This window comes from Bradyrhizobium sediminis (assembly GCF_018736105.1).
Classification (GTDB): Bacteria; Pseudomonadota; Alphaproteobacteria; order Rhizobiales; family Xanthobacteraceae; genus Bradyrhizobium.
In genome coordinates this window covers 1,442,503-1,497,477 of record NZ_CP076135.1, presented here as the reverse complement: position 1 = coordinate 1,497,477, position 54,975 = coordinate 1,442,503, and the positions used below count along the sequence as shown (strand labels likewise).

The window sequence follows — 54,975 nt, the reverse complement described above, 5'->3', positions numbered from 1 at the left end:
CCGAGCGCGGGCTTGCCTTGCTGGCGCGCGATGAAGGTCGGCGGATCGACGAAACCGTGGGTGACGGTGGCGACATCGCCCAAACGAAATACCCGACCGTTGCTTTCGACCGGCGTCTCGGCGACGGCCTTGGCACCGTCGAGCGCGCCGGTGACGCGCAGCGGAACGCGCTGCGAGGAGGTCTCCACCGTGCCGGCGGGTGTGACGTTGTTCTGCTTGGCGAGCGAATCGAACAGCGCCTGCGGCGTGATCCCGAGCGTCGCCAGCTTGGCGTGCGAGAACTCGACGAAGATGCGCTCGTCCTGGGCGCCGTAGAGATTGACTTTCGTCACCCCGGGGACTTTCAGCAGCCGCTGGCGCATGCCCTCGGCGGCCTTCTTCAACTGCGCGTAGTCAGCGCCCTCGCCGGTCATCATGTAGAGAATGGAATCGACGTCGCTGAACTCGTCGTTGACGGTGGGCCCGATAAGGCCGGCCGGCAGCTGGCCCTGCACGTCGACGAGCTTCTTGCGCAACAGGTAAAACAGATAAGGCACGTCCTTCGGCGGGGTCGAATCCTTGAAGGTGACCTGCATCGCGGTGAAGGACGGCTTCGAATAGGTCTGCACCTTCTCGAAATAGGGCAGTTCCTGCAGCTTCTTCTCGATGGGGTCGGCGACCTGGGTCTGCATTTCCTGGGCGGTCGCGCCGGGCCAGATCGCCGAGACGTTGACGACCTTGACGGTGAAGAACGGATCCTCGGCGCGGCCGAGCCGCTGATAGGAGAAGAAGCCGGCGGCGCCGAGCGCGATCACCAGGAACAGGATCAACGCGGGATGGCTGACCGCCCAGCCCGAGAGATTGAAGTGCTTCATCTCACTCTCCATTCATCGGCGCGCAGATTTCAGAACGACAGCGACGAGACGACGCGGACCTTCTGGGCCGGGTCGAGTTTTTGCACGCCGAGCACGACGACTTTCGAGCCTTCCTCGACGCCGCCTGAAATCACGACGTTGCCGCTCTCGTAGGACTTCACGGTGACCGGCTTCAGCGACACGTCGCCCTTGTCGTCGACGATGTAGAGCGAGGGATCGCCGCCCTGGCTGTACAGCGCCGACAGCGGCAGCTTGGCGACACGCTCGGTGGCGGGATCGGCCAGCGTCAGCGTCGCGGTCATGCCGAGCGAGACGCTTTCGCCGGCGCCCGGCAGCGAGAATTTCGCGAGGTAGGTACGCGTCGCGGGATCGGCCGTGGGCGCGATCTCGCGCAGCTTCGCGGCATATTTCCTGTCGGGTTCGGACCACAGGCTGACGCTGGCCGTGCCTTCCTTGGCGCGGCCGACCAGCGTTTCCGGGATCGCGACCACGGCTTCCTTTTCGGCAAAGCGTGCGACGCGAACCGCGGTCTGCCCTGCCGCGACGACCTGTCCGGCATCGATCAGGGTCGCGGTGACGACGCCGCGGCTGTCGGCCATCAGCGTCGCGTAGGAAAGGCTGTTTTTGGTGAGTTCGACCGAGCGCTCGGCGCGATTGAAGCGCGCGCGCGCCTCGTCGGCGGCGGCCCGCGACTGATCCATTTGCGCATCCGTGGTCCAGCCCTTGGCGCGCAGATCCTTGGCGCGCTGCTCCGAGGCCGTGGCCTGCGCCAGCACGCCGGTGGCGGCACGGAATTCGGCTTCGGCCTGCTCGGCCTGCAGCTTCAGATCGACTTCATCGAGGGTGGCCAGCGGCTGGCCGACATCGACGGTCTGGCCGACCTCGACCAGACGCTTGGCGACCTTGCCGGGGACCCGGAAGCCCATGTCGGTCTCGATCCGGGGCTTGATGGTGCCGACGAAGCTGCGCTCCGGCGATTCCGCCTCATAACGCACCGCCGCCACCAGCACCGGGCGGCCGGGAGCGGCTTTTTCGGCGACTTTCTCGTTGCAGCCGGTCAGAGCGATCGCCAGAACCGCCAGCGACATGCCGGCTAAAAGCCTGGAATAGCTCGACAAAATTGGACGAATGACCATCGGAATCTCCATCGGCTGGGCCTGATGAGAACTATCGATTGTTCACTGATGATTGTCAATATTCGTCACTGATCATGATTTTGTGAAGTGGCCGGCTGGTTAAGGGGTGGCGAATTTTCCCCGCTAGGGCCGGTTTGGCCGCCGTTACCGGCGATCCCGCACCCTCCCCGTGCGACTGCGCAAGATCTGCACAACAATCCGCAAATCCTGAACGTCCCGCACATCAGCCCTGCGAACCGGTCGCCCATGGTCGGGTCATGGGGAAAATCATCCTGGTCCGGTTTCGAAGGTCGCGGCTGCCACGGCGGCTGCTCAACGACGGCTGGTGGCTGGAAACGCCGCCCGCGCGCGCCGCCATCATCGCGCTTCCGAAGCGCAAGGCCTCCGAGCCCACCCGCAAGGTCCGCCACCTCACCCTCGTCGCCAATCCCGGGAAATGAATTCATGTCGATTGCGACCGCGTCCGATCTCGAAATTGCTCCCGCGCGCCCGCTGCGGGTGCCGTTCGTCGCCGCCGCCTCGTGCATCGCGCTGGCTGACTGGCTGTTCTACGGCTGGCCGATCGGCATCTCGCTTGCGTTGTTCCTCGTCGTGCTCGGCGGCGTCGCGGTGACCGGCAATGGGGTGCAGGCGGCGCGCGGAATTCAAATCGCGATGACCGCGGTGTTCGTCGCCGGCCTGCTGCCGCTGATCGAGGGGATCAACGCGCTGTCCGTGACCGTGGCCGCACTGGCGACCGCATTGTTCGTCATCCTGATCACGGCCCGCGAGCCATCGTCCTGGCAACGAAACCTGTTCGAGGCCGCGACGACCCCCTTCCGCGGCCCGTTTCAACTGGCCGTCGACCTGTTCAGATCATTGCAGTCGATGAACGGACAACTTCCGCAATGGCTGAGTGCGGCCTCGCTGGTTGGATGGATCATTCCGCTGGCCGCATGCTTCGTCTTCTTCAGCCTGTTCGCGTCGGCGAATCCGTTGATCGAATACCGGCTGCACCAGATCGACCTGCGCGCGATCTTCAGCCTCCTCGATCCCCGGCGGATCGGGTTCTGGTTTCTGACGGTATGTGCCATCTGGCCGCTGATCCTGCGGCGCTTCCGATGGAAGGTCCGGGATCCTGAACCGCGCGCCGCCGTCGCCACCGAAGCTTCCGATCTGAATCATCTGTTCGGCGTGCAGGCGGTGACGCGCTCGCTGCTCCTGTTCAACGCGCTGTTCGCGCTGCAGAGCGGGCTCGACCTCGCTTATCTCTGGGGCGGCGCCAGCCTGCCTGACGGCATGAGCCACGCGCAATATGCCCATCGCGGCGCCTATCCCCTGATCGTCACCGCGCTGCTCGCGGCCGGCTTTGTCCTGATCGCGATGCGCCCCGGCGGACCGGCAGATCATTCCCGGCTGATCCGCCCGCTGGTGCTGGCATGGATCGGACAAAACATCCTTCTGGTCATCTCGTCGATCTTCCGGCTCGATCTCTATGTCGCCGCCTACACACTGACCTATCTGCGGCTCGCCGCCTTCATCTGGATGATCCTGGTGGCGACGGGCCTGCTGCTGATCCTGATCCAGATCGTGCTGAAGAAGCCCAATTCCTGGCTTCTCACCGCCAACGCCGTCTCGCTGGCGCTGGTGCTGTACGGATGCTGCTTCATCAACGTGCCGCGGCTGGTGGCTTCCTACAATGTGGAGCACTGCCGCGAGAACGGCGGAACGGGCCCCAATCTCGATCTGCGCTATCTCGCCTCGCTCGGCCCGCAGGCGCTGCCGCCCGTTGAAGCCTCCGTGAACAAGATTCCGGTACTCTGGTCGATTGCCCGGGACACCCGGCACAATTATGAAATCCAACAACTCTCGGCAAACTGGCGAGGGTTTGGTTTTCGGACGTGGCGCCTGGACCGATATTTGGCTAACAATCCTTACATCGCGCAGAATCCCCTCGACGGCGGCAAAGGCTAGCGACCGTGGCTCATTCCATTCTGGTCGTCGACGACGACCCCCATATCCGCGACGTCGTGCGCTTCGCCTTCGAGAAGACGGGGATGGCGATTTCCATTGCGCAGGACGGCAAGGAGGCGCTGGCCCGGTTCGACCGCAATGTCCACGACCTCATCGTTCTCGACATCGGCATGCCTGAAATGGACGGGCTGGAAGTCTGCCGCCAGATCAGGAAGACCTCGGATACGCCGATCCTGTTCCTTTCCGCCCGCGACGAGGAGATCGACCGCATCCTCGGCCTCGAAATCGGCGGCGACGACTACGTGACCAAGCCGTTCAGCCCGCGCGAACTGGTGGCGCGGGTGAACGCGATCCTGCGGCGGACCCGGAGCACGCCGGCGCCAGAGTCCAAGTCGCTGAGCCATGGCGGGCTCGCGCTCGATCCGGACGCGCGCACCGCAAATTTCCGGGATACGCCGGTTGCGCTGACGGCGCTCGAATTCTCGATCCTGCGCACGCTCCTGACGCGGCCCGGATTCGTGTTCACGCGCGAACTGATCCTCGACGCCGCCTATGCCGGCAATATTCACGTCGCCGACCGCACCATCGACAGCCACATCCGCAACATCCGCGCCAAGTTCGCCAGCGCCGGCTGCGAGTCGGCGATCGAGACCGTCCATGGCGTCGGCTTCAAGCTGGGGCGCTGCGAGGCAGCGCGTTGACCGACGCCCTGGCCAACACCAGCCGCAAATGGCGGCCCAGCCTCAGCCTCGTCGTCTTCATCGTTCTCTCCAGCGTGCTCGCGCTGCCGCTGTTCAGCCTGTATTTCCTCAAGGTCTACCAGAACCAGCTGATCCAGCAGGCCGAGGCCGAACTGATCGCGCAAAGCGCCGTGCTGGCGGCGGTGTTCCGCCGCGAGGTGGAGACCGGAATTCCGCCAAGCATCGCATTGGGCAAGCCGGTCCCGCCTGCCGCGCAGAAGCAATCCGACGAACCGTATCAGCCGATCTGGCCCAGGCTCGAACTCGTCAACGAGAGCGTGCTGCCGCCGAGGCCGGAGGCGCGACCGCCGGCAGCGCCGGCCGATCCGGCCTTCGCAGCCCTCGGCGCGCGGATGATGCCGGACCTCGTCGCGACCCAGCACGTCACGCTTGCCGGATTCCGGCTGCTGGATCCTCATGGCACCGTGATCGCCGGCCGCGAGGAAATCGGGCTGTCGCTGGCGCATCTCGAGGAGGTCAACGAGGCGCTGCACGGACGCTTCAGCGGCGTGCTGCGCGTGCGCATCTCAAAGCACGACCAGCCCTCGCTCTATTCGATGAGCCGGGGCACCGGGATGCGGGTATTCACCGCGATGCCGGTGATCGCGCGCGACCAGGTCGCCGGCGTCATCTACGCCTCGCGCACGCCGAGCAACGTCTTCAAGTACATGTACGAGCAGCGCGGCAAGGTCATTCCGGCGGTGCTCTCGATGATCGTGCCGACGCTGCTGATCGGGATCCTGTTTCACCGCACCATCACCGGACCGATGCGCGAACTGGTGGAGCGCACCAACCTGATCGGCAAGGGCGACCGCGACGCGCTGCGTCCGCTCCGGCATCACGGCACCAGCGAAATCGCCCGGCTGTCGCAGAGTTTCCTGGACATGGCGCGGCGGCTGAACACGCGCTCCAGCTTCATCTCGACCTTCGCCACCCATGTGTCGCACGAGCTGAAATCGCCGCTCACGTCCATCAAGGGCGCGGCGGAACTGCTGCGCGAGGATGTCGACGCGCCTGACATGGACGATGAGGACCGGCGCAAGTTTCTCGACAACATCATTGCCGACGCCGACCGGCTGGGAACGATCGCCGGCCGGCTGCGCGATTTCGCCCGCGCCGAAAACCCGGTGGCGCTCGGCGCCGCGAAATTGTCGGTCGCGGTCGCCGGCCTGCGTGCGGCCTTTGCCTCGCTCGACATCGGCACCAACGGCGACCTCGAGACGCCGATGCGGATATCCGAGGACAACGCCCTGATCATTTTTTCCAACCTTGCCGACAACGCCGTGCGCCACGGCAGCTCGAAGCTGGAAGTGTCCGCCGTGCGCCAAGGCAACCGGCTATTGGTGACCGTCGCCGATGACGGCGAAGGCGTCTCCCCCAACAACCGGGCGCAGATCTTCGACAGCTTCTTCACCACAAGGCGCGACAGCGGCGGCACCGGGATGGGCCTCGCCATCGTTCGCGCCATGCTCGACGCCCATGGCGGCGCCATCCGGCTCATCGACTCCGAAAAAGGTACGGCGTTCGAACTCACCTTCCCGGTGGCTGACGCTGCGCCGTCGTCATGAACGACGCCGCGATCGATCCCGATCAGGCGGCGCGGCGATCCCTCATCATCACCCGCGCCGGCCTCTGCCTCTCGGTCATCGTCTGCGGCCTTGCCTTGCGCGGGTATGGTTTGCAGCTCGGCCTGCCCGCCTTTGTCGTGAAGTACGGCGGCTCCACGCTGTGGGGAACGATGGTGTTCTTCCTGATGGCGATGGTGGGTTCAAATCTCTCGCTGCCTCGCATCGCGCTGGTCGCGGCCGCGATCGCCGTCGGTGTCGAGCTGTTCCGGCTGGTGCATTTCCCGTGGCTGGACGCCTTCCGGCTGACGCTGCCGGGCGCGCTGTTGCTCGGCCGCATCTTCTCGGTCTGGAACATGCTGGCCTATGGGGTCGGGATTGGTTTGGGCGTGATGCTCGATCGTTCGTCCCAGCCTTTCGCAGAGCCTGTCATCGGGCGCGCATTTCGCGCGACCCGTTGGCTCATGCGGGCTCTACTGCCGCGACAGCAAAGCCGCGGAGTTCGGCGACCTGCGCAAACGGCGCGCGATCGGTGATCAGGCCGTTGATCGGATGGGCGGGATCGGCATAGCCCAGCGAAATTCCGCAATAGACCATCAACTCGTCGGGCAGACCGAGATGCGCGCGCACGGTCTTGTGCATCGCCGCCCATGCGGCTTGCGGACAGGTGGCGAGCCCGCGCTCCTGCGCCAGCAACAGCAACGACTGCAGAAAGATGCCGAGGTCGGCCCATTGCCCCGGCTCCATCGAGCGGTCGATTGACAGGATGATACCGACCGGCGCGCCGAAGAAGTCGAAGTTGCGCGCGAACTGCATCAAACGCCCGAACTTGTTCTCGCGCGGAATGCCGATGGTGCCGTACATGTCCTCGGCGCATTTGCGCCGGTGACCGTTGTACGGCTCCTTCAGATGCTCGGCGTAGATCTTGTATTCGGATCCCTCGCCCATCGGCTGCACGGTCAGGCTTTGCCGAACGGCCGCCTTCAGCCGGGCGAGATCGTCGCCGGCCATCGCGGCGAGGCGCCAGGGCTGCATGTTGCTGCTCGACGGCGCGTGGCGGGCGATGTCGATGATGTCGCGAACGAGATCGGCCTCGACCGGCCGGTCGAGAAAAGCACGGGTTGAATGGCGCCCCAGCAGGGCTTCGGTCACGGAGATCATGGGTTGCAGGCCTTCATCGGAGAGGATGGCTCGCAACCTAATTGATTGCATTAGGGAATTGATCTACCTTTAGATGGATATGATAAATGCGATTTCTGCATGAAAAAGGCCAATCTGTCCGAGGTTGAGGCTTTCCTGGCGGTGGTGGACCGCCGCGGCTTTGGCGCGGCGGCGCGCGAACTTGGCGTCACGCAATCCACGGTCAGCCGGCGCATCGCCGCCCTGGAACAGCGGATCGGACGCCGCCTGGTCGAACGCACGACGCGGCGCGTGGTGCTGACGGAAACCGGGCTTGCCTACGCCGACGAGCTTCGCGATGTCCTGATGCGGCTGGAAAACGCCGAGGCGCGCGTTCAGGCCCGGCCGGCGGAACCGGAAGGATTGCTGCGCATCACGATGCCGACGGCTTACGGGCGGGTCTGCGTGCTGCCGCGTCTCGCCGGACTGGCCGAGCGCTATCCGCGGCTGCGCTTCGAACTCGATTTGTCGGACCGCTACGTCGATCTGCTCGACAGCGGCTTCGACGTGGCGGTTCGCCTGGCGGCGCCGCCGCAATCCGGGATCGACACCGAGAAGATCGGCTCGTTCGGACTGCATCTGTGCGCATCGCCGGGCTATCTCGCCAGGCGCGGTCCGGTGAGCGATCCGTCAAATCTTGCCGCGCACGACTGCCTTGCGCTGCGAACCTACGCCCCCCGCGTCGACTGGCGCATGACCTGGCAGGACCGCATCGTGAACATCGAAATCACCCCGCGGATGACGGTGAGCGACATGACCGCGCTTCGCGAACTGACGCTTGCCGGCGCCGGCGTCGCCGTGCTGCCTTCCTATGTCGCATCAGCCGATTTCGCCGCCGGCCGCCTCGTCGACGTGTTGCCCGGACTGATACTGCCGAGTATCGACGTCTTCGTCGCCTACCCGCGCCATCGCAGCGACCTCAGCAAGGTCGCCGTGCTGCTGGATGAATTGCGCGGCTGAAGGCCCCTCACTCCGCCAGCTGAAACCGCTCGAAGCGGTGCAGCTCCTCCTCGATCCGGCGTTTCAGGTCCTTGCGCGGGCCCTTTCTCGCCGTGCCGACCCACGTCCATTTCTGCACCAATAGTTTCCGGCCCTTGCGATCGGTCTTGAGATCGAGGGCGGCGACGATGGCATCGCCGGCCAGCACCGGCAGCGCGAAATAGCCGAACACCCGCTTTTCCTTCGGCACGTAGGCCTCGAAACGATGGCCGTACTCGAAGATCAATTCGGTGCGCTTGCGCTGGATGATCAGGGGATCGAACGGGGAGAGGATATGCACCGGTTCGGAAGCGCCCTCGCCTGCCATCTCCAGCGTCTCCGGGGTCGCCCAATGCTCCTGCTTGCCCGCGCCTTCGAGCGCGACCGGCACCAGTTCGTGGCGGCGGACTCTCGCATCGATCAAACGGCGGACTGCCGGCTTGCTCGGCGCGTCGAGGTGGCAGATCGAATCCACGCTGACGATCCCTTGCGCGCGAAGGGCGCGATCGAGCAGGTAGCCGGTGGTCTCGCGCGCGGAAGCCGGCTTCGGCGGCTTGTCCCAGCCGAAATGCCGCGTCGCCAGCTCATAGGTCTTCAGCATGCCGGCGCGCTCCGAGATCGTCAGCACGCCGGTGTAGAACAATAGCTGCAGCGCCCGCTTCGACGGCTTGCGGCTCGCCCACAGATGCTCCTTGTCGACCAGCACGTCGTCGTCGATGTCGCGGATGGTCAGCGCGCCGTCGCGCCGGATCAGCCGCAGCACCTTGCGCAAATCCGCGGGCTTGACCGAGGTCAGCCATTTGTGCCCCTCGCGCTGATGGCGCTTCATCGCCGGGGCGAAGAAGCGGAAGTCCTGCGCCGGCACGTAGGACAAGGCATGGGTCCAGTATTCGAACACGCTCTTGTCGACGCTCTGGGCCTGGCGCAGATCGGCGCGCCGGTATTCGGGAATCCGGTTCCAGAGAATGTGGTGGTGGCAGCGCTCGATGACGTTGATGGTGTCGATCTGCACATAGCCGAGATGCGACACCGCGGCCGCCGTCGCCTGCGGCCCCTCGCCGAACGGCGCCGGGCTATCGAGCCGCTGGGCGCGCAGCCAGATCCGGCGCGCCGCGGTCTTGGTCAGGGGACGGGATGTAACGCTGCGGGGCATCGCGCGGCAATGTAACGGGATTCGCGCGCGGGAAAAGCCACGCCGCCCATGGGCGGCGCGGAAAGGCAATTACCTCGAGCGGCTTTACTTGGCGGCGCCCATCTTCTGGGCCTTCATGTAATGCATGCAGGCGCCGCGCATTTTGCCCTTGCTGATGTCCGTATTGGCCATGCCCATCTCCTTGGCCATGGCCATCTTGCCGGGGCCGTCGGGCATGCCCGACATCATGCCGTTGCTCTTGGCCATGTTCTCGCCGGTGCAGGCCATCATCTTCGCGGATGCCGGCGTCAGGGCCAGGGCCGAGAACATGGCGGCGGCGATCAATATCTTCATGGGAAACCTCGCCAACGAATGAAGCCAGCAAATTGCCGGCTTTCGTACTACGCAGACGCCGCCGAGGCGTTTCCAGGAGGAAGAACTTTTTGCGTGCTGCAACGCGGGAAGCGGGAGTCCCATCGCGCTCCCCGCCGGAGCCGATCCGTAGCGGATTCAGACGCTGCAGCGACCGTTCAACGCTTCGGCCGCTGGGCGATCGCCCCGGTAGCGATGTCGGGGTCGCAAGACGCCTTGCCGCGCTCCGCGGCCTGGCACCGGTAGACATTGCCGGTGAGGCGGTCGACCAGCCAGGCGCTTTCCTCGCTGGGGCTCTCGACGGCCGTATAGCGGGAGCCCAGCGCCGTGATCAGCGTCGACAGCAGGATCGCCGCCGCGATCATGGCCGCGCCGATCAATACCGGCATCGAACTCGTGGGACTCGTCTGATCCGGCCGGCCCGCCCGATATCCATACTCATACTGCCGCTTTACTGACTGATACACGCGTCCCCTGCATCGCTTTGTTTGTTTTGTTGTTTTTCTTCGCGAGCGGGTTTTCTAGATGGCCATCTGGCCAATTTCTTGTTCGCAGATCGGCGCTACGGCGACGGTATGACGGTATTAAGACCGGGTTTGAGGCAACCACCATGGCCAGCACGGGGACCTATCCCCATATGAAAAACTGGTCCGGTCCCCGCGCGCCGACGGTGACCTGGATCACTTCGGGCAGGGGAGCGATCGAACGGCTTCGCCGGCCGCAACGACCGCCAGGAAAGCCCGGGTCTTGGTCCGTCCAGCAATGTGAGCCAAGTCACATCCACGGCCCTTCGCCCGGTCTAACGTTCGACCATCAAAGCGCCATCAGGCGTAACAGCGAGGATACGACGATGACCAGCCTTCACAGACTTACTGCCACTGCAGCGATTGCGCTCGGTGCCGCGCTGTCGATGACGGCCGGCATTGCGCTTGCCGGCGACAACAAGGTCTCGGCAGACCAGATCCTGAATGCCCTGCAGCCGAAGAAGCCGCTGACCCGCGGCCTGTCGGCCGGGCCGCAGGCCGATCCGGCCGTCCAGGCCAAGGAAATCAGTTTCGTCGACAGCCTGCGCAATCGCAAGACGCGCTCGCTCTCGCTCGGCGAACGCCAGGAAATCGCCGAGATCGCAGCGACCAAGCCGAAGATCGACCTCGAGATTCAGTTCGACTACAATTCGGCGGAGATCAGCAAGACCTCGATGTCGTCGGTGCAGGAACTCGGCAAGGCGCTCTCGGACGCCAGCCTGAAGGGTTCGACCTTCGTCGTCGCCGGCCACACCGATGCGATCGGCAGCGAGCCCTACAACCAGGACCTGTCCGAGCGCCGCGCCGACACCATCAAGCGGTATCTCACCGAGAAATACGGCATCAACGGCTCCGATCTCGTCACCGTCGGCTACGGCGAGACCAAGCCGAAGGATCCGAGCGCGCCGATGGACCCGACCAACCGCCGCGTTCAGGTCGTCAACATGGATACCAAGACCGCTTCGAAGTAACGGTCGATCGCTGCAACATGATTTTTCAGCCCGCGCATTCGTTGCGCGGGCTGATCAGTCTTACGCTACTAAATCCAGCTCTGGAAAAGCATCAGCCGGACGAACGTCTCCATCGACGTCCCGACGAACGCCGCCGAGATCGGCAGCATCGCGGCGAAGCCCGCACAAGCGACCGCGACGAAGGCCCATAGCAGCCAGCGCGGGCTGTTGCCCCGCCGCAGCACATAGACCAGAGCCAGGCTCGCGAAGGTGGCGGCCGGCAGATAATAATACAGGAAGCCGAGCGTTCGCGGCAGCAGCGCCCAGGCCAGATAAGGCCCGAAATAAAACGCCAGGACCAGGAACGCATCGGCCCGGCGCGTCACGATCCAGTCGCGCAGGCAGATCGCCAGCGCCGGCAGCGCCGCCCACAGCACCACGGGGTTGCCGAGCAACACCACCGCCGCGATCCGGTCGTCGCCGATCTTGTCGAACAGATACCAGACCGGCCGCACCAGCAACGGCCAGGACGGCCACGCGCTCATATAGGTGTGCCCTGCAATCGCGGTCGTGGTGTTGTCGCTGAAAATCCGGCGCTGGGCTTCAACGAGGCCGCTCGCCGACAAGCCATGGAGCGGGACGAAGGTTGCGAGATAGACCACCGCCGGCAGCAGCACGAAGCAGGCGGCGAAGTGATAATAACGGAAATCGGGCCACAGCCCGGGCCGGTACCAGTCGCCATCACGGCCGTCGGCGAACTGCGTGCGCCAACCCTGCATCAGGCGGATCGCGGCCACGATGACGATGCAGACGGCGAGCGCGAACAATCCGCTCCATTTGCAGGCGGCCGCAAGACCGAAGGCGAGGCCGGCGAGCGCGAAGGCCAGATGCGGCCGCGCTTGCCGGAAGCCATGCATGAACGCCGCGATCCCGAACAGCCCGAACGCCAGCGCAAAGATATCCAGCATCGCGATCCGCGACTGCACGAACAGCATCTGGTTGAAGAAGGCGATGAGACTGGCGGCGACCGCAGGGCCCGGTTTCGCGAACAGCGCCAGACCGCACAGATACACTGCGACGATCGAAAGTGCTCCGAACAGGACACCGGGGTAGCGCCAGCCCAGCGGCCCATCCCCGAAGCTCCGGATCGACAAGGCGATCAGCTGCTTGGCCAGCGGCGGGTGCATCGGGTTGAGCACCGGATTGGGCATCACCGGCTCCAGCATCTGCCGCGCGGCCGGCACGTAATGGACTTCGTCGAAATAGAATTTTTCCGGTGTAGTCACGCCAACGAGCATCGCGAGATGGGCAATGACGAAAATGATGGCGGCAATGGCCGTATTCCGCGCAGCCGGATTCCTGGGAACAGAAGGTGATTCGCGCACGGGGATCACGGATGGAGGGCGTTGCAGGAATATCGAGTGTGGGCGGGCCGAATTTTTAAGTCCATTGCATTGAACGCATTTCAAATTCGCCGTCACTAACCATCGGAGTCATAAGGCGCCGCTTGTGATAAATTTACAACATCGCTTGCGCATGCGATCCGGTACGATACGGGATAAATCGATCGGTCATGAAATGAATTGGCGTCACGGCGTTATCTTTATCTGCGCGCTTTGCCTTACGGCGGGGCTTGCGGCAAGTCCTGCTCTCGCGCAAACGCGCGTCGGCGAGGCCACCGTCATCAAGAACGAAGTCGTCCGCGTCGCGGGATCGGCGACCAGCCAGATCAACGTCGGCGACAGCGTGCTGCGCGACGAGATCGTGCGCACCGGCCTCGACAGCGCGGCGCGGCTGGTGATGGCCGACAGCACCAACCTATCGCTCGGCCCCAATTCGACGCTCAAGCTCGACCGCACCGTGTTCGACGACGAACACAGCTATCGCGACATCTCGATCAGGCTGACCACCGGCGCGTTCCGCTTCGTCACCGGCCATTCGGACAAGGCCGCCTACAAGATCCAGACCCAGGTCGCGACCATCGGCGTGCGCGGTACCGTGCTCGATATCCTGTCCCAGCGCGGCAAGACCACCGTGGTGCTGCGGGACAATGGCGCCTCGCGGGTCTGCACCCTGATCTTCCAGTGCATCGACCTGATCAAGCCCGGCGATACCGCGGTCATCACCTTCACCGGCGGCAAATACACCATTCAGAAGACCGGCAATCCGCCCTGGACTTTCGCCTGTGGCGCTGCGGCGGGGCTTTGCACCACCACCGAATATGCAGATGCGACGCCGACGGTCACGCCGCCCGTCGATGACGGCAACGATCCCAACGGCATGCTGTGCGGGCGCTGACGATGGCAGGATTCACCCGCAGCTTTGTTCTCCCGGCAGCCCTCAGCGCGGCGATGTCGCTGGTGCTGATTCCGGCGCTGGCCACTCCGGCATCGGCGCAAAGCACATCTTTGCCAGACACGTCGACGCCTTCCCCAACGCCATCGGCCTCGCCGAGTCCGACACCGACACCATCGTCCTCGCCTAGTCCGACACCGACTCCCACGCCGACCACCGGTTCGGACTCCAGCGCAGGCTCGGTCCGCGATCTGGCCAAGCAGCGCTTCAACCAGATGATCACCAACCGGGTGCTCGGCACGGTGCTGCTCGGCGTCAACGAACAGGTCAACTGCAACGACTGCGTCAGCGCATTCGGCTCCGCGGGGTCGTTCTCGGCCGGCATCCATGGCCGCAAGAACCTGACATCCAACCTCGCGCTGCTGGCCGGCATCGCCTACACCCAGTACAACGAAGGCGGCTACAGCGTCACCAGCGCGCCGATCGGCGCCTTCGCGCTGCGCTATGATTTCACCGACTGGGGATCGTCGCGGCCGTTCTTCGACATCGGCGCCGTGCTGTCGCCGTTCCAGAAGGTGCGCTACCGCCGCAGCTATCAGACCAGCCTCGGCCCGGTATCGCTCGACAGCGAAACCACCAGCGAGAATTACGGCGCCTATGGACGGGCGGGCTGGATCAGCCGGCTGTCGCCGCGCGACGAGGTCGCAGCGTCGGTCGAGGTCTGGCAGTTGTGGCAGCGGGTCAACGGCTACAGCGACCCGGCCGGCGTGGCGTTCAATCCGTTCGACGCCACCATCGCCACCGGCACCGACAAGACCAACCTGGTCAAGATCGGCGGCCAATGGACACATCTGTTCGGCGACAGCATCGAGGCCAATATCAACGGCGGCTTCGTGCAATCCTTTGCGACCCGCTCCGGCATCGTCGCCACCGTCACCGGCGAAGGCAATGTGGTGCCAACGATCGGAAACCAGAGCTGGTTCGAATATGGCGGCCGGCTCGGCTACCGCATCAGCAAGGGCTGGGTCGCCGATCTCTTCCTCAACGGCACCGCCGGCCCGCAGCCGGTCGGCAACACCATCCATGGCGGCGTCGGGCTGCGGATTACTTATTGAGGCGTTTTCGAGTTGGGTGGCCTCATTCTTCGAGACGGCCGCGTTGCACCCTCCTCACCGTCTGCTCAAGGCGTAGCCAATGAAGCTCGTCATGGCCGGGCTTGTCCCAGGCATCAACGTCTTAGATTCACTCAAGCAAGAAAGACGTGAATGGCCGGGACAAGCCCGGCCATGACGAAAAAGGGAGTCATTTTCAAGCGGCCGACTTGCCCTCATAGGCTTTGCGCAAGCCTTCGATGTCGAGCTTGACCATCCCGAGCATCGCCTGCATCGCCCGCCGGGCGCCGGCGGGATCGGAGCCGCCGAGATATTGCAGCAGCGCGGTCGGCACGATCTGCCACGACACCCCGAAGCGATCCTTGAGCCAGCCGCATTGTTCGACCGATCCGCCATTGGCGGACAGCGCGTCCCACAACCGGTCGACCTCGGCCTGATCGGCGCAATCGATCTTGAACGAGATTGCGTGGGTGTATTCGAACCGGGTGCCGCCGTTGAGCGCCAAGAAGCGCTGGCCGGCCAGCGTGAACTCGACCACCAGCACCGTACCGGCCTTGCCGGCGGGACCGTCGACGATGTTGTTCTGGATCATCTCGATCCGGGAATCCGGCAGCAGCGAAACATAGAATTTTGCGGCCTCCTCGGCCTCGCCGTCGAACCACAGGCAGGGGGAAATCCTGGACATCGGCATGCTCCTCGCGTTGGATTTGAATCAGGCGTCGGCCATGGCGGGCTGCGCTGCGGTCGCGGCCGCGACATCCATCCACATCACTTCCCAGATATGGCCGTCGGGGTCCTCGAAGCTGCGGCCGTACATGAAGCCGTAGTCCTGCTTCGGGCAGGGATCGACGCCGCCGCCCGCGGCCTGCGCCTTGCCGATCATCTCGTCCACCGCCTCGCGGCTGTCGGCGGAAAGGCAGATCAGCACCTCGCTGGAGGTCCTGGCGTCGGCGATCTTCTTCGGCGTGAACTGGCGGAATTTGTCGTGGGTCAGCAGCATGGCGTGGATAGTTTCGGAAAACACCATGCAGGACGCGGTTTCATCGCAGAACTGCGCGTTCTTTTCGGCACCGACGGCCTGATAGAAAGAGGTGGCGCGGGCAAGATCGCTGACCGGCAGGTTGACGAAGATCATTTTGGTCATAAGAGGCTCCTTTGGCGTGCTGCGGCCGAAGGACGAACGGCCGGGCCGCGACCCGACACCCCCATCTCAAATTTCTTTGGGAGGCTGGCCGCACCCGTCATCGCGAGGGACGGGTGACCGGGCCCTACCTGTTTGCGTTGATATGCCTGGTGAAAATCCTCACGACAGAGCCCTTCACGGCCCGGCTCTCGTCGAACAATCTGGAGGCAATTCGCTCGATGGTGTCGCGATGCTCGAGAAACTGCGCCTGTCTCGCGGTGCTTGGCGAGCCTCTGACGCCAGCAAGCTCATCCATCGCGGCATCGCTGATCTGACATTCGACGGTCTCGCCGTCGTTCAGCATCGTGAATCCGTACGCCAGGCGTTCGCCGTCATGCCCTACAATGCGACCACGCGTCAGCGGCATCGAAATTCCTCTTGGCATCGCCCCCAAAGCGTACTTCGCGCGGCGGTCTGTCGAGAAGGCGGCGGCGCGAAACCTACTTCGCCTCCGCCGGATCGAGGTGCACCGGGTCGACCCACAGCACCGTCTCCGGCTTTTCCACCGGCTCGATGTCGAGATTAATGGCGACCGCCTGGCCGTCGCTGCGCACCAGCACGCATTCCAGCACCTCGTCGCGGCTGGCGTTGATCTCCTGATGCGGCACATAGGGCGGAACGAAAATGAAATCGCCGGGCCCCGCTTCCGCGGTGAACTGCAATTGCTCGCCCCAGCGCATCCGCGCCTTGCCCTTCACGACGTAGATGATGCTCTCGAGATGGCCGTGATGATGCGCGCCGGTCTTGGCATCGGGCCGGATGGTCACGGTGCCCGCCCACAATTTCTGCGCGCCGGCGCGGGCGAAATTGATCGCGGCCTTGCGGTCCATGCCCGGCGTCGACGGCACGTTGGGATCGAGCTGGTTGCCGGGAATGACGCGGACGCCGTCGTGCTTCCAGCGCTCGGCGTCGCCGTGATCGTGCGAATGGCCGGCGTGCGAATGATCGGAATGGCTGTGATCGTGGCGATCTGTCATCGTGCTGCTTTCCGCTTGGTTCCCGGCTGACGAATGCTACTTCACGCCGAGCAGTTCGACCTCGAACATCAGCGTTGCGTTGGGAGGAATGACGCCGCCGGCGCCGCGGGCGCCGTAGCCCAGAGCGGGCGGAATGATCAAGGTGCGCTTGCCGCCGACCTTCATGGTGGCGACGCCCTCGTCCCAGCCCGATATCACCTGGCGCTGCCCGATCGGAAATTCGAACGGCTCGTTGCGGTCCACCGAGCTGTCGAACTTCTTGCCCTTCTGGCCGTTCTCGTAGAGCCAGCCGGTGTAGTGCATGACGCAGATCTGGCCCGGCTTCGGCGAAGCGCCTGACCCGACCGTGCTGTCCGAAATCTGCAAGCCTGATGGTGTGGTCATGGTTTTTCCTGGGGTCTGGGCCGATACGCCTGACGGCGCGGTGAGGAGAAAGACGCCGGCCAGCGCAATGGCAACGGCGGTCGGAAGACTTCGAAATCGGTAATGTCCCATCTCTTGGGCATCCTTGTGACGGAGGCAGGGGTCGCAATTCGCGCCGCGCGCTCAATAGCCGAGCGCGCAGCCGTCCTTGCGCGGATCGGAGCCGGCGGTGAGCGTGCCCTTGTCCCAGTCGATCCAGATCGCCTGACCGCCGCCGAGCGGGCCGACCACGCTGGTGGTCTTGTGCCCGAGCTTCTTCAGGCCCTCGACGATATCGGCCGGCACGCCGTCCTCGAGCTGGTAGATGTTTTCGTAATGCAGGCCGCGCGGCATATCGATGGCTTCCTGCACGTCGCAGCCGTAGTCGAGCATGTTGGTCAGTACACGCACCTGCCCGACCGGCTGATACTGGCCGCCCATCACGCCGTACGGCATCACGGCGCGGCCGTTTTTGGTGACGAGGCTCGGGATGATGGTGTGCAACGGCCGCTTGCCCGGCGCGATGCAGTTGGGATGGCCGGGCTGAATGCGGAAACCGCCGCCGCGGTTCTGCAAGAGGACGCCGGTCTTGTTGGAGACGATCGCCGAACCGAAGGCATGCGCGATCGAGTTGATGAACGAACAGACGTTTCGGTCCTTGTCGACCACGGTGATGTAGACCGTCGACGGATTCATCGGCGGCGTCACCACGGGAAGATCGAGCATGCGGTCCATCCGGATCTGGCTGCCGTATTCTTCGGCGAATTCCGGCGTCAAGATCCGCGCGACGTCCACCTTGACGAAGGCGGGATCGGCGACGTGCTGCTCGCGCATCATGTAGGCGATCCGCGCGGCCTCGGCTTCGAGATGGAACCGCTCGACGCTCAGCGCCGGGAACTTCGTCAGATCGAAGCGCGACAGGATGTTCAGCATCACCAGCATGGTGATGCCCGGACCGTTCGGCGGGCACTGCCAGACGTCATGGCCCTTGTAGACGGTGCCGATCGGCGACGTGGTCTCGGTGGTGTGGGCGGCGAAGTCGTCGAGCGTGTGCAGGCCGCCGATGCCGCGCAAGGTCTCGACCATGTCCTCGGCGATGGCGCCCTTGTAAAACGCGTCGCGGCCGTCTTTCGCGATCGCGCGCAGCGTCTTGCCGAGTTCGGGCTGACGGATCACGTCGCCGGCCACCGCGGGCTTGCCGTGCGGCAGCAGATAGCGCTCGGTGTTGACGCCCTTCTTCAGTTTCTCGAACTGGTTCTTCCAGTCGAAGGCGACGCGGGGCGCGACGACGTAGCCTTCTTCGGCGGCCTTGATCGCGGGCTGCAGCACGGTGTCGAGCCCGAGCTTGCCGTGATCGCGCAGGATGGTCGCCCAGGCATCGACCGCTCCCGGAATGGAGACGGCGTGCGCCGAGGTCAGCGGGATCGCATTGATCTTGCGCTCGAGGTACCACTCCGCCGTCGCCGCCTGCGGCGCGCGGCCCGAGCCGTTATAGGCCGTGATCTTGCCCTCGCCCTTGGGCTGAAGCAGCGCGAAGCAGTCGCCGCCGATCCCGGTCGATTGCGGCTCGATCACCCCGAGCAGCGCGCAGGCCGCCACCGCGGCGTCGGCGGCGGTGCCGCCGGCACGCAGCACATCGATTGCCGCCAGCGCGGCCAGCGGGTGCGACGTCGCCACCATTCCGTTCTGGGCGTGGACCGTGGACCGGCCGGCGAGATGGAAGTTCCTCATGCCAATTTGCTCACTTTTCGCTGTCTTATCGTTGTCTCGGGCGCGGGCTTACTTGGCATATTCAGGGCGCGATGGGAATGCTCAGGGATGCATGACACCGGCACATCCTCATCCCGACAGGATGAGGTCGGGTCAGTCTTTCCCCTGCTCCACCCTCCTGATAAACCTCCGCCATGGCTTACAAGGTCGCCGCTTTCTACCAGTTTGCCGCCCTGCCGGACTTCCGCGAGCTCAGGGAGCCGCTGCGGGCGATCTGCGCCGCTCTGGAACTGAAGGGCAGCGTGCTGCTGGCGCATGAGGGCATCAACGGCACGATCGCCGGAAGCGGGGACGCCATCGACGAGCTGGTCGGGGAGTTGCGCGATGGCGCCCTGTTCGGCGGCCGACTCGACAATCTCGAGCTGAAATTTTCGGCCGCCGCGGCGATGCCGTTCCAGCGCCTGAAGATCCGCCTGAAAAAGGAGATCGTCACCCTCGGCGATCCCGCGGCCGACCCGACGCGGCAGGTCGGCATCTATGTCGATCCCGCCGACTGGAACGCGCTGATCGCAGCGCCCGACACGCTCGTGATCGACACCCGCAACGCCTTCGAGGTGGCGATGGGCACCTTCGCCGGCGCCGTCGATCCCGGCATCAGGAGTTTCGGGCAATTCAAGGATTTCGCCGCGCAACAGCTTGATCCGGCCAGGCATCGGAGGATCGCGATGTTCTGCACCGGCGGCATCCGCTGCGAAAAGGCCAGCGCCCATCTGCTGGCGCGCGGCTTCGCCGAGGTCTATCACCTCAAGGGCGGCATCCTGAAATACCTGGAAGGCGTGCCGGAAACCGAAAGCCGCTGGCGCGGCGAGTGTTTCGTGTTCGACGACCGCGTCGCGCTCGGCCACGGCTTGCGGGAACGCGCAATGGAACATGGCTCCGATGAATGACACCGGGACGCTCAGCGATCGCATCGACGCGCTGGAAATCCGCCTGGCGTTCCAGGACGAGACTATCGAGGCGTTGAACAACACCATCACCGCGCAATGGCAGCAGATCGACGCCCTGACGCGGCAGCTCGCCGCCCTGAACGAGCGGCTGCGGGAAGCGGAAGCCAACGCGCCCGGCGCCACCAACGAACCGCCGCCGCATTATTAGATAGCACGCCGGTCATCTCCGCACCGGACGGTGCGGAATGTTCCGGTCCCCGCAGGCAAACGTCCTGGCGATACCGCTTGATCGGTTGCTGCCGGCGTCCTTAGCTGCGGCGGCGCGGTTGATTCACATCAATGGCAGTCTTCTGCCTGCGCCATAGCGTTCAGAAAAACAAAACGGGGACGGAAATGGACAATCCAATGAACGGCGCGCAATCGCTGGTGAAAACCCTGGTCGGTTGCGGTGTCGATATCTGTTTCGCCAATCCCGGCACTTCGGAAATGCACTTCGTTGCCGCGCTCGATTCCGTCACGGAATTGCGTCCGGTGCTTTGCCTGTTCGAGGGCGTCGCGACCGGCGCTGCCGATGGCTACGGCCGCATCGCCGGCAAACCGGCCGCGACCCTGATGCATCTCGGGCCCGGACTGGCCAATGGCCTTGCCAATCTGCACAATGCCCGCCGCGCCGCGACGCCGGTCGTCAATATCGTCGGCGATCATGCGACCTATCATCTGCAATACGATGCGCCGCTGACGTCCGACATCGTCGGCTTTGCCCGCCCGGTCTCGAGCTGGATCCACGAATCCAGGAGCGCCAAGACCGTCGCCGCCGATACGGCGCGGGCGGTACAGGCCGCGCGTGCCGCGCCGGGTGGCGTCGCCACGCTGATCCTGCCCGCCGACACCGCCTGGAATCCGGCCGATCGCGCCGCGCCACCCTTGCCGGATATCGGGCCTGCCAAGGTCAGCGCCGATACCGTCGAGGCGATCGCAAAGCTGCTGTCGAACGGCAAGAAGACCGCCATGCTGTTGCGCGGCAAGGCCCTGATCGGCGACGGGCTCGAGGCGGCCGGGCGAGTTCACGCCAAGACCGGCGTGCGGCTGATATGCGACAACTTCGCGCCGCATTCCGAGCCGGGCGCCGGCCGGGTGACGGTGGAGCGGATTCCTTATTTCGGCGAGCAGATCACGGCGTTTCTCGCCGGCACCGAGCAGATCATCCTGGTCGGCAGCAAGCCGCCGGTATCGTTCTTCGCCTATCCCGGCAAGCCGAGCTGGTGCGTGCCCGAGGGCTGCGAGCTCTTCCATCTCGCCCACCCGCATGAGGACGGCGCCGGAGCCCTGCAAGATCTCGCCGATGCGCTCGGCGCGCCCGCCAGGCCTGCGCTCTACACCGAACTGCAGCTGCCCGACCTGCCGAAAGGCCGGCTCAACTCCTACACCGTGGCGCAGGTCATCGCCCACCTGACGCCGGACCACGCGATCATCGCCGACGAGTCCAACACCGCGAGCCTGCCGCTGTTGATGACGCTGGCGCGCGCCCGGCCCCACACCCATTTGCCGCTGACCGGCGGCTCGATCGGCCTCGGCCTGCCGCTCGCGGTCGGCGCGGCGCTGGCCGCGCCCGGCCGCAAGGTGGTCTGCCCGCACGGCGACGGCGGCGCCGCCTACACCATGCAGGCGCTATGGACCATGGCGCGCGAAAATCTCGACATCACGGTCGTGATCTACGCCAACCGCTCCTATGCGATCCTCAATTACGAACTGCAGCGCGTCGGCGCCGGCACGCCCGGTGCCAATGCGCTGGCGATGATGGACCTGCACAATCCGGAAATGAACTGGACCAAGATCGCCGACGGCCTCGGTATCGAAGCCAGCCGCGCCACCACGGCGGAGGAATTCGCCGCGCAGTATGAGTCGGCGATGAAGCACAGAGGGCCGCGCCTGATCGAAGCGATGACCTGAGGAAGCCGCCATGCCCGTGATCGATGCTCTCACCGGAATCGTCGGCGAAGGCGGCGTGCTGGACGCGGCCGAAGTCGCCAAGCGATCCGCCGGCGCGTTACGCTGGGACAATCTGCAGGCACAGGCGCTGGTGCGCCCGCGAACCACCGAGGAGGTCTCGCGCGTGCTGCGCTGGTGCCACGACCGTGGCGTGGCCGTGGTAACCCAGGGCGGCCTCACCGGCCTCGTTCACGGCGCCGATGCCGCGCCCGCCGAAGTGATCCTGTCGATGGAGCGGATGCGCGCGATCGAGGACATCGACCCGGTGCAGCGCACCGCCGTGGTTCAGGCCGGCGTGGTGCTGCAGACGCTGCAGGAAGCCGTCGAGGAACACGGCATGAGCTTTCCGCTCGACCTCGGCGCCCGCGGCAGCGCGACCATCGGCGGCAACGCCGCGACCAATGCCGGCGGCAACCGCGTGATCCGCTACGGCATGACCCGCGACATGATCCTCGGCCTCGAAGCGGTGCTGGCGGACGGCACCGTGGTCTCCTCGATGAACCACCTGATCAAGAACAATACCGGTTACGACCTCAAGCAGGTCTTCATCGGCTCCGAGGGCACGCTCGGGGTGATCACGCGGCTGGTGCTGCGGCTGCGGGAAAAGCCAGCCGCGCAGGACGTCGCAATCGTCGCGGTCGCGGATTTCGATTGCCTGCCGAAACTGCTCAAGCACATGGACCAGAACCTGAGCGGCTCGCTGTCGGCCTTCGAGGTGATGTGGCAATCGTTCTACCGCCTGGTGACGACGGCGCCCGCCAAGGGCAAGCCGCCGGTCAGCCAGGACCACCCCTATTACGTCCTGATCGAAAGCCTCGGCGCCAACGCCAGACTCGACTCCGAACGCTTCGTGGCGGCGCTGGAATCGGCGCTGGAAGGCAATTTGATTTCAGATGCCGCCGTCGCCCAGTCCGAAAACGACCGTCGCGCCTTCTGGGCGCTGCGCGACGACGTCGCGCAGGTCGTGGTCGGCGGCATGCCCGTGGTGTTCGACATTTCGCTGCCGATCAGTGCGATGGAGCAATATGTCGCCGCCTTGAGCGGGGATCTGCAGCCCGCGATCGGCGATCACAAGCTCTGGATCTTCGGTCATCTCGGCGACGGCAATCTGCATGTCATCGTGCAGGTGCCGCTGAAGGACTATCTGGCGTTGCGGCCGAAGATCGAGGCCCTGGTCTACGGCCCGCTCGGCAAGCTCGGCGGCTCCGTCTCGGCCGAGCATGGCATCGGACTGGAGAAGAAACCTTATCTGTCGGTCTGCCGAAACGACAGCGAGCTCGCGGTGATGCGGCGGCTCAAGACGGCGCTCGATCCGGCCGGGATTCTCAATCCCGGCAAGGTCCTCTGAGAATTCTCTGCCGCTCGACCTTGCCTCCGCGCTAGCGCGCATCCGCGAGCTTCAGGAAGTCCGGGGGCCGGCGCTCGGCGAATGCAATGAAGGCCTCGCGCGCCTCCGCGGTTTTCAGACGCTCGGCGAACCGTTCGCTTTCCGCGACGATCTGCGCCATCAGCACCTCCGGATTCCGCATCAGCCGCTTGGTCATGCCGAGAGCCCCCGCCGGCTGCCTGGCCAGGCGTGCGGCGAGAGCCTTCGCCTCGGCGTCAAGCTTGTCCAACGGCACGACCCGGTTGGCGAGACCCCAGGTGACTGCGGACCCGGCATCCACCGGTTCACCGAGAGCAAACATCTCGTAGGCACGCGCATAGCCGATGCGCAGCGGCATCAGCAGGCTGGATGCGGCTTCCGGCACCAGGGCCAGGTTGACGAACGGCGTTGAAAGCAGCGCATTCTCGGCGAGCACCACCAGGTCGCAATGAAGCAACATCGTGGTGCCTATGCCGACGGCGCGCCCTTGAACCGCTGCGACCAACGGGCGGCTCGATCGGGCGATGGCCTGCAGGAAGCGGCCGACGTGCCGCTCGCCCTGGACTCCGCCGGTGGCAATGGCAGCGAACTCGCCGACATCGTTGCCGGCGGTAAACATGTCCCCCTCGCCCCGGATCAGCAGGACGCGGACGGCGGGGTCGGTCTCCGCACCTTCGATCGCATCGGCCAACGCACCGTACATCGCGTTGGTCAAGGCATTCTTCTTGTCCGGCCGCGCCATCGTCAGACTCAAGATCCCGCCGTCGTTTTCCAGCTTGATATGCTCAGTCATTCATCTTCTCCTTTTGGAAATTTGGTTTGCACACTGGCGAGCCAGCGCGCGACGACGTCGATTTCCGCGTCGGTAAACCCTTCGGTGAGACGTGCGTTGATGTCGGAAAGCCCTGCTTTCGAGCGCGCGAGCGCCGCGCGGCCGGCAGAGGTCAGCCAAAGGCGCCACGCGCGCCCGTCATCCGGATCGGCGCGCCGCTGGATCAGGTTCGCCGTCGTCATCCGGTCCACCAGCCCACTGATGCCCGGCGGTCCCAGGTCGAGCGCCGCCCCCGCCTCGCCCATCAGCATGCCGTCGCGCCGGCCCAGGATGAAGAGCAACCCGGACTGCGCAGCCGTAACCCCGCTTTTCTCGGTCCGCGTCGCCACCCACCGCTGCAGCCGGCGCTGCGCGACGTTGAGCAGAAAGACCAGGCGGCGGTCCTGACGGAAGCTCACAAGGACAGGCTCTCAAAATTTAGTTCGCATACGAACTATATAAGTGCCGGGACGTTGTCACGATGAATCTTCGTCGGGGGACCTGCCGGGATCCGGCTGCGGGCTGTGCTTGGGATCCGGCCGGTTCGCTGCTTGAAGCCCGGCGGTCGAGATCGAGTTCCGCTCCAGGACGCGACGGCACACTGCCGCGTTACCGCGCGTCCTGCAGGATCATGTCGGACGCCTTCTCGGCGATCATGATGACGGGGGCGTTGGTATTGCCCGACACCAAGTCCGGCATAACCGAGGCATCGACGACGCGCAGGCCCTCGATGCCGCGGACTCGAAGCCGCTGGTCGACCACCGCCAGCGGATCGTTGCCCATCCGGCAGGTCGAGACCGGGTGATAGACCGTGTTGCCGCGCAGCCGGCAGAACGCCAGCAGGTCCTCGTCGCTCACCACCTTCGCGCCCGGTTCCTTCTCCTCGATCACGAAGGGCTTGAGCGCCGGCGCGGCCAGGATCCTGCGCAGGATCTTGAGGCCTTCGACATTGGCGGCGCGATCGGTCTCGGTCGCGAGGTAGTTGATGCGGATTTCCGGCGGCGCCATCGGGTCGGCGCTCCGGATGCGAAGCGAACCGCGGCTCTCGGGGCGCACCTGGCAGACCGACGCGCTGAAGGCGGAAAAGGGATGCAGCTTTTCACCCATTTTGTCGGTCGAGAACGGCAGAAAGTGAATCTGGACGTCGGGCGACGCCAGCCGCGGGTTGGTCTTGAAGAACGCGCCGGAGGTACCCGCGGCAATCGTCAGCGGTCCCCTGCGGAACGCCGCATAGCGCACGCCGGCCATGATCCGCCGCACAGGATGATTGAGAATATCGTTGAGGGTGATCGGCTGCGCGCAAAGCATCACGATGCGGACCTGCATGTGGTCCTGCAGGTCGTTGCCGACGCCGGGCGCGTCGAGCACGACGCCGATGCCGTGGCTCTTCAACAGTTCCGCCGGTCCGACGCCGGAAAGCTGCAGCAGCTGCGGCGAGTTATAGGCGCCGCTCGAGACCAGGATTTCCTTGCGCGCCCGCGCGGTGCGCAACGCGCCGTTCTGCCGGTATTCGACAGCGGCGGCGCGACGGCCCTCGAACAACAGGCGCTGCGCCAGCGCTGATGTCTCGACGTGCAGGTTGCTGCGTCCCCTGGCGGGATGAAGATACGCCACCGCGGTGCTCGCCCGCCGGCCGTTTCGCGTCGTGGTCTGAAACCAGCCGGCGCCTTCCTGGGTCGCGCCGTTGAAGTCGGAATTGGCGGGGATGCCGGCCTCGGTCGCCGCCTTGATGAAGGCCCCCGACAGCGGGTCGGCATGCAGCATGTCGGAAACCGGCAGCGGGCCGCCGGCGCCGTGGAAATCATCGGCGCCGCGCTGCTGGTCTTCGGCCTTCTTGAAATACGGCAATACGTCGTCATAGCCCCAGCCGGTGTTGCCGTGCTGCCGCCAGCGATCGTAATCCTCGTGCTGGCCGCGAACGTACAACAGGCCGTTGATCGAACTCGATCCGCCCAGCACCTTGCCGCGCGGCTGAAACACCTGGCGCCCGTTCAGCCCCGGTTCGGGCTCGGTCTGGTACATCCAGTTGACGGTCTTTTCCTTGAACAGCTTGCCGTAGCCGAGCGGCACGTGGATCCACAGATTGGTATCCTTCGGCCCGGCTTCGAGCAGCAGCACCGAATGCTTGCCGTCGGCGCTGAGGCGGTTGGCGAGCACGCATCCGGCCGAGCCGGCGCCGACGATGACGTAGTCGAATTCGGAAGTGTCGTTGGGCGACGTTGCGCCATTATTGGTCATGTGTTTCCCCCACGCGCGGCACGGCCGGCGTCGCACCTAACCAGATAATTCAAGGAGGCTGCAAGCGGGCGGTCATTCAAATGCAGCGCTACATGCAGCCAATCGTACCGAATTCCCTCTCCCGCGAAGGATTCGTCGCAAGACCGACTTTGGCTTTGCGCGCAAATCGCAGGGCATCGCATGATTTCGCTCCGTTGCCCTGGCGCGGTATCGGTTGACTCACATCAATGTTGGGCGACGGCGCAGGCATATGAATAAACGCGGGGCACAAGAGTTTGAGGGTTCAACGATGCGCATGACACTTGCTTTCGCGCTGGCCGCGGTCGCCCTGTTGCCGTCTGTTCAATCGGCATCGGCGGCGCCCTGCCCATTTCCGATGGTGCGGGAATGCCAGCCGCCGCCGAAGGATCGTCCGTCAGCGGTCCCGATGCCCTGCCGCTGTGTGAACCCGCCCGGCAGTCCGACGTGGGGCGGCAAGGCGGAGATTCACAAGAAGAATGTGCCGACGGTGAAGCCCAACAAGACACCCGGGGCAAACAACTGAGTGCGCATCGGCGCGCGAAGCTAGTTCAATTTCTTACTGCCCGTGACCGGCCGCGGCGGCTCCGGCTGCGGGTTCAACCAGGTTCCGCCCTTATCGACCTTGGCGGGGCCCATGGGCGGTTCGGGCTGCGGATTGAGCCAGGTCTTTCCTGATCCTCGCACCTTCGGCTTCTTCACATTCTTCTTGGTCGTCACCTCCGCTTCAGCGAGCCTGACGGACGGTTGCACGCTGAACCAGGTCGAGTTGCCGGCCGATCCCGTCGAGGTGCTCGCGCTGGCGACACCTATCGTGGCAGCGAGAACAAGACCTGCCATCGCAAGAGCTGATCGCTTCGCGATGATCGCCGACGTGAATTTTTCTCGCATCATGGATCCTCCTGACAGAACTGAAATCACCGATCGAATTGTTGGCGGAAGCGTGGCGCGATTGGAGCCGGCCGAACTATCGGCTTCGGTACAAAGCGCTTCGGCGGGACGAACCGCTTCGGCGGCGGCCGCACCACGATCCGCGGCGGTGGCGGGACAAACTCCCGGCCGCCTCGTTTGCCGCGCGGCAGGATGACCGGCGCGGGAACATGAATGCCGCCGGGCACGAATGCCGGACCTCCGGGCACGCATTTCCGCTTGTCGGCATCAGGCTTCTGTCCGGACGGGCAGCACTGCCCGCCTGCCGTCGCCTGGGCCGCGAGGCAGCATGAGCCGTTCGGCAGTTTGACATAGCCGGTGAAGCAGGCGCCCGGTTGCGTGACCGGCGCGGCATTGGTGACGCATTTCCCGTCGACAAGGAATTGCCCTTGCGGACAGCTGCACGCGGCGGCGGTGCCGGCTACCGCGCTCGGCGGCAGACAGCACTCGCCGGTAAGCGCATTGGTGGTCGTGCCAGGCGGGCAACCCGCCAGCTGACCGCAGCTGCCGTCTGACTGCGGCTTGGTGCCGGACGGGCAGCATTGACCGCTCGACGACAGTTGCTCGGGCGGACATATCTTCTTCAGCGGGCCGCAGCTGCCATCCGGCTGCGGTGTCGTGCCGGCCGGGCAGCAGGTGCCGTTCGACGACAGCTGCTCGGGCGGACATGGCTTCTTCATCGGGAAGCAACTGCCGTCGGGCTGCGGCTTGGACCCCGGCTCACAGCAAATGCCTTTCGACGACAACTGGCCGGGCGGACAGCCTGGCAGCTTTGGCTTGTCGCACTTGCCGTCGGGGCCGGGCAGCGTGCCGTCAGGGCAGCACTGATTGGCGTAGAAAGCCGCGGATCCGCTCGGACAGAGCTGCAGGCAACTTCCGTCGAGCCCAGGCTGGATCATATTGGGACCGGGCTGCGAACAAGCCTTCCCCGCAGCCGTCGGCTTGCAGCCGTGCGCGCTGGATGGATCCGGCTCGTATCCAACCGGACAGACCGGCATCTTGAACGCCGGGCAATGATAGCCATTGGCATCGTGGACCGCCTTGGTGCCATCCAGACAGGTCAACTTGGTCAGGTCGTTGGGATCGAATGTGCTGGGGTCAAAGCCTGACCAGCACGCCTCGACATGGCCGGGGTCGGTCGATCCGTCCGGGCATGGCGACTGGCACTGCCCGTTCGGGCCAGGAAAGAATCCTATCGGGCAGCACTGGAATCCGGGCTGTTGTGTCGTGCCGGGCGGACAGGCGCACTGATTGCCGGAGCCGGGCGGGCAATCGAGCTTCGGCGGCTTCTTGCCGTGCATCCGATACCAGAAGAATCCCGGCAGCAGCTCGACCCGCGGCCGGTACCAGCCCGGCAGCATGAAGCCGGCCTGACCGCAGACGCGCAAGATCGCGATGTCGCCGATGAGACCGCGCGCGCCGGGGTCCTGGAATTGGTCGTCGTAATCGGCAAAGTAGCTTTGCAGCGGCGGCGTGTTGGCCGGCACGACCGCGGTAATCTCATTGCCTTGCAGGCCGTTCACGTCAGCCGGGCCGCCTTGGGCGAGCAGCGCGGCGAGCGCGGGATCGACGGCATTGCGCAGTTGTTCGCCGGTCGACCAAAGAAATTGGCCGCAGGCGGCGCGGTCGATACGGCCCAGTTCGTCGTAACCGAAACCGACGGCAACGCCGCCATTGCCGTTGCGCATCTGCCGCGCGAAACCGATTGCATATTCGTCGGACTGCTCCTGCCATTGCGGCCCGACTGTGCCGGGAGGTGCCGGCAGATAGCGCAGCACGCGACCGGTCGCTTCCATGGTTAGCGCCGTGAAGTCGGCGGCGCCGCTGGGAGCCGCGCGCTCGGCGAGCAGCATGCGGCCCTGATCGTCGAAGGTGATCCTGGAAATTTCGCTCGGCCCCGGTCCGGGCGCGACGCTGAGTTCGAGGCGCGGATCGCCGCCGAAATCCGGCGCGATCGCCACCGACCAGATCTGCAGGTCCCTGGCGACGGCATAATAGAGACGCCCGTTGCGAACGCCGAGACCGAAGATCAACCGCGGCGAAGCGGTATAGCCCCAGGTGCCGGGATCGCCGGTGCGGAATTTCGGGCTCGAGATGTCGAGACGGCTGGCGGGATCATAGGCCACAGGCGGCAGACCGGCCGCACCGCGCCCCTGGACACCGTGATCGTAGCGGCCGCGTTCCTTTCCGGTGGGATCAAAAGCGTGGATCATTCCGGTCGCGCGGTCGGCGACGAACAACGTGTTCGAGACGGAATCGAAAGCGAGGCCGCCGAGCGCCGGCCCGGGATTGGCAGCGCCATCGAGCGTCACATTGGCGAACAGACGAACCTCGCCGGTCGTGCCATCGATCCGCCAGATCGAACCGGGGCCGCCGCCGAGCTGCGACGGTCCGAAAAGGCCCGGCATGAAGGCGGCGTTGGGCCCGCCCTGCTTGACGCGAACCGGTTGACCGGCACCTGCGGGGACAACGATCGGCAGCCCATAGGCCGAGGTCGCCGCGACGAAGATATTGGGCTGCGTTGCGTTGTCGAGCGCAACGCCGAACACCTGGCCGATCTGACCTGCGGTCACGGTGAAAGGCTTCGGCGCCGTAAGCAATTGCGCCTGCGGCGGCGCGCCCGGCGCCTGCAGATCGAAAACGCGCGCGGCCGGCCCTTGCAGATCGATGAAAGTCTTGTCGGCGGGATCGACGCCCGGCGCGATGCTGGCCGGCGGCAGCGCGCCGGAGAAGCCGGTCACCACCGCATTGCCGTTGGCGACGATGCCGGTTGGCGGCGATACCTGCGCAAAGGCTACACCGACGGAAGACAGCACCGCCAGGACAACTGCGACAGCCGCGGTCGCCAGGTGACTTATGTTGGAGTAATTGCCTTGCCGCCCTACCGAGGAAATCGCATTTGCGCGCATGGATGAATCCTTCAAGGCAACTGAAAATTTAGTTTGATACTGATGCCGGAAAATTAGTTTGATCGGGATCAACCGGCGCGACGTTTCAAATTGCGTCAAAAGCGCGGCATGTTGTGCGGCGTCACCCGGCCACTCCTCCCCGACAACCATCGCATCATCACGAGATTGGTGTTGCCGAGGATGCCAAACAGCGGCGATTATCCTGGCAAGAAAGAAGAATTGGATGCCGATGCGAAATTCACTCTTCGTCCTGCTGTCACTCGTCATGGCCGCCGGCGCTGCATCGGCGGAGGAGGCTTCAGTGGATCTGGCCGGCATCGGCGGCCGCACATGCGCCTACTGGCTCTCGAGCCGGGACCACAGGCAGGAAGGTACGGTGTGGATTTACGGTTTCTGGAGCGGCCTCAATTACGTGGCCGTATCGAGCCAGCAAGACCAGTCGAAAGCCAATGATGCCACGATGATCGCCGCCGTCGAGGCGGCCTGCAAGGGCAAGCCATCGCGGATCCTGGCCACGGCGGCCTGGTCGGCTTATATCGACAGCAGCGGGAAATAGTCCGGAGCCGGAATACGGGCTGGACACGAAAGATTTGGTAGCGAGAGAGGGACTCGAACCCCCGACCCCAGGATTATGATTCCCGTGCTCTAACCAGCTGAGCTACCTCGCCACGGCTCACCATCACGGCACTATATACCGCGGTTGCGAACGCGCGGCATATAAGAAGTCGGTCAGGTGCCTGTCAAGCAAACCCGCATCCGCCTCCAAGTGCCTGCAAACGTGCCTATTTCGGGTGGACATCGGGATCGCCGCCGGGGCTCCCGGTCGGCGGAAACACCGGCATATTGCCGGTATCGGGCGTCGGGGCGTGGATGTTCCCTGCGAAACCGCCGTCCCCTCAGGACTTGCGGTAGCGGATCAGCGAGAAATGCCCCATTGGCGGCATCGGCCGGCGCTCGGTCAGGGTGACGCCGCCGTGCCTGGCCGCCCAGTTCACCAGGCGGCCCCATGGAAATTCAGGCCGCCAGCCGAGCCGGCGCGCCAATGGTGCGAACGCCAGTTCGAAGATGCGGCGCGGGCCGCTCTCGGCGCCGATGTGATTGACCAGGATGAGTTCGCCGCCGGGCTTCAGCACGCGGATGAAGTCATCCAGCGTGGCTTCGGGATCAGGCACCGCGGTGATGACGTACTGCGCCACCACCGCATCGAAGAACGAATCCGGAAACGCCAGGTTCTTGGCGTCCATCACCGCGAGCGTCTCGACATTCTTGAGACCGAGCGCGCGCACGCGGCTCTGCGCCTTGCGCAGCATCGGCTCGGAAATATCGACGCCGCACAGTTTCGTGGTGGGCGAATAGTCCGACAGCGACAATCCGGTGCCGACGCCGACGTCGAGAACCCGTCCGCCGATCTTGTCGGCTTCCGCAATGGTCGACTGGCGGCCCTGATCGAATACCTTGCCGAATACCAGATCGTAGACCGGCGCCCAGCGCCCATAAGCCTTTGCGACCCCCGCGCGGTCGATATCTGCAGCCATGCCCCAGCCTTGAATTTATCTGCCTGAAGATTCTTATCCGCGCACGGCCTCGACCAGCGGCCGCGGCGCGGCGGCTTCGCGCACCGCGCCCCTGGACGTTGCGCTCTTGATGAAACCGCCGCCGAGCACGCGCGCCTGCCCTGAAGAAGCATCGTAGAACACGCAGGCCTGGCCCGGCGAGACGCCCTCCTCGCCGGCAACCAGTTCGACTTCATAGCCGCCGTCGGCGGCGCGCAGCCATGCCGGCTGCGGCGCGCGGGTCGATCGCACCCGCACGAACAATTCGAGGCCGTCGCCGACCGCCGCATCGAGCGCGCCGTCGCCGATCCAGTTGATGTCGCGCAACTGGATCCGATCCATCCGCAGCGCCTCGCGCGGACCGACCACGACGCGGCGGCTGCCGGCGTCCAGCCGCACCACATAGAGCGGCGCGCTGGAGGCGATGCCGAGGCCGCGGCGCTGGCCGACGGTGAAGTGAACGATGCCCTGATGCCGGCCGATGACGCGGCCGCCGAGGTCGACGATGTCGCCGGGCTCGACCGCGTTCGGCCGCAGCCGGCCGATGATGTCGGTGTAGCGCCCGGTCGGCACGAAGCAGATGTCCTGGCTGTCATGCTTGTCCGCGACCTCGAGACCGAAGCGCCGCGCCAGTTCGCGCGCCTGCGGCTTGGTCATGTCGCCGAGCGGAAAGCGCAGAAAATCGAGTTGCTCGCGCGTGGTCGCAAACAGGAAATAGCTCTGGTCGCGATCGGCGTCGGCGGCGCAGACCAGCGCGCGCGATCCGTCGGGCAAGCGGCGCGAAGCGACATAATGTCCGGTCGCGAGCGCAGCGGCGCCGAGTTCGCGCGCGGTCGCCAGCAGATCGCGAAACTTGATCGAACGGTTGCACTCGATGCAGGGCACCGGCGTCTCGCCCGAAGCATAGCTGTCGGCGAAGTTGTCGATGACGGATTCGCGAAAGCGGTTCTCGTAGTCCAGCACGTAATGCGGGATGCCGATCCGCTCGGCGACGTTGCGGGCGTCGTGAATGTCCTGCCCGGCGCAGCAGGCGCCCTTGCGATGGGTGGCAGCGCCATGATCGTAAAGCTGCAGCGTGATGCCGACGACGTCATAGCCCTCGGACTTCAACAGCGCAGCCGTCACCGACGAGTCGACGCCGCCCGACATGGCGACGACGATCCTGGTGTCCTGTGGACGGCCTTGGAGATCCAGACTGTTGAGCATGGGTTCCGGTCATCAATGCGACCGCGGCCCGGAGGGCTTCGCGATCAAAGTAAAAAGCCTTGTCGTTAGAAAGCCTTGAAAACGGCACCGGGAAGGCGGATCGGCCTTTTCGGCGCGGCTGAAAGGCTGCTCTTTAATATAGGCCGCATTCCCGCGAAGCAATCACGCCAGGCCGTTTTGCGCGGGGCCCAACGGCAAATCTTGCCGCCGGGCAGGAAAAGAAAGGGCGCAGCGGCCCCGCAGCTCACCCAGCATGCAGGTAAGCCTATGTAAAATATAGATATTTTTTGAAGCTCGGGATGGCCCGGTCCTTGCTGATGCCTCTTCAAGTTCCATTGCAAGAGGCCGCCCGTGTTCAGCGTGACCACAGATCCAACTGCATCCGTGTCTTTTCAGGCGCCGGCGCCGAGGTCCGCAAGATCGGACCAATCGCCTGGAAACGACAGCTTCGCGGCGCTGGTCGACAGCAATGCGCCCCCGGACGCCAACGATAACGCACACGCCGATGCACAATCGGCCTCGCAACGCCGCTCCGACGATGCCGCTGCAACGGCAGCCGACGTCAGGCGGTCGCGCGACGCCGCGGCTGCCGACCGGGCGGCCCGGAACGATGCAGACGATCGTGTCGCCAATTCCAGACGGCGCGCCGGGATCAACACCGACGCGGCCTCGCGCGCCGACGCCAGGCCCGGCACTTCGAAGGGCGAGCCCGCGACGAGATCAGACGCAGAGCAGGCCTCCGACGAGTCTGCGGCAAACGATTCTGCGGCCGATGCCGCTGCCCCGGCAGTGCAGGACGGCGCTGTCGCGACGACGCCCGACCCGGTCGCGGTGCCGATTGCTGCCGCTGCGACGGCGGTTCCTGCTGCTTCGCCCGCGTCCGGCAATGCGACGGCGCCGCTTGCGATCGCAGCCGCCGCCATTGCGGCGAGCGCATCGGACACCGGCGCCTCCGCGGTCGCTTCATCCGCGCAGGCCAAGATCGATCCAGACGCCGGCGCAGCTGCCGCCGCGGGCACGCCCAATGCAGCCGCCGCGGCAAAGGCCGATGCGCAGACCGCAGCGACCGCTGCCGCCGCTGCGCAACCGGCGGCCGAGACCGACGCAATCCCGGCGGCCGGCGTGGCATTGGCCGCGTCCGTTGCCGCGCCGGTGGCGCCGAAGGCCGCGACGCCGGCCAAGGCAGCGGCGACCCAAACCCCGACTGCGGCATCCGATGGCTCCGACGCCGTGCCTGGCACGGGCGATCCCGCCGCGACAGCCATATCGACCGCAACACCGGCCAGTCATGTCGCGCAACCAGCGCCCGCCGCCGGCAAACCGAAGGCCGGACACGAGGCGATCGACGCGGCGAAAGCGGACGGCTCCGCCGGCGCTCCGTCGGCATCGGCGGCCAACGGATCGGGCCTGGCGCCTCCGACCGCCGCCCAGGCCGGACCAACGCCGCTCGATCCATCCGGCACTGGCGTGCAGGCGGCCAACGCGATCCAGCCGCAGCTTCACGCCGGCCCGGCCGCCGCCGCAGCGCCGTTGACCGTCACGGCGGCAACCGATGCGGCGGTGCCGCTCGGCGGCCTGGCGCTCGAGATTGCCGTGTCGGCGCGAAGTGGCAAGAGCCGCTTCGAAATCCGGCTCGATCCCGCCGATCTTGGCCGCATCGACGTCCGCATCGACGTCGACCGCAACGGCCTCGTGACTTCGCATCTCATGGTCGAAAAGGCGGAAACGCTGTCGATGTTGCGCCAGGACGCCCCGCAGCTGCAGCGCGCGCTCAACGACGCCGGGCTCTTGACCGGCGACGGCGGCCTGCAGTTCAGCCTGCGCGACCAGTCATCATCCGGCCAGAACAACGGGGACGGATCGGCTCCCAACGCCCATCGCCTCGTCGTGGCCGAAGAAGACAGCATTCCCGCCGTCATCGCAGGACGTACCTATGGCCGCATGCTCGGTTCGAGCAGCGGCGTCGATATCAGGGTCTGAGGAGATCACCATGGCAGTCGACGTATCCATGCCAACGCCGGTCGTATCGGGAAAGACGACGCCGAGCACCGACAAGACCACCACCGCCTCGACGGCGACGACCGGGATTGCGGATAATTTCCAGACTTTCCTGACGTTGCTCACGACGCAGCTGCAGAACCAGAATCCGCTCGATCCGCTCGACACCAACCAGTTCACCCAGCAACTGGTGCAGTTCGCAGGCGTCGAGCAGCAGCTCAAATCGAACGAGCAGCTGAAGTCGCTGATCGCACTCGAGAAGAGCGCGCAGGCGACCCAGGCGTTGATCTATGTCGGCAACACCGTCGCCGTCGACGGCAGCAGCCAGCAGTTCAACGATACGGCAACCTGGAATTTGAAGGCTGCCAAGGCCGCAACCGCCGAGGTCACCATCACCAACTCGACTGGGCAAACGGTCTATTCCGGCAACTATGCGCTGAGTGCGGGCAATGCCAGTTTCGTCTGGGACGGCAAGGGCAATGACGGCGTGCAATGGCCGGCGGGCATCTACAAGCTGACCGCGACGGGCAAGGACAGCTCGGGCAAGGACGTGGCTATCGCCACGGAAATCCAGGGCGTCGTCGACTCCGTCGATCTCACCGCTAGCCCGGCCCTGCTCTCGATCGGGGGGCAGAACTACACCACCGACCAGATCCGGCGCGTGATCCGCCCCACCACCAGCTAGGCGCCATTCGGGACGCCGCCCGTTCCCGGCATATCCACCAGCCTGTTCCGGCCCGGCGCCCCCCAGACGCCGGGCCGTTTTGACGACATTTTCAAGGAGATTCGTATTGAAGCCTTGAGCTTAGGCAAATTTTAAGCCGGAGGGCGTAGGTTGTCATGGTGAGTTAGTGGTTGAGAGTTTGTGAGTACGCCATGACAGAACCCCATCGCCCGAGGGTAAAATACGTCATCGGGCCTGACGGCAGTCCGTTAACAATTGCGGATTTGCCCGCGCCCGGTACGAAACGGTGGGTAATCCGCCGTAAAGCCGAAGTCGTTGCCGCAGTCCGCGGCGGCCTGCTCTCCCTCGAGGAGGCTTGCAGCCGCTACACACTGACGGTCGACGAATTCCTTTCCTGGCAGTTTTCCATCGATCAACACGGCCTTGCAGGACTACGCACCACCCGTATCCAGCAATATCGCCAGTAAGCCCCCCTGCAGACCATCTTATTTGATGAAAATCGGCTTCTTCCTGAGAAGCCGATTTTTTTGATGTTCAACTTTCACTGCGGCCCTTAACGGTCGTTAACCATATCGAAACCATCCCGTAGGCAATAATTGCCCAGTCGGCTCCTGGGGGCCGAATCTCAGGGGCGGTTGGTGCAGGGTCTGGTAGTTTTCCTAAGAGGTCTCGGTGCCTCCCGCCTGATGGCGATGATCGCGGTGACAACCGCGCTGATCGCCTTTTTCGGCTTCGTCATCATGCGCGTCACCACGCCGCAGATGACCACCCTGTTCACCGACCTCAGCGCCGAGGACTCCTCGGGGATCATCAAGGACCTGGAACGCCAAGCCATTCCCTTCGAGATCCGCAACGAGGGCGCCGTGATCATGGTGCCGAAGGACAAGGTCACCCGGCTGCGCATGAAGCTCGCCGAAGGCGGCCTGCCCAGGGGGGGCGGCGTCGGCTACGAGATTTTCGACAAATCCGACGCGCTCGGCACCACCAGCTTCGTCCAGAACATCAATCACCTGCGTGCGCTCGAGGGCGAACTGGCCCGCACCATCCGCGCCATCGACCGCATCCAGGCGGCCCGCGTCCACCTGGTACTGCCCGAGCGGCCGCTGTTTTCGCGCGAAACGCCGGAGCCGTCGGCCTCGATCGTGGTACGCGTGCGCGGCTCGCTGGAGCCGCAACAGATAAGGGCCGTCCGCCACGTCGTCGCTTCCGCTGTCAATGGCTTGAAGCCGCAGCGGGTGTCGATCGTCGACGAGGCCGGGCGTTTGCTCGCCGATGGTGCCGCCAACGACGCCGACAACGCCATCGGTGACGAGCGCCGGGCTGGCTTCGAAAAGCGGATGCGCAACGAGATCGAGGCGATCGTGTCCTCGGTGGTCGGCGCCGGCCGCGCCCGGGTCCAGCTCTCGGCCGACTTCGACTACAACAAGATCACCCAGACCTCCGACAAGTTCGATCCCGAGGGCCGGGTGCTGCGCTCGAGCCAGACCCGGGAAGAGTCCTCCGCCAGCGGCGCCGACAACGGCCAGGTCACCGTCAACAACGAGCTGCCGGGCAACCAGAACAAGGACAACGCGGCGGTCGCGCGCGACCAGAGCAAGAAGAGCGAGGAAACCAACAATTACGAGATTTCCCGCACCACCAAGACCGAAGTGACCGAGGTCGGACGGGTCAACCGCATCTCGGTCGCCGTGCTGGTCGACGGCGCCTATGTCAAGAACGAAAAGGGCGAGATGGTCTACCAGGACCGCAGCAAGGAGCAGCTCGACCGCATCGCGGCGCTGGTCCGTTCGGCGATCGGCTTCGACCAGAAGCGCGGCGACCAGGTCGAGGTGGTGAACCTCAAATTCGCCGAACCGCCGGTGATCCCGCCCGTCGTCGAACCGACCGGCCTGCTCGGCATGCTGCAGTTCACCAAGGACGACGTGATGTACGTCATCGAACTTGGCGTCATGATGCTGCTCGGCCTGGTGGTGCTGTTCATGGTGATCCGGCCGCTGGTCAGGCGCATCCTGGCGGCCGAAGTGATCCCCAGCCTGACCGGTGACGGCTCGATGCCGGCGCTGACTGACGGCAGCGCGCCGGCCGAAGGCACGCCCGGCCAGAGCTTGGTCCCCGGCCCCAACGCCACCGCTACGCTGATCGACGTCGCCCAGGTTCAGGGCCAGGTCCACGCCCAATCGGTGCACCGGGTCGGCGAACTGGCCGAACGCAACCCCAACGAAACCGCTACCATCGTCCGCCAATGGCTAACGGAGCCCGCGACCTGACATGTCCGTACCGCAAACCACCAACGCCAACGATATCACCAGTGTCGTCGCCGCGCTGGCCAGCCGTCAGGCCAATCGCCCGAAGAGCAAGCCGATGAGCGGGCCGAAGCGCGCCGCTATCCTGATGCTGGCGCTGGGCGAACAGTATGGCGGCAAGGTGTGGTCGCTGCTCGATGACAATGAAGTACGCGAATTGTCGATGCACATGTCGACGCTCGGCACCGTCGAGGCCGACATCGTGGAAGATCTGCTGCTCGAATTCGTCTCGCGGATGTCGGCGTCCGGCGCGCTGATGGGAACCTTCGACGCCACCGAACGACTGCTGCAGCAATACCTGCCACCCGAACGTGTCGTCGGCATCATGGATGAAATTCGCGGACCCGCCGGCCGCAACATGTGGGAGAAACTCTCCAACGTGCAGGAAGAGGTGCTCGCCAACTATCTGAAGAACGAATATCCGCAGACCATCGCCGTGGTGCTGTCGAAGCTGAAGCCGGAACACGCCGCGCGCGTGCTCGCGATCCTACCCGAGGACATGGCACTCGACGTGATCGGCCGGATGCTGAAAATGGAAGCGGTGCAGAAGGAAGTGATCGAGCGCGTCGAACAGACGCTGCGCACCGAATTCATGTCGAACCTGTCGCAGACCCGCCGCCGCGACGCCCACGAGGTGATGGCCGAGATCTTCAACAATTTCGACCGCCAGACCGAAACCCGCTTCATCACCTCGCTGGAAGAGGACAACCGCGAGTCCGCCGAACGCATCAAGGCGCTGATGTTCACCTTCGACGACCTGGTCAAGCTCGACTCCGCCTCGGCGCAGACCCTGATGCGCCACGTCGACAAGGACAAGCTCGGCGTCGCGCTGAAGAGCGCCAACGAGGACGTCCGCGGCTTCTTCCTCGGCAACATGTCCTCCCGCGCCGGCAAGATGCTGCTCGACGACATGGCGGCGCTGGGACCGGTGCGGTTGCGCGACGTCGACGAGGCGCAGGCGCTGCTCGTCAACCTGGCCAAGGATCTTGCCGCCAAAGGCGAAATCATGCTGACCAAGAACCGCGCCGACGACGAGCTGGTGTACTGATGGCCGCGCCCGCAAAATTCCTTTTTGACATGGACTTCTCGGCGCCGGACAAGTCGCGCGAACGGCCGGCCACGTCGGCCGAGATCGTCCAGAAGATCGCCGCTGCCGAGGCCCGCGCCTACCGCGACGGCTTCGATGCCGGCCAGCGCGAGGCCAAGGCGGAGAGCGACCGCCGCACCGCGCTGGCGCTCGAGGAGATCAGCATCGGCATTCGGGGCATCGCGACGCGCTTTTCCGGCATCGAAACCCGGATGGAGACCGAGGCCGTCGACGTCGCGGTCGCGGTGGCGCGCAAGCTGTGCACCGAGCTGATCGCCGGCGAGCCGCTCGCCGAAATCGTCGGCCTGGTCAGCGACTGCTTCTCGCATCTGGTCTCGACGCCGCACCTCGTGGTCCGGATCAACGATTCCCTCTACGAGGCGGCGCGCGAACGGATCGAGCGGCTGGCCAAGCAAAGCGGCTTCGAAGGCCGTCTCGTCATTCTCGCGGAGCCGCAAATCGCGACCGGCGATTGCAGGATCGAATGGGCCGACGGCGGCGTGGTGCTGGAGCGTGCGGCGATCGAAGCCAAAGTCGACGAACTTGTCGGGCGCTACATCGCGTCCCGCGACCAGGCCGGGAATCGGCCATGAGGATTAAGCCATGAGTGACACCGACGCACAGGTCCCGCTTCCCGATCTCAACGCCGCAGACGCGCCGGGGATTGACGACGTGGCCTACAGTGAAAACGAACAGGCATCGCGCATCGCCGCCGACCTGGAGGCGGTGTTCGACGTGCCGGTGCAGGTTTCGGCCGTGCTCGGCCGCTCCAAGATGGACGTCGGCGAACTCCTGAAGCTCGGGCCGGGCACCGTCCTCGAGCTCGACCGCCGCGTCGGCGAAGCCATCGACATCTATGTCAACAACCGCCTGGTGGCGCGCGGCGAAGTGGTTCTGGTCGAAGACAAGCTCGGCGTGACCATGACGGAAATCATCAAGGCGGAGCGCACCTGACAGGGCGCGATCTCAACAATACGGCGCATAAACCGCGCGAACAGACGAACAGGAGAATATCATGCGGCTTCTCATCGTTGGCACATTGAAGGGCCAGCTCACGACAGCCACCAAGATCGCCATGGAAAACGGCGCGTCGGTGACGCACGCCGAGGGCAACGAACAGGCGATGGCCGTGCTGCGCGGCGGCAAGGGCGCCGACCTCCTGCTGGTCGACGTCGCCCTCGACATCCGCGATCTGGTGATGCGGCTGGAAGCCGAACACATCCACGTGCCGATCGTCGCCTGCGGCATCTCCAACGACGCCCGCGCCGCGGTGGCCGCGATCCACGCCGGCGCCAAGGAATACATCCCGCTGCCGCCCGATCCGGAACTGATCGCCGCGGTGCTCGCCGCGGTCGCCAATGATTCACGCGACCTGGTCTATCGCGACGAGGCGATGGCCAAGGTGATCAGGCTGGCGCAGCAGATCGCGGGCTCCGACGCCTCAGTGATGATCACCGGGGAATCCGGCACCGGCAAGGAAGTGCTGGCGCGCTACGTCCACACCCGCTCTCACCGCGCCAAGCGGCCGTTCATCTCGATCAATTGCGCGGCGATCCCCGAGCACCTGCTGGAATCCGAACTGTTCGGCCACGAGAAGGGTGCGTTCACCGGCGCCGTGGCGCGGCGGATCGGCAAGTTCGAGGAAGCCACCGGCGGCACCCTGCTGCTCGACGAAATCTCGGAAATGGACGTGCGGCTGCAATCCAAGCTGCTGCGCGCCATCCAGGAGCGCGTGATCGATCGCGTCGGCGGCACCAAGCCGGTGCCGGTAGATATCCGCATCATCGCGACCTCGAACCGCAACCTGGCCGACGCCGTGCGCGAAGGCACCTTCCGCGAAGACCTGTTGTTCCGGCTCAACGTCGTCAACCTGAAGATTCCGCCGTTGCGCGAACGCCCGGCGGACATTCTCGAACTGGCGCAGCACTTCGCCAAGAAGTATGCCGACGCCAACGGCGTGCCGCTGCGCCCGATCTCGGCGGAGGCGCGGCGGGTGCTGACGTCCAACCGCTGGCAGGGCAACGTCCGCGAGCTGGAAAACACCATGCATCGCTCGGTGCTGATGGCGCAGGGCGACGAGATCGGCGTCGAGGCGATCCTGACGCCCGACGGCGACCGTCTCGATCTCGCCAGGACCCCGCCGGCGGTGGCGCACGCCACCTTCGCCGCCGAGCAGGTAACGCGCGCGCTGGTCGGGCGAACGGTCGCCGACGTCGAACGCGATCTGATCCTGGAAACGCTGAAGCATTGCCTCGGCAACCGCACCCACGCCGCCAACATCCTCGGCATCTCGATCCGCACCCTGCGCAACAAGCTGAACGAATATGCCGACGGCGGATTGCCGATCACGCCCGCCGGATCGGGCGCCACCGACTATCATCGCGTCGCTGCGGGCGCGTAGTCAGGATTTCACCATGTGATTGCGAGCCAACGGGTCGCGCAAATGCGCGCCCGATGACTGGCTCCGCAAGCAATCCAGCCACGGGGTCCGGATTGCTTCGCTGTTTGCTGCTCGCAATGACGACGATACGCTCCGGACGCCACGAATAGCTCGGCGCATCCGGTCTGCGGAAGATGTGGATCGGGTCGCCCGGCTGCAGGCCGCGGCCGGTGAATGCCGCATAGGCGTAAAGCGCGAGATAGCCGATCGCCAGCGCGCCGATGCCGTAAAATACCCAGACCGCAAACCGTTTCATCAGGTCAAAGCGCCACGTTGCCGGTGAGGTCCATGAAACTGGCGCCGAAGACGACGCCGGCGAAACCGAACCCGATCAGCACCAGGCGCGCAAAGCGCCCAGGCGATTTGAAGGGTCTTGCGTTCCTCCGCGGCAATGCTCTTCGGTTCCGGTTGTCCGACTATACGTGCCGGACATGCAAGCCGCAAACGCGCAAAATGCCCGTGGCCTCAACTCCCGACGCCGGTATTGCCGTCAAACTCCGCGCCGGACGCGAGGGGCCGGAACGCTGACCTCCGCGAGTTTGATCGCGTCCTCGTCCTGATCGATCGCGACATACTGCCCCTGCCAATAGGCCAGCGCCGCCGTGCGCCCCGACACCTGGAGGTCCAACACCCGCCCGATCACGATGGCGTGGGAATGGCGTTCGACGATGTCCTCAACTTCGCAATCCGCCGCCGCCAGCGCGTCCGCCAGCAGCGGCACGCCGGACGCACGGCTGATCCATTCGGCGCCGGCAAACCGCTCCACACCCTTCGATCCGTCCTTGCCGGCAAACCGCTCGGCGATATCGACCTGATCTGCGGTCAGGATATTCACGCCAAAAAACCCGTAGCGCTTCAACAGCGGCCAGGACGAAGACCCCCGGTTGATGCTGACGATCAGGCTCGGCGGATCGGCCGAAAGCGACGACACCGACGTCACCGTCATGCCCGTGATATCGCTGGCCCGCCCGGCCGTGATCACGCTGACGCCGCCCGCCAGATGTCGCATGGCGCCGCGAAAGTCGCCTGCGGAGACCTCGCGATCGATGCTGATGGTGCGAAAGGCGGAATTCATGGCAGCCTCACGAGTCGGATGGCTCATCCCCGGATTGCAGCAGGTTGCGCAGGATCGAACCTTCCAGCGCCGCCAGATCGGCTGAGCCGCGCCGGCGCGGACGCGGAATGTCCACGCTGACGTCATGCGCAATACGGCCGTCTTCGATCACCACCACGCGATCCGCGAGCGCGACGGCTTCCGAAACGTCATGGGTCACCAAGATTGCAGTGAAGGCCTGATCCCGCCAGACCCGCTCCAGCAACCGCTGCATGGAAATGCGGGTCAGGGCATCGAGTGCGCCGAGCGGCTCGTCGAAGGCGAGAACCCGGGGATTGCTCACCAGGGCTCGGGCCAGCGCCACGCGCTGCTTCTGTCCGCCGGAGAGAACGGCCGGCCACTGCCCGCGCTTGTCGTCGAGACCGACTTCGGTCAGCGCCCGTTCCGCACGTGCCTGCACATCCGAAGACGCACGGTCGCGGCCAAGGCCGACTTCGACGTTCGACAGCACCCGCGCCCACGGCAGCAGCCGCGGCTCCTGAAACATCACCCGGACGTCCTCGGCTCGCACCGCTTCGCCGAAGCCGATGGCGCCGTCGTCGATGGTCTCGAGCCCCGCGATCAGGCGCAGCAGCGTGCTCTTGCCGCAGCCGCTGCGCCCCACGATCGCGACGAATTGCCCCGCCGGAATATGCAGATCGACGCCGCGCAGCACCTCGTTGCTGCCGAACGACTTGCGCAGGCCGCGAATGGTCAGCGCAAGCCCACGGGACGGCACTTCCGGGCCGCGGCGCAGCAGCCGTGCCTGCTCGATGAAATCCGCGCGGTCCAGAGGCTCGGCATCCGGCTGAAGGAAACGAAGGGCTTCTTGCATGTTGATTCCTAGTGTTTCTGGAAGGCGGGATGCCAGGACAGCGTCAGCCGCTCGAGCACGCGCGAGGCGCTGTCGGCGAGCTTTCCGAGCAAGGCGTAGATCAGGATGCTGAGCACCACGACGTCGATCAGCATGAACTCGCGCGCCTGCATCGCCATGTAACCGAGGCCCGACGAGGCCGCGATGGTTTCCGCCACGATCAGCGTCAGCCACATGATGCCGAGCGCGAACCGCACGCCGACGAAGATCGACGGCAGCGCGCCCGGGAAAATGATCCGCCGGAACAGTTCGCCGTCGGTCATGCCGTAGATCCGCCCCATCTCGATCAGCTGCGGATCGACGGTGCGGATGCCGTGCAGCGTGTTGAGATAGATCGGGAAGAACACCCCGAGCGCGACCAGAAACAGCTTGGCCGATTCATCGATGCCGAACCACAGGATCACCAGCGGGATCAGCGCGAGGTGCGGAATGTTGCGCACCATCTGCAGCGTGGTGTCGGTCAGTTTGCTGCTGAGCTGCGACAGCCCATTGGCCAGCCCAAAGGCAAAGCCGATGCCGCCGCCGATGACAAAACCGACGCTGGCGCGCCAGAAGCTGACCCAGATGTTGCGCGCGAGTTCGCCGGACAATGCCAGCTTCCAGCCCGCCAGCGCCACGTCGCTCGGCGCCGGCAGCACCCGCGCCGGCACCAGCCCGGTCACGCTGGCGGCCTGCCAGGTCAGCACGATCGCCAGCGGCACGATCCACGGGATCAGGCCGTCGGCACGCGGCAGTCGCAGGCTGCGCGACCGCGCAAGGCTTTCGATCAGGCTCATGACTGCGACGCCTTCACCAGCGGCCGGTGTTCGTTGGCGATGGTTTCGCCGAACGGTCCGGTGTTGACGCGGATCGGCGTCACATCGTTCGGTTGCGCAAGCTTCAGCAGCGGGAACACCAGTTCGGCGAAGCGATAGGCCTCCTCGAGATGAGGATAGCCCGACATGATGAAGGTATCGATGCCGACATCCTGATATTCCCGGATGCGCGCCGCGACGGTCTCGGGATCGCCGACCAGCGCGGTTCCCGCGCCGCCGCGCACCAGGCCGACCCCGGCCCAGAGGTTCGGGCTGATTTCGAGCTTGTCGCGGCGTCCGCCGTGCAATTGCGCCATGCGCTGCTGGCCGACCGAGTCCATGCGCGCGAAAATCTTCTGCGCCGAAGCCACGGTCTCGTCGGTGACGTGCTGGATCAATTCATCCGCCGCCTTCCAGGCTTCCGCATTGGTCTCGCGAACGATCACATGCAGGCGGATGCCGAAGGAGAGCTTGCGTCCGCGGCTGGCGGCAACCGCCTTGACGCCGGCGACCTTTTCGGCGACCTGCGCCGGCGGCTCGCCCCATGTCAGGTATTTGTCCACGGTATCGACGGCGACATCGATGCCGGCGTCCGACGATCCGCCGAAATAGAGCGGCGGGCGCGGCGACTGCACCGGCGGGAACAGCAGGCGCCCGTCCTCGATGCGGATGTGCCTGCCCTTGAAATTGACGGCCTTGCCCGCGAGCAGGTCGCTATAGACGTTGAGAAACTCACGGGTCACGGCGTAGCGCTCGTCGTGATCGAGGAAGACGCCGTCGCCCTTGTTCTCGACCGGATCGCCGCCGGTGACGACGTTGACGAGCAATCGACCGTTCGACACCCGGTCGAGCGTCGCGGTCATGCGCGCCGCCACGGCCGGCGATTGCAGGCCGGGCCGCACCGCAACGAGATAACGCAGCCGCTCGGTCCAGGGCGCCACGGCCGACGCCACCACCCATGAATCCTCGCAACTGCGTCCGGTCGGGATCAGCACCCCGAAATAGCCGAGTTGATCCGCAGCCTGCGCGATCTGGCGCAGATAATTGAAGCTGACCTCGCGCCCGCCGGTCGTGGTGCCGAGATAGCGACCGTCGCCATGGGTCGGCAGAAACCAGAGAACGTTGGCGTTGGATGATGGACGGCTACTCAATGGAACGGCCTCCTTGCCGCGTCGGAAATTCCGAAGTGTGTGGGGAACGGGACGGAAGCGAAGATCGCGTCCGTAACCCGGTTTTGATCGGCGACCGCGCCGCCGTTGCGGGCGATTTGCTCCCGGCCGTAGGTCGCGCCGACACCGGCGAGCGCGATGTTCATGGACACCACCGCCATCGCGATCGCCCGCTTGAACCAACGCATGTTTCAATCCTCCGATGGCAATGCCGGGACCAGATCAGGTCTGCGCCGGCTTCCAGACCGCATCGCGAACCACGACCGGCTTCGGAATCAGTCCGAGCTTGAAGAAGCGATCGGCGACGCCCTGCTGGGTCGCGATGATGTCATCGGTGACCGGCCCGACCGCAAAGGACGAGCGGTTGGCGGCGACGGTCTGGATATCCAGGGGAATGCCGGTGACCGCGCTCAGCGCTTTCGCCACCTCGTCGCGGTGCTGCTCGGCCCACTTGGCGGTCGCGGACGTCACGTCGATGATCTGCTGCAGCACCTGCCCGTGGTTCTTCGCGAAGTCGCGGTTGGCGATGTAGAACGAGTTGGTCTTGGTGATCTCGTAGGCGTTGACCAGGATCCGCCCGTTCTGCCTGGTTTCGCCGATCGCGAAATACGGATCCCAGATCGACCAGGCGTCGATACTGCCATTGGCGAAAGCCGGGCCGGCGTCCGGCGGCGTCAGATAGACCGGAGTAATGTCGGCATAGCTGAGACCGGCCTTCTCCAGCGTCTGCACCACGACATTGTGGGCGCTGGATCCCTTGGTGAAGCCGACCCTTTTGCCCTTCAGATCCGCAATGCCGCGAATGCCGGAAGCGGCCGGAACCAGAATGCCCTGTCCGTTGGTGATCGGCTGACCCGCGGCATAGACGATGGCTGCGCCCGCCGCCTGCGCAAAGATCGGCGGAGAATCGCCGACCGCGCCATAGTCGACGCTGCCGACATTCATGGCCTCCAGCATCGGCGGACCGGATGAGAACTCGACCCACTTCACCTCGATGCCACGCGGCGCAAAATGCTTCTCGAGCGCCGCCTGTTGCCGCGCGATCACCAGCACTCCGTTCTTCTGGTAGCCGATGCGGATTTCCTTGATTGCAGTCTGCGCCTGCACCTCACGCGACAGCGCAGCGACCGCTGCGGTTCCCAAGGACAGTTTCAGAAATTCACGACGCTTCATTGCGATCTCCCGACAAGAATGCCGCGGACAGTGCGCGATCATTCGATGCGTGGGATGATGGTGCCGCTCTCGGGAGCTGTCGAGTGCTCCGCAAAAATAGCAATGACGCCACTGCTCATCGGCTGCGCGGCGATGGGTTTATTGCCGGATCATGTTCCGCCGCGACGCATTTTTCTTGACGCGCGCATCGCGAAAATTTGTTCACCATGAAGTCGGCCGTGCAACGCGATCTGCATCAGGGCGCTGCTCGAATGCCATCGATTGGGGCAAATCCGGGCGGCCGCAAAGGATCGAACCGCCGACCACGCCGGAGACGGAATAATTTTCGCCGAACCGGGCACTCGCCAGCAGGAAAGTCGGGCCGCGCCAACCCCGGGGGCTAACAATCCCTGACTTTTTGTGGCACATCCTGCTGCCGTCCGGGATAACCGGCAAAACCGCATCGTTTTAGAGATCGCCATGGCCGCACCCAAACCGCCCGCCTTCGAAACCCTGAGCCTGCATGCCGGCCAGCACCCGGATCCCGTCACCGGCGCACGCGCGGTCCCGATCTATCAGACCACGTCCTATGTATTCCAGGATTCCGAGCACGCCGCGGCGCTGTTCAACCTCGAACGCGCCGGCCACATCTATACGAGGATTTCGAACCCGACCACGGCGGTGCTGGAAGAGCGGCTGGCCGCGCTGGAGAGCGGGGTCGGCGCGATCTGCACCGCGAGCGGCATGGCGGCGATGCATCTGGCCATCGCGACATTGCTCAATGCCGGCGACCACATCGTCGCCTCCGCCTCGCTCTACGGCGGCACCATCAACCTGCTCGCTCATACGCTGCCGCGCTTCGGCATCACCACGACCTTCGTCAAGCCGCGCGCGCTGGACGAGTTCCGTTCGGCGATCCGGCCCAATACCCGCCTCGTCATCGGCGAGACCATCGGCAATCCCGGCCTCGAAGTGCTGGACATCCCCGCCGTCGCGCAGATCGCGCATGACGCGAAAATTCCGCTCCTGATCGACAACACCTTCGCGACGCCCTATCTCAGCCGGCCGATCGAGCTCGGCGCCGACATCGCGATGAACTCGGCGACCAAATGGATCGGCGGCCACGGCATCGCCATCGGCGGCGTGATCGTCGACGGCGGCCGGTTCGACTGGCGCGCGTCCGGCAAGTTTCCGGTGCTGACCGAACCCTATGCCGGCTATCACGGCATCGTTTTCGACGAGCAGTTCGGCCAGGCCGCCTTCATCATGCGGGCGCGCACCGAAGGCCTGCGCGACTTCGGTGCCTGCCTGTCGCCGACCAACGCCTTCCAGCTGCTGCAGGGCGTCGAGACGCTCGGCGTCCGCATGGACCGCCACATGTCCAACACCCATGCCGTGCTCGCGGCGCTGGCCGCCAACAAGGCGGTGGCGTGGGTGCTGCACCCGTCGCTGGAAAATCATCCCGACCATGAATTGGCCAAGCGCCTGCTGCCGCGCGGCGCCGGGTCGATCGTCAGCTTCGGCATCAAGGGCGGCCGGGCGGCCGGCAAGAAGTTCATCGAGGCACTTCGGATGATCAGCCACCTCGCCAATGTCGGCGACGCCAAGACCCTGGTCATTCATCCCGCCAGCACCACCCATCAGCAGATGGATGCCGCGCAACTGAAGGCCGCAGGGGTCGGCGAGGAACTGGTGCGGTTGTCGGTCGGCATCGAAGCCGCCGCCGACATCATCGACGACCTCGGCCAGGCGCTCCGTATTTCGCAGAAGGCTTGAGCCATGCAACTGTCCGTGAACGGCATTGATACCTTCGTCGCCACCGGCGGCCGGGAATTCGACAAGTCGCTGCCTGCCATCGTGCTGCTGCACGGCGCCGGCTTCGATCACACCACCTGGGCCCTGCATTCGAGGTGGTTCGCTCACCACGGCTTTGGCGTGCTGGCGCCGGACCTGCCGGGCCATGGCCGCTCGGGCGGCGCGCCGCTACCGACCATCTCCGAGATGGCCGACTGGACCGCCGCACTGCTCGACGCGGCCGGCGTGCCCAAGGCGCGGCTGGTCGGACATTCCATGGGCTCGCTGATTGCGCTCGAAACCGCGGCGCGGCACCCGGCCAAAGTCTCCGGGCTGAGCCTGATCGGAACGGCGGCTACCATGACCGTCGGTCCCGACCTGCTCAAGGCCGCCGAAGCCAACGACCATGATGCGGTCGACATGGTCTCGATCTGGGGCCTCGGCCATCAGGCCGAACTCGGCGGCAGCCTCGCGCCCGGCCTGTGGATGCATTACGGCGCCCAGCGCGTGCTCGAACAGTGCCGGCCCGGCGTGCTGTTCAACGACCTTTCCGCCTGCAACGCCTATCAGGGCGCGCTCGCCGCCGCCGCCAAGGTCACGGTGCCTGCCACGCTCATTCTCGGCGAACGCGACATGATGACACCGGCAAGAGCCGGCAAGGCGCTGGCCGCAGCACTTGCAAATTCACGCACCGTGGTGCTGTCGGGCGCCGGCCACATGATGATGGTCGAGCGGCCCGACGAGCTGCTGGCGGCGCTGCAGGACTGAGCGGCGCAATTGCCGGGTTCAACAAGCAGCGCCCGCCGAACCGGCGGCTATTCCGCCGCGACGCTCAGATCGAGACGGGCCTGCGGCGCCTCGCCGGTCACTACCGAGACACGCTCGCCCCAGCGCTCTTCCGGGTAATAGTCCCACACGGCATGATGCTGGCTCGCCCAGTTGTCCCACACCAGCAGCGAATTCGGTTGCCAGTGCACACGCGTCTGCAGCGCAAGCTGGCCTTCGACGTGGCGGAACAGGAACTGGAGCAGCGCGTCGCTTTCCCTGCGTGTGAGCTGCACGATGTGGGAGGTGAACGACGCGTTCACATAGAGAAACTTCCGGCCCGTTCGCGGATGGGTCGCCACCACGGGATGCTCCGACTGCGGATAGGTCTTGCCGGGATCCGGCTTTGCGCCATAGCCCGCCGTCCAGGCAAGCGAGCCATCGTGGATCGCCGTCAGTCCGTCGAGCAGGCGCTTGATCGGGTCTGACAGAAACTCATAAGCAAGATACATGTTGGCGAAGGCGGTGTCGCCGCCAAGCGGTGGCGTCTTCGTCACGCGCAGCAGCGAGACCGCGATCGGACTTGGGTCGCAGGACACATCGGGATGCCAGCCGTCGCCCGCGGTGAAACGCGAATCCCGGCCGGTTTTCCATGACAGAAATTCCGGGTCGAACGGGCCTTCATGGCTGAAGCGCGTGGCAGCGAGTTCATGCCGGTGCAGGGACTTGCCGAAGCGCAGGCCGAACCGCTTATGGTGCTCACGCGAAATGTCCTGGTCGCGGAAGATGATTGCAAGGTTCTCGTCGAGCGCGCGGCGGATTTCCGCGAACTGGACGTCGGAGACCTCCTTCGAAAGGTCGACGCCGGATATCTCGGCGCCGACGGTCGGCGAGAGCTGTTTGACCCCGATGGTTTCGTAAGGCTGGCGCCTTTCGCCATTCCAGGCCTCGATCGCAATCTTGTCATTGAAGTCCCGGTAGAAGCTCATTTGGTGTTCCTTTCAGCTGCGCCAATTTCAGGAGCCGGGTGTCCATTTCCAGACGACGTCGGAAACGTTGACCCGCTTCGGGATCAAGCCGAGGCGTGCATAACGGTCAGCGACCGCCTGCTGGCTCTTGATCACCTCGTCGTCGACTGGAGCGACGCGGTAGTTCGAGCGATCGACAAAACGCCTGATGGCCACGATATCGACACCGGTCGCCTCCGCCTGCGCTTTCGCGACCTCCTCGTGATGGAGATCGGCCCACTGACCTTCCGATGCGAACACGCTGTTGAGCTTTGCTACCAGCGAGGGATATTTCTCCACGAAATCCGCACCTGCGATGTAGAACGCGTTGGGCTTGTGCACGTCCTTGTCAAAGGCGATCACGCGGGCGTTCTCCTTGAGCTCGGCAAGCGCCAGATAGGGATCCCAGATCGACCAAGCCTCGACCGATCCTTTCACGAATGCTGCTGTCGCATCGGCCGGCGCGAGCGGAGCCGGCGTGATGTCGCTCCAGGCAAGCCCGCCCTTTTCCAGGGCGGCGATCAGCAGATTTTGCGCGCTTGATCCCTTGCCGAAGGCAACGCGTTTGCCCTTCAGATCGGCAAGGGTCTTGATCGGCGAATCCTTGGGGACAATGATCGCCTGCGTATTGCCGTCCGATTTGACGGCCGCGACGTAGCGAATCCTGGCGTTACCCGCCTGCGCGAAGATCGGCGGCGAATCGCCGACAAAGCCGAAATCGACCGCACCCACGTTGATCGCCTCCAGCAGCGGCGGACCGAACTGGAAGTCGATCCACTTGATCTCGATGCCGAGCGGCTTGAATGCGTCCTCCACGGTATGGCGCTGCCGCACGGCCGGAAAGAAGCCGCCCTTCTGCGTGCCGATGCGGATTTCGGTCGGCTTGTCCTGCGCCTGCGCGGCGACAGGCGATGTGGCGAGAGCTGCAACAGCCAGCGCCCCACCGAGAATACCGAGAATACTGCGTCTTATGATCATGAATCCGTCCTTTCGGGTTTGGCCGCGTTGATCAGAGGGCGGCGGTGAACTGAGGCTTGCTCGCAGAGCGGCGCCGCCCGTCGAGCAGCGCTCTCGCCGCGCGTTCCGCATCGCGCGCGGAACGAAACCGGCGGCCTTCGAGACTGTCGAAAACGCGTTGCGAGGAAAAGAACCGGAACCCACGCTCGTCGAACGCGACGATTCCGGCCGTCTGGTGCAGAACTTCGATGATGTAGGCGTTGGGCATGCATGCCCGTTCGCCGGAATTGCCGGCGCTCCTGTCTGCCCGCGTGGCAAATTGGGCAGCGAGTTGGCTGGCGCGGTCGAGGATCGCCGGCGTGGCGTCGACCGAAAGCTGCTTGCGTATGGAACTGCCCACTGCGCTCACCATGTTGCGTCCAATCCGAGCAGCCCCAGGATGTTCCGGCGCAGCTCCGCGAGCCTGGGATCGCCGCGGTGCCGGGGAAAGGGACGATCGACTGCGATGTCGGCCTTGATGCGCGCGGGCCGGTCGCTGAAGACGATGACGCGGTTGGCAAGGAACAGCGCTTCCTCGACATCATGCGTCACCAGCAGCGTCGTAAATCCCTTGCGCTGCCAGAGCGCCACGATTTCGGCCTGCATGGTGATGCGCGTCAGCGAGTCGAGCTTGCCGAGCGGCTCGTCGAGAATGAGGATCCTGGGATCGTTGACCAGCGCTCGCGCCAGCGCCACGCGCTGCGCCATGCCGCCCGACAGCTGGTGCGGATAGGCGTTACGAAACCGCGAGAGCCCGACCAGGTCGATGGCGGCATCGACGCGCTGGCGCTGGGTCTTCAGGATACCCTGCGCCTCAAGGCCGAGCGCCACGTTATTCCACACGGTTCGCCAGGGAAACAGCGTCGGGTCCTGAAACACCACGACGCGCGACGGAAACGGTCCCTTCACCGGATCGCCGTCCTCGCGCAACACGCCGGATCGCGGCGCCTCAAGTCCTGCGACCAGACGCAGCAGGGTCGACTTGCCGCAGCCCGACGGTCCCAGCAGCGCCACGAACTCGCCGGGCTTGACGCTGAAATTCACGTCGTCGAGCACCGGAAGCACGCTGCCGTCGATGTCGAAGGCGTGGCTGATGTGTTCGACCTCGAGCGAGGCGCCCACGGCAGGATAAGTGATCGGTTCGGCAATCGCGAGCGCTACCATTTGACGACACCCTTCTGCCAGACCAGCAGGCGGTCGCGTGTCCGGAACAGCAGAGTGATCGCGCCCGAGCACAGCAGCGACATCACGATCAGCGCGGCGTACATGTTCGAATAGGCCGCCCAGCCCTGGGCCCACTGCAGGTACCAGCCGAGCCCCGCCTTGACGCCGATCATTTCGGCGACGACCAGCACGGCGAAGGACGAGCCGAGGCCCATGAACAGGCCGACGAAGACGTGCGGCAGCGCCGCGGGAATGGCGACCTTCAGCACGAGGAACCATGGCCTGGCGCCAAGGGTTCGCGCCACGTCGTAATAGGCGTTGCTGACGCTCGCCACGCCGGACCAGGTCAGCACCGTGACTGGAAAGCCCGTGGCCAGCGCGATCAGGAACGTGCTGGCGCTCCAGCTCGACGGAAAGGTGAAGAATGCGAACGGAAGCCAGGCCGTCGCCGGCAGCGGTCCTATGAATCGCAACACCGGATGCACCCAGTAGCCCACGCTGCGCGACCACCCGATCGAGACGCCGGTCAGGAAGCCGGCTGCCGCGCCGATCGCATAGCCGCCGAGCTGAAGCTTCACCGACGCAAAGACACTGTCGAGCAGCTTGGGCAGGTCATCGGTATAGACTTCGACGATCGCCTGCGGCGGCGGAAAGAACGGCAGCGGCAACCACGCGAATTTCGCGGTCGCGACTTCCCACAGGGTCAGGAACAGGCCGAGCGCCAGCAGCCATGGCGCGCGCTGTTGCAGCGCTGCGCCGAAGCGCCCGAGCCAACTCGCACTCAAGGTCGCAGCAAGGATGCCGCCGGCGATCACGAATGCGGCGACAGCGAGTGCATGCGTTCGCGGCCAGTCCGCCAGATCCGCCCACCACAGGCATGACAGCCCGAAGCCGACCCAGGCGACGCTTGCGAATACCGCAGCGCCATTGGCAAGAAATGACGCGGGAAGCGACAGCGGCCGGCTTGCAAATGCAGCGCCCTCCTCCGCCGATTGCGGAAGCGCGACCGCCTTAGACGCCGAATACGTCGACATAGATCCGCTCCGCAAATTTTGCTGTATCGGTGCTCGGCTTGAAGACGGAAACGAGCTTCAGATCGTCCGCATAGGCCTTCAGTTCCTGCTTGAGCGCGTCGCCCACGGGATGGTGATGATGGGTGTGATAGCGAACCATCGCCTGCAAATCCTGCAAGCTGGCGGTCTTCGGCGCATAGGGCTGGAACGACGCCGCGGCCTTGTCCGGGTTCTGTGAGGTGAACATCGCCGCATCGAGCAACGCCCGAGTGATCGCGCGCGCGACCTGGGGCTCCTCGCGCACGAGGCTACCGCGCAAACCGACGATGCAGCAGGTCTTGTCCTTGTATTCGCCGTCGAGATTGGAGGCTACTTCCTTGTAGGCGGGATCCTTCAGCCAGAGATAGGCGATCGGATCCGAACCCAGGAACGCCTGGACTTCGCCCTTCTCGACAGCCAGCTGCAGCAGATTGCCGGGATAGACCCGCCAGTCCACGTCCTTGACGGGATCGATGCCCTGCTTGGAGAGCTGGATCGAAAAGAAGTTCTTGTCCGGCCCGCCGAGATCGCCGACGCCGACGATCTTGCCCTTGAGGTCGGAGAGCTTGTCGATTCCCGAATTCGCCCGAGTCAGAACCCGCATGCAGCCGCCATGGGTCCCGGCCGCGATCTTGACGTCGAAGCCCTGCTCGAGCGGCTTCAGCCAGCGCAACGCCATGCCGACGCCAGCATCCGTCTTGCCGGTCGCGATCGCCTCCAGCAGCTGGTCGGTCGAGCCGCTGTAGTTGACCAGTTCGACGTCGAGATTGTGTTTCTGGAAGATTCCCTGATCGATCGCGACCGGCAGCGGCGCCAGGCAGACCGCACCGGCGTTCCAGGACAATTTCAATTTTCGTGGCGCCCCCGTCAGCGGCGGCGCGTCGGATGCGGTCTTGCAGATCGGAAATTCCGAGAAGTCGATCGCCGGCGCCGCGGCGCGGAACGGAAACGCTTGCGCGCCGAATACGCCGACCGGCGCCGCCAGCGCCGCCGCGGCTCCCGCTCGCAGCAGCGAGCGGCGATCCAGCAACGATTTCTTCTGCTTCCCATCTCTCAACATCTTGTTCTCCTGCTTTCCGGCGGCATAGCGCCGCCGTCGGCGCAACGCGATGACGCTGCGGCCCGGTATTTTCCGACACTGGCGATCAGTGAGTTCGGTTCAATCCCGGCGAGATTCGAACTCTCGCTCCGTTGAATTCATGCTGCGATGATGCGCGGTGGCCTCGCGATCGTCAATGAAATGGAATTTTGAATGTGAAAGCGAACGGAGAGATTATCTCCAGAATCATATCGTTCCGCGATGAAACGGTTTTTGCTTCGTCAACGAATACTCATCGATATCAGTTGGCAAGACGGCTCAGCCCCTCGCGGCGCGTTGGCGCTGGACAGCAGACAACCTTGCTCTCCGATTCGAAATCGCGAAACGATCTTCTGCGTTAGCTCGAATATCCAGTGAGCCATTCCACGAGAGTGTCGGGACTCGGCAGTCGAGACTGTCAGCCCGCCGCCGTGGCCGGCTTGGCGACGTTCACGGCCAGCTTGCCGTAGCGGTCCTTGAACGCTTCGGTGTCGA

Annotated in this window: 60 protein-coding genes and 1 tRNA gene (2 of these 61 cut by a window edge); 25 read left to right on the top strand and 36 right to left on the bottom strand. The window is 65.0% G+C overall.

Annotated features, from left to right (window positions below):
- Window positions 1-854 carry the start of an efflux RND transporter permease subunit gene (locus tag KMZ68_RS07255; RefSeq protein ID WP_215615137.1) on the bottom strand. Its footprint begins 2,284 nt before the window's first position, so only the first 854 of its 3,138 coding nucleotides appear in the window; its start codon is at window positions 852-854; its stop codon lies off the left edge, out of view.
- A gap of 29 nt (window positions 855-883) precedes the next feature.
- Window positions 884-1,990, bottom strand: coding sequence for an efflux RND transporter periplasmic adaptor subunit (locus KMZ68_RS07250; protein ID WP_215615136.1), 1,107 nt, complete (start codon window positions 1,988-1,990; stop codon window positions 884-886).
- Window positions 1,991-2,247: 257 nt separating this feature from the next.
- Here KMZ68_RS07250 and KMZ68_RS07245 point away from each other — a divergent pair, with 257 nt between their 5' ends.
- The 5 genes from KMZ68_RS07245 to KMZ68_RS07225 are packed head-to-tail and all read left to right on the top strand — an operon-like array spanning window position 2,248 to window position 6,784.
- Window positions 2,248-2,430 (top strand): hypothetical protein, encoded by a 183-nt coding sequence (locus KMZ68_RS07245; protein WP_215615135.1) that lies wholly within the window; start codon window positions 2,248-2,250, stop codon window positions 2,428-2,430.
- A 4-nt stretch (window positions 2,431-2,434) separates the two neighbouring features.
- Entirely contained in the window at window positions 2,435-3,943 is a 1,509-nt protein-coding gene (locus KMZ68_RS07240) for a DUF4153 domain-containing protein (RefSeq protein WP_215615134.1), read from the top strand.
- Between the two features lie 5 nt (window positions 3,944-3,948).
- A complete protein-coding gene (locus KMZ68_RS07235) occupies window positions 3,949-4,644 on the top strand; it encodes a response regulator transcription factor (protein WP_215615133.1) in 696 nt (231 codons plus the stop codon).
- Window positions 4,641-6,251 carry a HAMP domain-containing sensor histidine kinase gene (locus KMZ68_RS07230; protein WP_249779553.1) on the top strand — a complete coding sequence of 537 codons (1,611 nt, stop codon included), beginning with the start codon at window positions 4,641-4,643 and terminating at the stop codon, window positions 6,249-6,251. Before KMZ68_RS07235 ends, KMZ68_RS07230 begins: the two co-directional genes overlap by 4 nt.
- Window positions 6,248-6,784, top strand: a complete 537-nt coding sequence (locus KMZ68_RS07225) for a ribosomal maturation YjgA family protein (protein WP_215615132.1) — start codon at window positions 6,248-6,250, stop codon at window positions 6,782-6,784. Before KMZ68_RS07230 ends, KMZ68_RS07225 begins: the two co-directional genes overlap by 4 nt.
- Here the strand turns inward: KMZ68_RS07225 and KMZ68_RS07220 are convergent.
- The gene (locus KMZ68_RS07220; protein WP_249779552.1) at window positions 6,711-7,409 is read right to left on the bottom strand and encodes a nitroreductase; all 699 of its coding nucleotides are present in this window, start codon (window positions 7,407-7,409) and stop codon (window positions 6,711-6,713) included. The genes KMZ68_RS07225 and KMZ68_RS07220 overlap by 74 nt on opposite strands.
- 99 nt (window positions 7,410-7,508) lie before the next feature.
- Between KMZ68_RS07220 and KMZ68_RS07215 the strand changes: the two genes are divergently transcribed.
- The gene (locus KMZ68_RS07215) at window positions 7,509-8,387 is read left to right on the top strand and encodes a LysR family transcriptional regulator (RefSeq protein WP_215615131.1); all 879 of its coding nucleotides are present in this window, start codon (window positions 7,509-7,511) and stop codon (window positions 8,385-8,387) included.
- A 7-nt stretch (window positions 8,388-8,394) separates the two neighbouring features.
- Here the strand turns inward: KMZ68_RS07215 and KMZ68_RS07210 are convergent, their stop codons facing one another.
- The 3 genes from KMZ68_RS07210 to KMZ68_RS07200 all read right to left on the bottom strand — a co-directional run bounded on the left by KMZ68_RS07210 (window position 8,395) and on the right by KMZ68_RS07200 (window position 10,298).
- Window positions 8,395-9,558, bottom strand: a complete 1,164-nt coding sequence (locus KMZ68_RS07210; RefSeq protein WP_215615130.1) for a winged helix-turn-helix domain-containing protein — start codon at window positions 9,556-9,558, stop codon at window positions 8,395-8,397.
- Between the two features lie 84 nt (window positions 9,559-9,642).
- On the bottom strand, window positions 9,643-9,891 hold the full coding sequence (locus tag KMZ68_RS07205; protein ID WP_215615129.1) for a hypothetical protein: 249 nt from the start codon (window positions 9,889-9,891) through the stop codon (window positions 9,643-9,645).
- Between the two features lie 176 nt (window positions 9,892-10,067).
- The gene (locus KMZ68_RS07200) at window positions 10,068-10,298 is read right to left on the bottom strand and encodes a hypothetical protein (RefSeq protein WP_215615128.1); all 231 of its coding nucleotides are present in this window, start codon (window positions 10,296-10,298) and stop codon (window positions 10,068-10,070) included.
- A 461-nt stretch (window positions 10,299-10,759) separates the two neighbouring features.
- Between KMZ68_RS07200 and KMZ68_RS07195 the strand changes: the two genes are divergently transcribed.
- On the top strand, window positions 10,760-11,404 hold the full coding sequence (locus tag KMZ68_RS07195) for an OmpA family protein (RefSeq protein WP_215615127.1): 645 nt from the start codon (window positions 10,760-10,762) through the stop codon (window positions 11,402-11,404).
- Window positions 11,405-11,472: 68 nt separating this feature from the next.
- Here the strand turns inward: KMZ68_RS07195 and KMZ68_RS07190 are convergent, their stop codons facing one another.
- Entirely contained in the window at window positions 11,473-12,681 is a 1,209-nt protein-coding gene (locus KMZ68_RS07190) for a phospholipid carrier-dependent glycosyltransferase (RefSeq protein WP_215616234.1), read from the bottom strand.
- A 280-nt stretch (window positions 12,682-12,961) separates the two neighbouring features.
- Between KMZ68_RS07190 and KMZ68_RS07185 the strand changes: the two genes are divergently transcribed.
- Window positions 12,962-13,681, top strand: coding sequence for a FecR family protein (locus tag KMZ68_RS07185; protein WP_215615126.1), 720 nt, complete (start codon window positions 12,962-12,964; stop codon window positions 13,679-13,681).
- 2 nt (window positions 13,682-13,683) lie between these two features.
- Window positions 13,684-14,793, top strand: coding sequence for a hypothetical protein (locus KMZ68_RS07180; protein ID WP_215615125.1), 1,110 nt, complete (start codon window positions 13,684-13,686; stop codon window positions 14,791-14,793).
- A gap of 193 nt (window positions 14,794-14,986) precedes the next feature.
- Here the strand turns inward: KMZ68_RS07180 and KMZ68_RS07175 are convergent, their stop codons facing one another.
- From KMZ68_RS07175 to ggt, 6 genes are all read right to left on the bottom strand, one after another.
- The gene (locus KMZ68_RS07175) at window positions 14,987-15,475 is read right to left on the bottom strand and encodes a VOC family protein (RefSeq protein WP_215615124.1); all 489 of its coding nucleotides are present in this window, start codon (window positions 15,473-15,475) and stop codon (window positions 14,987-14,989) included.
- A gap of 27 nt (window positions 15,476-15,502) precedes the next feature.
- Complete coding sequence (locus KMZ68_RS07170; protein ID WP_215615123.1) at window positions 15,503-15,934, bottom strand: VOC family protein; 432 nt, start codon at window positions 15,932-15,934, stop codon at window positions 15,503-15,505.
- 124 nt (window positions 15,935-16,058) lie between these two features.
- Complete coding sequence (locus KMZ68_RS07165; RefSeq protein WP_215615122.1) at window positions 16,059-16,340, bottom strand: DUF1488 family protein; 282 nt, start codon at window positions 16,338-16,340, stop codon at window positions 16,059-16,061.
- A gap of 73 nt (window positions 16,341-16,413) precedes the next feature.
- Complete coding sequence (locus KMZ68_RS07160; protein WP_215615121.1) at window positions 16,414-16,950, bottom strand: cupin domain-containing protein; 537 nt, start codon at window positions 16,948-16,950, stop codon at window positions 16,414-16,416.
- A gap of 36 nt (window positions 16,951-16,986) precedes the next feature.
- Window positions 16,987-17,445 (bottom strand): FKBP-type peptidyl-prolyl cis-trans isomerase, encoded by a 459-nt coding sequence (locus tag KMZ68_RS07155; protein WP_215615120.1) that lies wholly within the window; start codon window positions 17,443-17,445, stop codon window positions 16,987-16,989.
- Between the two features lie 51 nt (window positions 17,446-17,496).
- On the bottom strand, window positions 17,497-19,083 hold the full coding sequence (gene ggt, locus KMZ68_RS07150; RefSeq protein WP_215615119.1) for a gamma-glutamyltransferase: 1,587 nt from the start codon (window positions 19,081-19,083) through the stop codon (window positions 17,497-17,499).
- A gap of 173 nt (window positions 19,084-19,256) precedes the next feature.
- On the opposite strand from ggt, the gene trhO reads away from it, so the two are divergent.
- From trhO to KMZ68_RS07130, 4 genes are all read left to right on the top strand, one after another.
- On the top strand, window positions 19,257-20,009 hold the full coding sequence (gene trhO, locus KMZ68_RS07145) for an oxygen-dependent tRNA uridine(34) hydroxylase TrhO (protein ID WP_215615118.1): 753 nt from the start codon (window positions 19,257-19,259) through the stop codon (window positions 20,007-20,009).
- Entirely contained in the window at window positions 19,993-20,217 is a 225-nt protein-coding gene (locus KMZ68_RS07140; RefSeq protein WP_215615117.1) for a SlyX family protein, read from the top strand. Before trhO ends, KMZ68_RS07140 begins: the two co-directional genes overlap by 17 nt.
- A 185-nt stretch (window positions 20,218-20,402) precedes the next feature.
- A complete protein-coding gene (locus KMZ68_RS07135) occupies window positions 20,403-21,959 on the top strand; it encodes an acetolactate synthase large subunit (RefSeq protein ID WP_215615116.1) in 1,557 nt (518 codons plus the stop codon).
- A gap of 10 nt (window positions 21,960-21,969) precedes the next feature.
- Window positions 21,970-23,346, top strand: coding sequence for an FAD-binding oxidoreductase (locus tag KMZ68_RS07130; protein ID WP_215615115.1), 1,377 nt, complete (start codon window positions 21,970-21,972; stop codon window positions 23,344-23,346).
- A 31-nt stretch (window positions 23,347-23,377) separates the two neighbouring features.
- Here KMZ68_RS07130 and KMZ68_RS07125 read toward each other — a convergent pair whose 3' ends face one another.
- From KMZ68_RS07125 to KMZ68_RS07115, 3 genes are all read right to left on the bottom strand, one after another.
- Window positions 23,378-24,157 carry an enoyl-CoA hydratase gene (locus KMZ68_RS07125; RefSeq protein WP_215615114.1) on the bottom strand — a complete coding sequence of 260 codons (780 nt, stop codon included), beginning with the start codon at window positions 24,155-24,157 and terminating at the stop codon, window positions 23,378-23,380.
- Window positions 24,154-24,594 (bottom strand): MarR family winged helix-turn-helix transcriptional regulator, encoded by a 441-nt coding sequence (locus KMZ68_RS07120; RefSeq protein ID WP_249779550.1) that lies wholly within the window; start codon window positions 24,592-24,594, stop codon window positions 24,154-24,156. The genes KMZ68_RS07125 and KMZ68_RS07120 overlap by 4 nt, the downstream gene beginning before the upstream one ends.
- Window positions 24,595-24,784: 190 nt before the next feature.
- Complete coding sequence (locus KMZ68_RS07115) at window positions 24,785-26,413, bottom strand: GMC family oxidoreductase (RefSeq protein ID WP_215615113.1); 1,629 nt, start codon at window positions 26,411-26,413, stop codon at window positions 24,785-24,787.
- Between the two features lie 295 nt (window positions 26,414-26,708).
- On the opposite strand from KMZ68_RS07115, the gene KMZ68_RS07110 reads away from it, so the two are divergent.
- Window positions 26,709-26,957 (top strand): hypothetical protein, encoded by a 249-nt coding sequence (locus tag KMZ68_RS07110; RefSeq protein ID WP_215615112.1) that lies wholly within the window; start codon window positions 26,709-26,711, stop codon window positions 26,955-26,957.
- Between the two features lie 20 nt (window positions 26,958-26,977).
- On the opposite strand, the gene KMZ68_RS07105 is transcribed toward KMZ68_RS07110, so the two are convergent.
- Together KMZ68_RS07105 and KMZ68_RS07100 are read right to left on the bottom strand one after the other, a co-directional pair.
- Window positions 26,978-27,352, bottom strand: coding sequence for a hypothetical protein (locus KMZ68_RS07105; protein ID WP_215615111.1), 375 nt, complete (start codon window positions 27,350-27,352; stop codon window positions 26,978-26,980).
- A complete protein-coding gene (locus KMZ68_RS07100; protein WP_215615110.1) occupies window positions 27,349-30,270 on the bottom strand; it encodes a hypothetical protein in 2,922 nt (973 codons plus the stop codon). The genes KMZ68_RS07105 and KMZ68_RS07100 overlap by 4 nt, the downstream gene beginning before the upstream one ends.
- 223 nt (window positions 30,271-30,493) lie before the next feature.
- On the opposite strand from KMZ68_RS07100, the gene KMZ68_RS07095 reads away from it, so the two are divergent.
- Window positions 30,494-30,826 carry a hypothetical protein gene (locus tag KMZ68_RS07095; protein WP_215615109.1) on the top strand — a complete coding sequence of 111 codons (333 nt, stop codon included), beginning with the start codon at window positions 30,494-30,496 and terminating at the stop codon, window positions 30,824-30,826.
- A gap of 35 nt (window positions 30,827-30,861) precedes the next feature.
- Here KMZ68_RS07095 and KMZ68_RS07090 read toward each other — a convergent pair.
- From KMZ68_RS07090 to mnmA, 3 genes are all read right to left on the bottom strand, one after another.
- A tRNA-Met gene (locus KMZ68_RS07090) sits at window positions 30,862-30,938 on the bottom strand.
- Window positions 30,939-31,166: 228 nt separating this feature from the next.
- Complete coding sequence (locus tag KMZ68_RS07085) at window positions 31,167-31,805, bottom strand: class I SAM-dependent methyltransferase (protein ID WP_215603271.1); 639 nt, start codon at window positions 31,803-31,805, stop codon at window positions 31,167-31,169.
- A 33-nt stretch (window positions 31,806-31,838) separates the two neighbouring features.
- A complete protein-coding gene (gene mnmA / locus KMZ68_RS07080; RefSeq protein ID WP_215615108.1) occupies window positions 31,839-33,029 on the bottom strand; it encodes a tRNA 2-thiouridine(34) synthase MnmA in 1,191 nt (396 codons plus the stop codon).
- Window positions 33,030-33,389: 360 nt separating this feature from the next.
- Between mnmA and KMZ68_RS07075 the strand changes: the two genes are divergently transcribed.
- The 8 genes from KMZ68_RS07075 to flbD all read left to right on the top strand — a co-directional run bounded on the left by KMZ68_RS07075 (window position 33,390) and on the right by flbD (window position 41,503).
- A complete protein-coding gene (locus tag KMZ68_RS07075) occupies window positions 33,390-35,009 on the top strand; it encodes a flagellar hook-length control protein FliK (protein ID WP_249779549.1) in 1,620 nt (539 codons plus the stop codon).
- A gap of 10 nt (window positions 35,010-35,019) precedes the next feature.
- Window positions 35,020-35,712 carry a flagellar hook assembly protein FlgD gene (locus KMZ68_RS07070; RefSeq protein WP_215615107.1) on the top strand — a complete coding sequence of 231 codons (693 nt, stop codon included), beginning with the start codon at window positions 35,020-35,022 and terminating at the stop codon, window positions 35,710-35,712.
- Between the two features lie 191 nt (window positions 35,713-35,903).
- Window positions 35,904-36,179: a CtrA inhibitor SciP gene (gene sciP / locus KMZ68_RS07065; protein ID WP_002714638.1), complete on the top strand. Its 276-nt coding sequence runs from the start codon at window positions 35,904-35,906 to the stop codon at window positions 36,177-36,179.
- 171 nt (window positions 36,180-36,350) lie between these two features.
- A complete protein-coding gene (gene fliF / locus KMZ68_RS07060; RefSeq protein WP_215615106.1) occupies window positions 36,351-37,979 on the top strand; it encodes a flagellar basal-body MS-ring/collar protein FliF in 1,629 nt (542 codons plus the stop codon).
- Window position 37,980: 1 nt separating this feature from the next.
- On the top strand, window positions 37,981-39,063 hold the full coding sequence (gene fliG / locus KMZ68_RS07055) for a flagellar motor switch protein FliG (RefSeq protein WP_215615105.1): 1,083 nt from the start codon (window positions 37,981-37,983) through the stop codon (window positions 39,061-39,063).
- Entirely contained in the window at window positions 39,063-39,695 is a 633-nt protein-coding gene (locus tag KMZ68_RS07050) for a FliH/SctL family protein (RefSeq protein WP_215615104.1), read from the top strand. Before fliG ends, KMZ68_RS07050 begins: the two co-directional genes overlap by 1 nt.
- A gap of 10 nt (window positions 39,696-39,705) precedes the next feature.
- Complete coding sequence (gene fliN, locus KMZ68_RS07045; RefSeq protein ID WP_215615103.1) at window positions 39,706-40,056, top strand: flagellar motor switch protein FliN; 351 nt, start codon at window positions 39,706-39,708, stop codon at window positions 40,054-40,056.
- A gap of 61 nt (window positions 40,057-40,117) precedes the next feature.
- Window positions 40,118-41,503, top strand: a complete 1,386-nt coding sequence (flbD, locus tag KMZ68_RS07040) for a sigma-54-dependent transcriptional regulator FlbD (protein ID WP_215615102.1) — start codon at window positions 40,118-40,120, stop codon at window positions 41,501-41,503.
- Here flbD and KMZ68_RS07035 read toward each other — a convergent pair.
- The 8 genes from KMZ68_RS07035 to KMZ68_RS07005 all read right to left on the bottom strand — a co-directional run bounded on the left by KMZ68_RS07035 (window position 41,448) and on the right by KMZ68_RS07005 (window position 46,645).
- Window positions 41,448-41,798 (bottom strand): hypothetical protein, encoded by a 351-nt coding sequence (locus KMZ68_RS07035; RefSeq protein WP_215616491.1) that lies wholly within the window; start codon window positions 41,796-41,798, stop codon window positions 41,448-41,450. The two genes, flbD and KMZ68_RS07035, sit on opposite strands and share 56 nt — an antisense overlap.
- Before the next feature lie 4 nt (window positions 41,799-41,802).
- Window positions 41,803-41,934, bottom strand: a complete 132-nt coding sequence (locus KMZ68_RS26105; RefSeq protein WP_256443698.1) for a hypothetical protein — start codon at window positions 41,932-41,934, stop codon at window positions 41,803-41,805.
- Window positions 41,935-42,032: 98 nt separating this feature from the next.
- A complete protein-coding gene (locus KMZ68_RS07030) occupies window positions 42,033-42,617 on the bottom strand; it encodes a flavin reductase family protein (RefSeq protein ID WP_215615101.1) in 585 nt (194 codons plus the stop codon).
- Window positions 42,618-42,624: 7 nt separating this feature from the next.
- Window positions 42,625-43,470, bottom strand: coding sequence for an ATP-binding cassette domain-containing protein (locus KMZ68_RS07025; RefSeq protein WP_215615100.1), 846 nt, complete (start codon window positions 43,468-43,470; stop codon window positions 42,625-42,627).
- An 8-nt stretch (window positions 43,471-43,478) separates the two neighbouring features.
- Window positions 43,479-44,285 (bottom strand): ABC transporter permease subunit, encoded by an 807-nt coding sequence (locus tag KMZ68_RS07020; RefSeq protein ID WP_215615099.1) that lies wholly within the window; start codon window positions 44,283-44,285, stop codon window positions 43,479-43,481.
- Window positions 44,282-45,454: an FMNH2-dependent alkanesulfonate monooxygenase gene (ssuD, locus tag KMZ68_RS07015; protein WP_215615098.1), complete on the bottom strand. Its 1,173-nt coding sequence runs from the start codon at window positions 45,452-45,454 to the stop codon at window positions 44,282-44,284. Before ssuD ends, KMZ68_RS07020 begins: the two co-directional genes overlap by 4 nt.
- On the bottom strand, window positions 45,451-45,660 hold the full coding sequence (locus KMZ68_RS07010) for a hypothetical protein (protein WP_215615097.1): 210 nt from the start codon (window positions 45,658-45,660) through the stop codon (window positions 45,451-45,453). Before KMZ68_RS07010 ends, ssuD begins: the two co-directional genes overlap by 4 nt.
- A 34-nt stretch (window positions 45,661-45,694) precedes the next feature.
- On the bottom strand, window positions 45,695-46,645 hold the full coding sequence (locus KMZ68_RS07005) for a sulfonate ABC transporter substrate-binding protein (RefSeq protein WP_215615096.1): 951 nt from the start codon (window positions 46,643-46,645) through the stop codon (window positions 45,695-45,697).
- Window positions 46,646-47,104: 459 nt separating this feature from the next.
- Between KMZ68_RS07005 and KMZ68_RS07000 the strand changes: the two genes are divergently transcribed.
- Window positions 47,105-48,400, top strand: a complete 1,296-nt coding sequence (locus tag KMZ68_RS07000) for an O-acetylhomoserine aminocarboxypropyltransferase (protein ID WP_215615095.1) — start codon at window positions 47,105-47,107, stop codon at window positions 48,398-48,400.
- Window positions 48,401-48,403: 3 nt separating this feature from the next.
- Entirely contained in the window at window positions 48,404-49,186 is a 783-nt protein-coding gene (locus tag KMZ68_RS06995; protein WP_215615094.1) for an alpha/beta fold hydrolase, read from the top strand.
- 47 nt (window positions 49,187-49,233) lie between these two features.
- Here the strand turns inward: KMZ68_RS06995 and KMZ68_RS06990 are convergent, their stop codons facing one another.
- From KMZ68_RS06990 to KMZ68_RS06960, 7 genes are all read right to left on the bottom strand, one after another.
- Window positions 49,234-50,172, bottom strand: a complete 939-nt coding sequence (locus KMZ68_RS06990) for a TauD/TfdA dioxygenase family protein (protein ID WP_215615093.1) — start codon at window positions 50,170-50,172, stop codon at window positions 49,234-49,236.
- Between the two features lie 27 nt (window positions 50,173-50,199).
- Entirely contained in the window at window positions 50,200-51,168 is a 969-nt protein-coding gene (locus KMZ68_RS06985) for an aliphatic sulfonate ABC transporter substrate-binding protein (RefSeq protein ID WP_215615092.1), read from the bottom strand.
- 31 nt (window positions 51,169-51,199) lie between these two features.
- Window positions 51,200-51,415 carry a hypothetical protein gene (locus KMZ68_RS06980; protein ID WP_215616231.1) on the bottom strand — a complete coding sequence of 72 codons (216 nt, stop codon included), beginning with the start codon at window positions 51,413-51,415 and terminating at the stop codon, window positions 51,200-51,202.
- Between the two features lie 137 nt (window positions 51,416-51,552).
- Window positions 51,553-52,350, bottom strand: coding sequence for an ABC transporter ATP-binding protein (locus KMZ68_RS06975; protein WP_215615091.1), 798 nt, complete (start codon window positions 52,348-52,350; stop codon window positions 51,553-51,555).
- Window positions 52,344-53,384, bottom strand: a complete 1,041-nt coding sequence (locus KMZ68_RS06970; RefSeq protein ID WP_215615090.1) for an ABC transporter permease — start codon at window positions 53,382-53,384, stop codon at window positions 52,344-52,346. Before KMZ68_RS06970 ends, KMZ68_RS06975 begins: the two co-directional genes overlap by 7 nt.
- Entirely contained in the window at window positions 53,362-54,462 is a 1,101-nt protein-coding gene (locus KMZ68_RS06965) for an ABC transporter substrate-binding protein (RefSeq protein WP_215615089.1), read from the bottom strand. Before KMZ68_RS06965 ends, KMZ68_RS06970 begins: the two co-directional genes overlap by 23 nt.
- A gap of 436 nt (window positions 54,463-54,898) precedes the next feature.
- Window positions 54,899-54,975, bottom strand: partial view of an LLM class flavin-dependent oxidoreductase gene (locus tag KMZ68_RS06960; protein ID WP_215615088.1) — the 3' end only. Its footprint extends 1,129 nt past the window's final position; the window shows 77 of its 1,206 coding nt (coding positions 1,130-1,206); its start codon lies beyond the right edge, outside the window; it ends in the stop codon at window positions 54,899-54,901.

Bases quoted from the DNA above. Each gene is read 5' to 3' on its own strand.
- KMZ68_RS07100 (WP_215615110.1), bottom strand. From the start codon at position 30,270: ATGCGCGCAAATGCGATTTCCTCGGTAGGGCGGCAAGGCAATTACTCC.
- KMZ68_RS07190 (WP_215616234.1), bottom strand. From the start codon at position 12,681: ATGCTCGTTGGCGTGACTACACCGGAAAAATTCTATTTCGACGAAGTC.
- KMZ68_RS07095 (WP_215615109.1), top strand. From the start codon at position 30,494: ATGCCGATGCGAAATTCACTCTTCGTCCTGCTGTCACTCGTCATGGCC.
- KMZ68_RS07205 (WP_215615129.1), bottom strand. From the start codon at position 9,891: ATGAAGATATTGATCGCCGCCGCCATGTTCTCGGCCCTGGCCCTGACG.
- KMZ68_RS07000 (WP_215615095.1), top strand. From the start codon at position 47,105: ATGGCCGCACCCAAACCGCCCGCCTTCGAAACCCTGAGCCTGCATGCC.
- KMZ68_RS07155 (WP_215615120.1), bottom strand. From the start codon at position 17,445: ATGGGACATTACCGATTTCGAAGTCTTCCGACCGCCGTTGCCATTGCG.
- KMZ68_RS07165 (WP_215615122.1), bottom strand. From the start codon at position 16,340: ATGCCGCTGACGCGTGGTCGCATTGTAGGGCATGACGGCGAACGCCTG.
- KMZ68_RS07020 (WP_215615099.1), bottom strand. From the start codon at position 44,285: ATGAGCCTGATCGAAAGCCTTGCGCGGTCGCGCAGCCTGCGACTGCCG.
- KMZ68_RS07010 (WP_215615097.1), bottom strand. From the start codon at position 45,660: ATGCGTTGGTTCAAGCGGGCGATCGCGATGGCGGTGGTGTCCATGAAC.
- KMZ68_RS07250 (WP_215615136.1), bottom strand. From the start codon at position 1,990: ATGGTCATTCGTCCAATTTTGTCGAGCTATTCCAGGCTTTTAGCCGGC.
- trhO (WP_215615118.1), top strand. From the start codon at position 19,257: ATGGCTTACAAGGTCGCCGCTTTCTACCAGTTTGCCGCCCTGCCGGAC.
- KMZ68_RS07070 (WP_215615107.1), top strand. From the start codon at position 35,020: ATGGCAGTCGACGTATCCATGCCAACGCCGGTCGTATCGGGAAAGACG.
- KMZ68_RS07160 (WP_215615121.1), bottom strand. From the start codon at position 16,950: ATGACAGATCGCCACGATCACAGCCATTCCGATCATTCGCACGCCGGC.
- KMZ68_RS07215 (WP_215615131.1), top strand. From the start codon at position 7,509: ATGAAAAAGGCCAATCTGTCCGAGGTTGAGGCTTTCCTGGCGGTGGTG.
- KMZ68_RS07180 (WP_215615125.1), top strand. From the start codon at position 13,684: ATGGCAGGATTCACCCGCAGCTTTGTTCTCCCGGCAGCCCTCAGCGCG.
- KMZ68_RS06965 (WP_215615089.1), bottom strand. From the start codon at position 54,462: ATGTTGAGAGATGGGAAGCAGAAGAAATCGTTGCTGGATCGCCGCTCG.
- KMZ68_RS07195 (WP_215615127.1), top strand. From the start codon at position 10,760: ATGACCAGCCTTCACAGACTTACTGCCACTGCAGCGATTGCGCTCGGT.
- sciP (WP_002714638.1), top strand. From the start codon at position 35,904: ATGACAGAACCCCATCGCCCGAGGGTAAAATACGTCATCGGGCCTGAC.
- KMZ68_RS07035 (WP_215616491.1), bottom strand. From the start codon at position 41,798: ATGAAACGGTTTGCGGTCTGGGTATTTTACGGCATCGGCGCGCTGGCG.
- flbD (WP_215615102.1), top strand. From the start codon at position 40,118: ATGCGGCTTCTCATCGTTGGCACATTGAAGGGCCAGCTCACGACAGCC.
- KMZ68_RS07125 (WP_215615114.1), bottom strand. From the start codon at position 24,157: ATGACTGAGCATATCAAGCTGGAAAACGACGGCGGGATCTTGAGTCTG.
- KMZ68_RS07110 (WP_215615112.1), top strand. From the start codon at position 26,709: ATGACACTTGCTTTCGCGCTGGCCGCGGTCGCCCTGTTGCCGTCTGTT.
- KMZ68_RS07175 (WP_215615124.1), bottom strand. From the start codon at position 15,475: ATGTCCAGGATTTCCCCCTGCCTGTGGTTCGACGGCGAGGCCGAGGAG.
- KMZ68_RS07225 (WP_215615132.1), top strand. From the start codon at position 6,248: ATGAACGACGCCGCGATCGATCCCGATCAGGCGGCGCGGCGATCCCTC.
- KMZ68_RS06990 (WP_215615093.1), bottom strand. From the start codon at position 50,172: ATGAGCTTCTACCGGGACTTCAATGACAAGATTGCGATCGAGGCCTGG.
- KMZ68_RS06970 (WP_215615090.1), bottom strand. From the start codon at position 53,384: ATGTCGACGTATTCGGCGTCTAAGGCGGTCGCGCTTCCGCAATCGGCG.
- KMZ68_RS07025 (WP_215615100.1), bottom strand. From the start codon at position 43,470: ATGCAAGAAGCCCTTCGTTTCCTTCAGCCGGATGCCGAGCCTCTGGAC.
- KMZ68_RS07030 (WP_215615101.1), bottom strand. From the start codon at position 42,617: ATGAATTCCGCCTTTCGCACCATCAGCATCGATCGCGAGGTCTCCGCA.
- mnmA (WP_215615108.1), bottom strand. From the start codon at position 33,029: ATGCTCAACAGTCTGGATCTCCAAGGCCGTCCACAGGACACCAGGATC.
- KMZ68_RS07135 (WP_215615116.1), top strand. From the start codon at position 20,403: ATGGACAATCCAATGAACGGCGCGCAATCGCTGGTGAAAACCCTGGTC.
- KMZ68_RS07170 (WP_215615123.1), bottom strand. From the start codon at position 15,934: ATGACCAAAATGATCTTCGTCAACCTGCCGGTCAGCGATCTTGCCCGC.
- KMZ68_RS07140 (WP_215615117.1), top strand. From the start codon at position 19,993: ATGGCTCCGATGAATGACACCGGGACGCTCAGCGATCGCATCGACGCG.
- fliN (WP_215615103.1), top strand. From the start codon at position 39,706: ATGAGTGACACCGACGCACAGGTCCCGCTTCCCGATCTCAACGCCGCA.
- KMZ68_RS07050 (WP_215615104.1), top strand. From the start codon at position 39,063: ATGGCCGCGCCCGCAAAATTCCTTTTTGACATGGACTTCTCGGCGCCG.
- KMZ68_RS07240 (WP_215615134.1), top strand. From the start codon at position 2,435: ATGTCGATTGCGACCGCGTCCGATCTCGAAATTGCTCCCGCGCGCCCG.
- fliG (WP_215615105.1), top strand. From the start codon at position 37,981: ATGTCCGTACCGCAAACCACCAACGCCAACGATATCACCAGTGTCGTC.
- ggt (WP_215615119.1), bottom strand. From the start codon at position 19,083: ATGAGGAACTTCCATCTCGCCGGCCGGTCCACGGTCCACGCCCAGAAC.
- KMZ68_RS06980 (WP_215616231.1), bottom strand. From the start codon at position 51,415: ATGCCCAACGCCTACATCATCGAAGTTCTGCACCAGACGGCCGGAATC.
- KMZ68_RS06985 (WP_215615092.1), bottom strand. From the start codon at position 51,168: ATGATCATAAGACGCAGTATTCTCGGTATTCTCGGTGGGGCGCTGGCT.
- KMZ68_RS07130 (WP_215615115.1), top strand. From the start codon at position 21,970: ATGCCCGTGATCGATGCTCTCACCGGAATCGTCGGCGAAGGCGGCGTG.
- KMZ68_RS06995 (WP_215615094.1), top strand. From the start codon at position 48,404: ATGCAACTGTCCGTGAACGGCATTGATACCTTCGTCGCCACCGGCGGC.
- KMZ68_RS07005 (WP_215615096.1), bottom strand. From the start codon at position 46,645: ATGAAGCGTCGTGAATTTCTGAAACTGTCCTTGGGAACCGCAGCGGTC.
- KMZ68_RS07185 (WP_215615126.1), top strand. From the start codon at position 12,962: ATGAATTGGCGTCACGGCGTTATCTTTATCTGCGCGCTTTGCCTTACG.
- KMZ68_RS07210 (WP_215615130.1), bottom strand. From the start codon at position 9,558: ATGCCCCGCAGCGTTACATCCCGTCCCCTGACCAAGACCGCGGCGCGC.
- KMZ68_RS07085 (WP_215603271.1), bottom strand. From the start codon at position 31,805: ATGGCTGCAGATATCGACCGCGCGGGGGTCGCAAAGGCTTATGGGCGC.
- KMZ68_RS06975 (WP_215615091.1), bottom strand. From the start codon at position 52,350: ATGGTAGCGCTCGCGATTGCCGAACCGATCACTTATCCTGCCGTGGGC.
- KMZ68_RS07115 (WP_215615113.1), bottom strand. From the start codon at position 26,413: ATGACCAATAATGGCGCAACGTCGCCCAACGACACTTCCGAATTCGAC.
- KMZ68_RS07245 (WP_215615135.1), top strand. From the start codon at position 2,248: ATGGGGAAAATCATCCTGGTCCGGTTTCGAAGGTCGCGGCTGCCACGG.
- KMZ68_RS07220 (WP_249779552.1), bottom strand. From the start codon at position 7,409: ATGATCTCCGTGACCGAAGCCCTGCTGGGGCGCCATTCAACCCGTGCT.
- KMZ68_RS07200 (WP_215615128.1), bottom strand. From the start codon at position 10,298: ATGCCGGTATTGATCGGCGCGGCCATGATCGCGGCGGCGATCCTGCTG.